Source organism: Ruegeria sp. H7, assembly GCF_056532945.1.
This window is the reverse complement of record NZ_JBQFNZ010000013.1, coordinates 1-54032: the sequence shown is the minus strand read 5'-3', so window position 1 is coordinate 54032 and position 54032 is coordinate 1. Positions and strand designations below refer to the sequence as shown.

The following is a 54032-nucleotide window of genomic DNA, read 5'->3' as shown; positions in this document are numbered from 1 at the left end:
CTGCCGGGCCCAAGGCCGCTCAGGGGCATCGGCGTCAGCCGATGGCCCGTGGCGGGCGCTGGAGTGTTCCGGGAATCGGATCACACCATGCGAACGCGGTTCAGCCCGTCCGTTTCGGTTACGGAACAGCAGATCGACCGCAACGTGCGCGGATGGTTGTAATCCCAAGGCCGCCCACGGTGCAGCGTCGCCCGCTCGTCCCAGATCAGGACGTCGCCCGCGGTCCATTGATGCGAATAGACATATTCGGGCCGGGTGCAAAAGGCGATGGCCTCGTCCAGAATGGCCTGGCTTTCCTTGTGCCCCAGCCCTTCGATGGCGAAGGCGTGGGATGCTATGAACAGGGCCTCTTCGCCCGTCACGGGGTTCGGCCAGATTGCCCGCCAGGGCCGATCGGGCCAGCGGGTCATCCGGGGCAGGGCTGCCAGATCGGCATCGATTTTCATGCGGGAATGCGACAGCCTGTGCCAGATGATGGCGTCTTGCAGCGGTTCTTTCAGGTGGCCGGGCATCTCGGCCCAGGCAGCGCGTGTCGAGGCAAGTTCCGTCTCGCCGCCGCTGGGTGGGACCACGAGGGCGGTCAGAATATTGATCAGTGCAGGGGTAGGCAGGAATGTGCTGTCTGTGTGCCACAGCATATTGGCCTGCAAATCCAGCAGGCGCAGATCGTCGCGGGCGCGCAAGCCGTCCTCTGTCTGATTGGACAGTTCAGACACCTGAAACTCCACATCGCGCCCCGCCGCCATCTGTTCGCGGTTTTCCAGCGGACCAAACAGTTCACCCAGACGCATATGATCGTCATCCGAGATGCTCTGCCCCGGAAAAAGCAGGGCGGAATGCGTTTCGAAGGCGTGCCGGATCTGGGGGTAGAGGTTATCCTGCGTGACCTCGCGCAGGTCGACGTCATGAACAATCAGGCCGAATTTGGGGTGCAGCGGGGTTGTGCGCATCAGGCTCCTCGGTCATGGGGCGGGGGTCGAGTTAATCCTCTTCGAACGGGTCCCATTCATCCTCGACCTCTGGCAGGGCTTCGGTTTCGACCTGTGCCGCGCGTTGTTCAGGGGTTTCTATTCTGGTGATCTTGGCCTTTGGAAAATGTGCCAGCACGGCCTGAACCAGCGGGTGTTCCGAGGCTTCTTCCTTCAGCGCCAGTTCCGCCCTGTCGCGAATCTCGGCAATCGTCGGCGCGTCGCCATCGGACACAATCGACACGGCCCAGCGATTGCCTGTCCACCGCTGCAGGGCCGAGCCCAACCGTGGGGCCAGATCCGTCGGGGCTTGCGGCGCAGGCGTAAACTCGATGCGTCCCGGCTGATAGGAAACCAGCCGCACGCCGTTTTCGACCTCGACCAACAGTTTCACATCACGGTTGACGCGGATCAGTTCGACCACGTGATCGAAACTGGGATAGCGCGCCAAAGCGGCCTGCGTGTCCTGGGCCAGCGCCGCGACCGGAGCACCCCCTGCCCCGCGAGGCGCAGGCGCATAGGTCGGTGCTGCGCGCGCTTCAACCGGTGCAGTGCCGTTACCGTGGATCGGCATACCGCCGCCCGGTCCGCCATTTGGTGGCGCAGGTGTATCCTGCAGACGTTTGATCAGTTCTTCCGGGCTGGGCAGATCGGCCACATGGGTCAGACGGATCACCGCCATCTCGGCTGCCATCATGGCGTTGGGGGCGGCCGAGACCTCCTCCAGCGCCTTCAACAGCATTTGCCACATGCGGGTCAGCACACGCATGGGCAGGGCGTCGGCCATCTGCTGGCCACGGGCGCGCTCGTCAGGGGATACTGTCGGATCCTCGGCTGCGTCCGGCGTGATTTTGACGACCGAGACCCAATGGGTGATCTCGGCCAGATCGCGCAGCACCGCCAGCGGGTCGGCCCCTTCGGCATATTGCGCGCTAAGCTCGGTCAGGGCACCGGCGGCATCGCCGCGCAGGATCATATCCATCAGGTCCAGCACCCGGCCACGGTCGGCCAGCCCCAGCATGGCGCGCACCTGGTCGGCGGTGGTTTCGCCTGCGCCGTGAGAAATCGCCTGATCCAACAGTGAGGTTGCGTCGCGGGCAGACCCCTCGGCCGCGCGGGTGATCAAGGCCAGCGCGTCCTCGGCAATCTCGGCCCCTTCGGCGCTGGCGATCTTTTGCAGCAGACCGATCATATCTTCGGGCTCGATCCGGCGCAGGTCAAAGCGCTGGCAGCGGGACAGGACCGTGACCGGGACCTTGCGAATCTCGGTGGTGGCGAAGATGAACTTCACATGTTCGGGCGGCTCCTCCAGCGTCTTGAGCAGCGCGTTGAAGGCGCTGGTCGAGAGCATGTGAACCTCGTCGATGATGTAAATCTTGTAGCGGGCCGAGGCGGCGCGATAGCGGACGCTGTCGATGATCTCGCGAATATCATTGACGCCGGTACGGCTGGCGGCGTCCATCTCCATCACGTCGACATGGCGGCCTTCCATGATCGCGGTGCAATGTTCGCAGACGCCACAGGGTTCGGTCGTAGGGCCACCAGTGCCATCGGGGCCGATGCAGTTCATACCCTTGGCGATGATCCGCGCCGTGGTTGTCTTGCCGGTGCCGCGTATGCCGGTCATGACAAAGGCTTGGGCTATCCTGTCGGCTTCGAACGCGTTCTTCAGCGTGCGCACCATCGCGTCCTGGCCCACCAGATCAGCAAAGGTTTCCGGGCGGTATTTGCGGGCGAGAACCTGATAGGCGGGGCTGTCTGTGTCGGTCATGTCTGCTCTGGCGGATTCGGGACGTCGTCGCAGCGTAGTGGCCGCTGCCGCCCGCGTCCACAGCAGGGTCGGGGAAATTTGGTTTGGAAAGACCCGAGATCGGCGTAAACTGGAATCTCAGTATTTTTGAAGCACATTTTACAAGCAGGCTTGGGTTTGGGAGGAAATCTTTGATGTCGCAACTGGTCGTCTACGCGCTGCAAGTCGGAGGCGGAACACTTGCGCTGACCTCGATGCCGGGACGCGGCGGAGATTACGCGGGCGATCTGGATACGATCTCGGATTGGAAACCCGGTCTTGTGATCTCGATGACCACGGAAGTTGAGATGCTGCAGGACGGGGCCCGGACCTTTGGCAGTGACATTCAGGGCCGCGCCAGCAGATGGGTTCATTTGCCGGTCGAGGATTTTGGCGCCCCGCCGCGCGCCGTTCACGATCGGTGGGGGTCGGTCAGCGCATCGGCGCGGCAGGCTTTGTCCGGCGGTGGCCGGGTGCTGGTGCATTGCCGGGGTGGGTGCGGGCGATCTGGTATGGTGGTCTTGCGCCTGATGCTGGAATGCGGGGAACCGGCAGACAAGGCGCTGGCCCGGTTGCGGGCCCTGCGCCCCTGCGCGGTAGAAACCGACGAGCAGATGGCATGGGCCACGAAAGCGACCCACGCACCTTTGGATGCGCGCTCAGGCTGATACCCGCGCCGGTTCCTGCACTGGTCTTGAAGGTCTCAGGGCCAAGACCTCAAGCATGGCGCAAGGCGTTTTTGGCAAGGCCCCGGACGGAAGGGCCGCGCATGTCTCGTCAAAAATCAGGTCGGCATAGGTATCCAGCGTTTGGATCGGCGTGTCCGCCTCGGTCCCGGAGAAAATGCGTATCTGTTCTGGTCCGGCGCGAAAGCGGGCCATGCATCCTTGCGCGCAGTGCGTCAGGTCGCTGCTGCCTTCGATTTCGAATCCTTCGCTGGTGACGTGGTCGGCCTCGTTCATTGCCTCGGCCAGCGCGCGTGCCATGCGCGCCATTGCGGGGCAGGGCCCGCCTGTGCGTTGGCAAATGGTCGCCACGTATTCGTGGGTTTTTGTCTTCCAGATCATCCTGCGCCCTCCGCGCGGCGGACGGGGACGTTGGCAGGCGGTTCAGCTATGTGCTGTCAGGACCTGCCCGGACACCCCGCCCGAGTTTCGGTTACGTTGATGATGGCAGGTCTCCTGACTTGCGGGTCGTCGCTTTGCCGACCTTCCCAGCCTTTCGGCCAGTGGCATTCCGGCATTGCTTACCGCTTACAGTTGCGGGGGCAGTCGCGGCCTTGGTTCGTTCCGGTTTGACCGGGCAGAACCGCACCGTGTTCCCTTTTCATCCCGACCCATTGTGTGGATCGGAAACCATCACACAACCGCTAGCGTCTGTTCGCGTTCTGAGTCAAGCGGGGTTTTGGGTGTCACGTACACAAGTCTTGTGCCGGGCGACGTGTGGTCAAGTGGCAGCAGGGTTGACTCGGCTGCGGGTTGTTGTGCCTCTTGGGCAGGTAAACCGATTGGTTCAGAAAGGCCCACAGGTTCGATGTTGGACACGCAGCAGCACGTGAAGATCGAGGATTTCCAGTTTCCCGCTGGTCCGGCCCAGCTGTCGGCGCGGCTGTATCGGCCTTTTACTGATCCCGACACGGTGGTGGTACTGAACGGGGCAACCGGTGTGCCGCGCGACTACTACCAGCACTTTGCTCGGTGGTTGGCTGCCGAGCGTGGCATGGCCTGCCTGACGTATGACTATCGTGATTTCGGTCACTCTGCTTCCGGCCCCATGCGCAACTCGCAGGTCACGATGTCGGACTGGGCGCTGATCGATATGCCCGCAGCACGGGCCGAGATGCGCCGGCGGTTTCCGGACGCCCGGCAGTGGAGCATTGGCCATTCCGTTGGCGGAATGCTGGGGCCCATTCAGCCGGATATCGACCAGATCGACCGGATGATCTGTGTCTGCTCGGGGTTGGTGACGCTGTCCGATCACCCATGGCCCTATCGGGGGTTGGCATGGGCGTTCTGGCATGGGCATGTACCGCTGCTTGTGAAAGCCCTGGGGTATCTGCCCGGCAAAGCCATTGGGTTCGGCGCCGATCTGCCGGGCTCTGTCTATTGGCAATGGCGCAGGTGGTGCACCGCGCCGCTGAATTATGTGCCTGAGATCGGGCAAAAACTGCCACCGGCGCGCTGGGCGGATCTGGGTGTTCCGGTGGATCTGTTCACCAGCGACGACGATCAGACCGTCCCGCCACAAGCCGTATGGCGTCTGGCGGATCTGTATGGGCCGGACGCGCGGCGGCACCTGTTGTCACCCAAGGAGTTCGGAGTGAAAGAGATCGGCCATATCGGCGCATTTGCCCGCCGGAATTCGGCAATCTGGCCCCGGTTGGTTGCCTGATTGTGCTGATGAGCGGATACGTGGGGGAAAGGTGAGAGGTTGGACATCGACCCAAGCGGGGCTCGTTGTGGCTGCTTCCTTCCGGACCTGACCAGGTTGGCGAGGCGCTCGCCCGCGCCAACCTCTCAGCGCTTGATATAGGGAAGCCTGGGGAAAATGACAACCCGTCAGAGTGTCAGTCGGATGCGTTCGAACCCCTGCGGGTCTGGGTCCAGAACGATAGGGTCGTAGTTCTGCAACTCGGGCAGGTATTTCAGCGCGCCGGGCCCTGTACTGAGGATTGCCTGAACCCCGGCCTGCGGCGTGAACGAAAACGGATAAACCGCCTGAGACAGCGGGTCGGTGGGCAGGTTCCCGGTCAGATAATCGCGTAGGATTCGCTTGATATCTATTGCGGGCAGGTTGATCGGCTCTGCCGTTTCCACAAACGGGAAATGCCCGCCACCATTGGCGCGGTAATTGTTGAGCGCGACCACAAAATCCTGATTGGGGTCGAGCGTAGACCCGTCAATTCTGGCCTGCCTGATGCGGCGGTGAGAATTGTCGATCAACTGCCCTTGAGCGTCAAACCGGGCCGGGCAGGACAGGTCGATCTGGTAGGTCAGGCCAAAGAGAAGGTCGAAATTGTACCCAACCCGACCGGAGCCGATCAGATCGGTCTCGGCGTCGCGACGCAGGGTGTTGAAAAGACCCGCCGACATCTCAAGCCAGTCCAGCACCTGAGCGCCGCTGACCTTCACCGCCCTCAGTTCGTTCGGAAAGACGTAAAGGTCCGCGATGTGGCGCAGGCACACCTCGCCCGCCGGGACATCGGTATAATAGCGCGGCCCGGACCGACCGCCGCATTTATAGGGCGAAACGGCGGACAACATGGGTAAATCGGCCAGTGCAGTGCCGGACAGATAGGGGCGTAGTGGAGCAGCTTGCGCCGAGGCCACCAGAGCCAACCCCCGATCAGCGGCGCAAAAGCTGAAAAAGCTGTGCATCGGTTTTGCGATTCGCGCCACCGGCTCGGCCATCTTGGTGCGGGTTCGGGCGTGCACGGGTGCAAAAAGCCGGACCATGTCGGGGTCCTCTGGCGTTTCAGGGGTGGGTTTGTTTTGGCGAAGCGGTCTCAACCCGACCTGCTGATCGGTGACCTGCCACCCGAGATCGGCAGAGTGGGACAGGTTCAGATCAATCACGCCCAGATGACTTCCTGCGGACCCGGGCATGACAACCGGTTTGCCATGGACCAATCCGGCCTCAGGGTCGACATGGGCCAGCCCCCCGTGGTCGTTGCCGGGAAGGGTCAGATGCGTGTGCCCGGCCACTAGGGCGTCAATGCCGTCAATAGCGACCAACGGGATCACGGCATTCTCCAGCCCCGGTACTTCCTGATCTTGACCGAGGCCGGAATGGGCCAGCGCGATGACCAGATCACACCCCGCCGATTTCAGAATCTGCACGGTGCGTCGCGCCGCGCTCAAACTATCCTCGACCGTGATATCGTCGCCCAGATGATGCGCTTCCCATTGCGCGGTTTGAGGTGGCAGAACCGACAACACGCCCACGCGGATGGGAATGTCCTGCCCGTTTCGCGAAATCGATCGGTCAAGCACCGCATGGTCCTGCCAGCGTTGCGAAACCCCCGACCGGCGGCGCATATTGCTGCACAGGACAGGACATGGAGCCTGATCGAGCACAGTGTCCAGCACCTCCAGCCCAAAGCCGAAATCGTGATTTCCAAGCCCAACGGCGTCATAGTGCAGGGCCGCAAACCCTTGCATCATTGGATGGCCGTCAGGGTCCTGTACCGCCTGATCGCCCAGCGGCGTGCCCTGAAGCGCATCGCCATTGTCGAACAGCAAAACAAGTGCGCCGTCTGCTTCGGTTCGTGCTGCGCGGATCAGACTGGCGGTTCGCGTGAATCCGATCGTGGGGTCCGGCTGATCCGAGTAATAGTCGAAACCGGTCAGATTCATGTGCAGATCAGTTGTCGCGAGAATACGAATATGCACATCCGAACTTTCAGTTTGACCCGGTCTAAAAGGTCCAGTTTTCACTCTTGAATTCTACTATTGGATGCTGGTGCTAAATCAAAATCAACAATTGGTAGACTTAATGCCAATGTTTCCAGGCCTGTGCAAGCATTGCCTCTGGCCGCGCATGGCCCGGCACCGCGAAAGGCCATTGCAACGCCGGGGCAGTCATGGCAGCCCTGTCAGCAAAGCCGAAGGGGCAGGTGATGATAAATGCAGAACAGGTGACTTTCGGTGGCGCGGGTCTGAACCGTGCGGCCCATATTCGGGGCGACGCCGAGAAGTTGTCACAAGCACAAGGCGATCCGGCAGCCAGATGTGTTCTGCTGTGGCGCGGTAAACTGCTGGTGCAGGGTGACAGGCTGGATCGGTTGGCTTTGCAGCCCATGTCTCATCCCCTGATCACACGCGGACCCGGAGGGATTGTTTCTGCCCCGATCTTTCTGGGGTTGGACGCTTCAGATGCCCCTTTGTTTGCGCTGGATATTTCGAACTGGGCCGCCGAAGGGCTGGACCTGACGGGCATCGGCGCGTTTGTCGACCGGACCGAACAGCAACATCCCGACCTGCCCGAAGGCCATGTCTTTGCCGAGCTGCGCCGGATCATGACTCGCCTGTCGCCCCTTGATGCCGAACTGGCGGCGACGGCCAAGGCGGTAATCGGCTGGCATGAAACGCATAAATTCTGCGCCAAATGCGGTGCGCCCAGTGAAATCTCGCAGGCCGGGTGGCAGCGCAGTTGCCCGACCTGCGGCGCGCAGCATTTTCCGCGTACGGACCCGGTTGTCATCATGCTGATCACCCATGGTGACGCGGTGCTGATGGGCCGCTCGCCCGGCTGGCCCGAGGGGATGTATTCACTGCTGGCCGGCTTTGTCGAACCGGGCGAAACGCTTGAGGCCGCCGTACGGCGCGAGGTGATGGAAGAGGCAGGCGTGCCGGTCGGCACGGTGTCGTACCTGTCCAGCCAACCCTGGCCGTTCCCGGCCTCGCTGATGTTCGGCTGCGCGGGCGAGGCGCTGTCGCGTGACATCTTGATCGATCCGGTCGAGATTGAAGACGCGATGTGGGTCAGCAAAACGGAAATGATGCAGGCTTTCGCAGGCGAGCATCCAACCCTGCTGCCCGCTCGAAAAGGGGCCATCGCGCATTTTCTGTTGCAAAACTGGCTTGCGGACACGCTGGACTAAGGAAAAACTGGACAAAAGGCAGCAAAGGCAGACATGCAGTTTTCAGCGCGCGAAGATATCGAAGCCCCGATCAATTCGGTATTCGAAATGGTTGCCGATTTCGAACGGTTCGAGCGTATGGCCATGCGGCGCGGCATCGATGTTCGGCGCACAACCCAAGGCGTCCCGGTCGAGGCCGGCACCACTTGGGAGACCGAGTTCAAGCTGCGCGGCAAGCCGCGTCAGATGTCGGTTGTGATGACCGATTGCGACCGTCCTGCGCAGATGCGGTTCGAAGCCAACAGCAAAGGCATGAGCGGCATTACCACCGTTGATTTTCTGGCTCTGTCACAACGCAGAACCCGCCTGAGCGTCGAAATGTCCCTAAGCGCGAAATCCCTGCCCGCCCGCCTGCTTCTGCAATCAATGAAGCTGGGGCAGGCCCGTTTCCGCAAGCAGTTCCAAATCCGCTTGGGTGAGTTCGCCCGAGAGCTGGAGCAGCGCCATAAACACGGGGCTTAGGGCGCGGGGATCAGCCTTGCGACCCGTTTTCACAAAGCTATGAAAATGTCTCACATCATTTTTCTTCACGGCGCGTCCAGTAGCGGAAAGAGCACGATCGCGCGCGCATTGCAGCAAGAGATCAGTTTGCCCTTCTGGCATATTTCGATCGATCACCTAAAAGACTCTGGTGCCCTTCCAACTGCGCGTTACCAAAATGGAGAGTTCGACTGGACCCAAGACCGTGTCGCCTTCTTCAATGGGTTTCACGCGTCAATAGCAGCCTATGCGGATGCCGGAAACAACCTGATCTTAGAACATATTCTGGATGGCCCGGGATGGGCTAAAGACCTGAAAAACCTGCTGCGCGCCCACGACGTGTTGTTTGTCTCGGTTCAATGCCCACTGCCCGTTCTGCGGGAGCGTGAACAAATACGCGGCGACCGACCGACAGGTAGTGCTGAGCAAGACCATGCGTTCATCCATACCGGCAGGCAATACGACCTAGAGGTCGATTCAACCGAAGGTACGGAAAGCTGTGTCAAGGCCATTCTGGCGGCGTGGCGCAGCGGAACAAGGCGGTCAGAGTTCAATTAGTCTCGAACGGGACCGCCCTGCATCAACCGCGCGGTTGCGCTGCCGGGTAGACGCCCAGGATCTCGACATTGGTTGTAAAGTGCTCAAGCTCGTCCATGGCCAGTTGCACGTTCCGGTCGTCCGGGTGCCCGACGATGTCTGCGTAGAACTGCGTCGCCGTGAACGAGCCATCCAGCATGTAGCTTTCCAGCTTGGTCATGTTGATGCCGTTGGTGGCAAAGCCGCCCATGGCCTTGTACAGCGCGGCTGGGATGTTGCGCACCTGAAACACGAAGCTGGTGATCATCTCATGCGCGCCCCGGCGCGACAGGTCGGCCTGGCGGGACATCAGCAAAAAGCGCGTGGTGTTGTCGCCGTGATCCTCGATATGGCGGGCCAAGACGTTCAGGCCGTAAATCTCTCCGGCCAGTTCGCTGGCCAGCGCGGCGGAATGAATGTCACCGGCCTCGGACACTTCGCGCGCGGCACGTGCGTTATCGGGGCTGACGCGTCCGCGAATGTCGTGTTCACGCAGGAACCCTGCACATTGGGGCAGCAGCACAAGATGCGAGTGCGCCTCGGTGATGTCTTCCAGTTTTGCACCCGGCACAGCGAGCAGGTTGATATGAACCCGAACAAACGCCTCTTCGATGATATGCAGACCGCTGTGCGGCAACAGCCGGTGAATATCGGCCACCCGCCCGTAGGTCGTGTTTTCCACCGGCAGCATCGCCAGATCAGCCTCGCCCGAGCGGACCGATTCGATCACATCCTCGAAGGTGCGGCAGGGCAGGGCCTCCATTTCCGGGCGCGCGTTGCGGCAGGCCTCGTGACTGTAGGCGCCGGGTTCGCCTTGAAAAGCAATGCGATTGGTCATTTGGTCGATTCCGTGCAACAAGTTCCAGAATTGGGCGTTTCGTCGCGGTGTCTATACCTTGCCTCTCGTCAGGGGAAGCCTTAGACACCTGCACAGACAGCTGAAATGGACACGCGATCAATGTTCGACACGATGACAGTTACCAAGGCCGCAGCAGGCCTGTTCGGCACTTTCCTGGTGCTGCTTCTTGCCAAATGGGGTGGCGACATCCTTTACCATTCGCATGGTGGCCACGGTGATGCGCAGGCCGCATATATCATCGAAACCGAAAGTTCGGGCGAAAGCGCCGACGGCGAAGAGGTCGTATTCGAGGATCTGCTGGCCGCCGCCGACGTCGAAAAAGGCGCAAAAGTCTTCCGCAAGTGCACCGCGTGCCACAAGCTGGAAGATGGCGCAAACGGCACCGGCCCGTACCTGTACGGCGTAGTGGACCGTCCGCTGGGCACGGCCGAGGGCTTTGGCGGCTATTCGGCAGGCATGCTTGCGCATGGCGGGAACTGGACCCCCGAAGCGTTGGATGCCTTCCTGGAGCGCCCCAGCAACTATATCTCGGGCACGACCATGAGCTTTGCGGGCCTGAAAAAGCCGCAAGAGCGCGCGGATGTGATTGCTTACCTGCAGACCATCGGCAACTGATTGCCCTCACGAATGTGAAAATCCCAAAGCCGTTGCCTTGTGCAGCGGCTTTTTTTGTGCCGAAAATCTTCACAAAGCGTTCACGCATTCTAAACTTGAATCATCCAAGGCTGGCGATTTAGCTAGCTGAACCGACATAGAAGATGACAACGATCCAGAGGACGAGCCATATGAAACCCCTCCTGCCTGCTTCGCGCGAGATGACCGTTCGGCATTGGGGGGCGGTTTTGGGAATGATGGCAGCCACCGCTTTTGGATCGGTAGGAATTGCGCAGGCGAATGACGAGAACATCACGCGCAGCCACGGGTATTCCTACTTTGGAAATCTGGACTATCCGGCCGATTATCCGCATCTGAACTACGTCAATCCGGATGCGCCGAAAGGCGGAGAGTTGTCATTGGCGGCGTCTGGAACATTCGACTCGCTGAACCCTTATTCGCGCAAAGGCCGTAGCGGAGCCTTGACCACCATTCAGTATGATCGCCTGTTCGAAAGTGCAGATGACAGTGTGGGCCAGTATTATGGCGTCCTTGCGGAAAGCCTGGAATATGACGAAGGGCGAAACTACGTCATTTTCCACCTTCGGCCCGAGGCGATGTTCTGGGATGGCACGCCGGTTACGGCCGAGGATGTGGTTTACAGCCACCGTTTGTTCATCGAGCAGGGGTTGCCGTCATACGCGCAAGCGGTAGGGCGCATGGTCACGGGGGCCGAGGCGTTGGATGACTACACGGTCAAATTCACGTTTAACCCCGAGGTGACGCGGCGTAGTCTGATCGAAACCGTTGGGGCCACGCCGGTGTTTTCGAAAGCCTGGTTCGAGGCGGATGACTCGCGCCGTTTGGACGAACCCCGCCTGGAAGTGGCCGTTGGATCGGGCCCGTATAAACTGGACAGCTACGACATTAATCGTCGGATCGTGTACAAACGGCGTGACGATTACTGGGGCAAGGATCTGCCATTCAATATTGGGCGAAACAACTTCGACACCATTCGCGTCGAATACTTCGCAGACCAGACCGCAGCCTTCGAAGGCTTCAAGGCCGGTGAATACACGATCCGGATCGAGAGCGACCCCAAGCTCTGGGCGACAAGCTATGATTTCCCCAAACTGACCGAAGGTTCGGTTGTGCAGGATGAGATCGCGGATGGCAGCCCTCCGACCCCGTCTGGTTTTGTGTTCAATCTGGGCAAACCTCAGTTTGAGGACAAAAACGTGCGCAAGGCGCTGGCGCTGGCCTTCAATTTCGAATGGGCAAACGAATCCCTGCTGTTCGGTCTGAACTCACCTCGCAGTTCTTTTGTCCAAGGCACGCCGTTGGAGGCGCAGGATGTTCCCACAGGGGATGAACTGGCGTTTCTGGAAACGCTGGGGGATGTCGTACCTGCGGACTTTTTGTCCGAACCGGCGATCATGGCGCACGAATCCAATTCGGCGCGGCTGAATGACCGTCGCAATCTGCGCAAGGCGTCCCAGATGCTGGACGAAGCAGGATGGCCGGTTGGCGACGGCAACCTGCGCCGAAACGCCGAGGGGCAGACCCTGAAGGTGAATATCCCTTACCCATCGAATTTGCCCACATCGACAGCTACGATGATCGAAACCTATGTGCAGAACCTTCAGGCGCTGGGCGTTGATGCGTCGGCAGAAAAGGTCGATCCGGCCCAATACACCCTGCGCAGCCGGGAACGCGACTATGACATGGTGTATTCGACCCGGTATGGCACGTTCCTCTCGACCGGCGGCGGCTTGCTGCAGATGTACGGGTCCGAGGAAGCGGCCTTTAGCTTGTTCAACCCTGCGGGACTGGCAAGCCCGCTGGTTGATGCAATCATCAACGCGTCATTCGAGACGGACAATCAGGCTGATCAAGACACAGCCCTTATGGCGCTGGATCGGGCACTGCGGTATGAGTTCTTCGTAATCCCCGTGGGATATATCGCGGACTACTGGACGGCCTATTACGACATGTATGAATACCCGGAAAACCTGCCACCTTACTCGCTTGGTCATCTGGATTTGTGGTGGATCAACCCCGAGAAAGAAGCCGCGCTGAAAGCGAAAGGCGCGCTGCGTTAAGATGGGCGCCTATATTCTAAGACGCCTGCTTTTGGTCATCCCGACCTTGCTGGGCATCATGGTGGTCAACTTTACGCTGGTGCAGTTCGTGCCCGGCGGGCCGGTCGAACAGATCATTGCTCAGATCGAAGGGCAGGGGGACGTGTTCGCCGGGTTCGCAGGCGGCGGCGATGCAGGCGCCGGGGCCGAGCCTGCGGGCGGCGGTGTTTTTGACGACAAGTATGTCGGCGCTCGTGGCTTGCCGCCCGAATTCATCGCCGAACTGGAAAAGGAATTCGGCTTCGACAAGCCCCCGCTCGAACGGTTTCTGAGCATGATGGGCAACTACCTGACGCTGGATTTCGGCGAGAGCTATTTTCGTTCGATCAGCGTGATTGATCTGGTGCTGGAAAAGATGCCGGTTTCGATCTCGCTGGGCCTGTGGTCCACACTGATCGCTTATCTGGTGTCGATCCCGCTGGGTATTCGCAAGGCGGTCAAGGAAGGCTCGACCTTCGATACATGGACCAGCGGCGCGATCATCGTGGCTTATGCGATCCCCGGCTTCCTGTTCGCCATTCTGCTTCTGGTGCTGTTCGCCGGTGGCTCATACTGGCAGATCTTCCCGCTGCGGGGGCTGACCTCGGACAATTGGGACAGCCTCAGCCTGATGGGCAAGATCGGAGATTATTTCTGGCATATCGCCCTGCCGATTATCGCCCTGACGATCTCGGCCTTTGCAACGCTGACGCTGCTGACGAAGAACTCGTTCTTGGATGAGATCAAGAAGCAGTATGTCATGACCGCCCGAGCCAAGGGGCTGGGCGAGCGGAAGGTTCTGTATGGCCACGTGTTCCGCAATGCGATGCTGATTGTGATCGCCGGGTTCCCGGCTGTGTTCATCGGCGTCTTCTTCGGCGGCTCGATCATTATCGAAACGATCTTCTCGCTGGACGGTCTGGGCCGCCTGGGCTTTGAGGCCGCCGTGGCGCGCGATTATCCGGTGATCTTTGGCACGCTGTTCATCTTTGGCCTCATGGGTCTGGTGGTCGGCATCATCAGCGATTTGATGTATGTGCTGGTCGATCCGCGCATCGACTTTGAAAAGCGGGAGGGGTAGATGGCGCTTTCCCCTCTCAACCAGCGCCGTTGGCGCAATTTCCGGCGCAATGGCCGGGCCTTCTGGTCGCTGATCATCTTTTCGGTGCTGTTCGGTCTGTCCCTCTTTGCCGAATTCATCGCCAATGACAAACCGATCCTGGTGCAATACCGAGGTGAGTATTACACGCCGATCTTCAAATTCTATCCCGAGACGGATTTCGGCGGCGATTTCCAGACCGAAGCGATCTATCGCGACCCCGAGGTGATGTGCCTGATCGACAGTGGGGGTCTGGAGGAGTGTTTCGATGACCCCGAAGGCATCATCGAACAGATCGACGCGGGAACGTTTGAGGCTGAAGGGTTTGAAAAGGGCTGGGCCATCTGGCCCCTGATCCCCTATTCCTACAACACCAGCGTCGATCGCCCCGGCGCGGCCCCATTGCCGCCCAACGGGCAGAACCTGCTGGGTACGGACGACACGAAACGGGACGTTCTGGCCCGCGTCATCTACGGCTTCCGCCTGTCGATCCTGTTCACCCTGATCGTCACCGGCGCCGCCAGCCTGATCGGGATATTCGCCGGGGCCATTCAGGGCTTTTTCGGCGGTTGGCTGGATCTGATCTTCCAACGGATTATCGAGATCTGGTCGGCGACCCCGTCGCTTTATGTGATCATCATCATGTTCGCCATTCTGGGGCGAAGTTTCTGGCTGCTTGTGGCGTTGATGATCCTGTTCAGTTGGACCGGACTTGTGGGCGTTGTGCGGGCCGAATTCCTGCGGGCGCGCAATTTGGAATATGTTCGTGCCGCACGCGCGCTGGGTGTGGGCAACATGACCATCATGTTCCGCCATATGCTGCCCAACGCAATGGTCGCCACGTTGACCTTTATGCCATTCATCGTCACCGGCACCATCGGTGGTCTGGCGTCGCTGGATTTTCTGGGCTTCGGCCTGCCATCCTCGGCCCCGTCACTGGGCGAGCTGACCTTGCAGGCGAAACAGAACCTGCAGGCCCCGTGGCTGGCCTTCACCGCGTTCTTCACCTTTGCCATCATGCTGTCGCTGCTGGTCTTCATTTTCGAAGGCGTCCGCGATGCGTTTGATCCCAGAAAGACGTTCTCATGACCGAAAAGGTGATCAACAGGCCGATGGAACGCCTCATCCTTGTCGCGGGGCTAGTGGCATTGGGATACATCATTCTGGTGATGGGTGGGCTCGGCTGGGAGTTCTTTACCACGCACCCCCACGGCCCGTTTCAGTACGACGTCTTTGGCCTGTTTTTCCTGGTGCTGTTCGGGCTGGGTACAGCCGTTCTGATCGCCAGCGCGGTCATCTTTGCAACGAAACGGTCTTTCCCGACCTGGCTGCAGGTCGGCGCGATGCTCGGTGCCGTATGGGTGGGTTTCACGCACGCAGCGCTTGGGGGGATCAGCGTATGAAAATGTCGCTGTTGAATGTGCAGGACCTGAAAGTCTCGTTCCGGCAGGACGGTCAGGTATCAGCGGCCGTCAAAGGCGTGTCCTTCACCGTGGATCGGGGCGAAACGGTCGCCTTGGTGGGTGAATCCGGGTCGGGCAAATCCGTGACGGCCCTGTCCACGGTGTCCTTGCTGGGCGACAGCGCGATTGTCGAAGGCTCGGTGCAATATGACGGGCAGGAGATGATCGGCGCGTCCGAGGACACGCTGATGGGCGTGCGCGGCAACGATATCAGCTTTATCTTTCAGGAGCCGATGACCTCGCTCAACCCGCTGCACACGATCCAGAAACAGATGGCGGAATCGCTTGCGCTGCATCAGGGGATATCGGGCGACGCGGCGCGGGATCGGATTGTCGAGCTACTGACCAAGGTGGGTATCCGTGACCCCGAAGAACGTCTGGACAGCTATCCGCATCAACTGTCCGGCGGACAGCGACAGCGAGTGATGATCGCGATGGCGCTGGCCAACAAGCCGGATATCCTTATCGCGGATGAGCCGACAACGGCGTTGGACGTCACCATTCAGGCGCAGATCCTCGAACTGCTGGCCGAATTGCAGAAATCCGAGAATATGGGGATGCTATTCATCACCCATGATCTGGGGATCGTCCGTCGGATCGCTGACCGGGTTTGCGTGATGAAGGATGGCGAAATTGTCGAAACCGGCGTCACGGCTGAGATTTTCGACAACCCGCAGCACCCCTATACGCGCAAGCTGCTGGCGGCTGAGCCTTCGGGCCAACCGGACCCTGTTGCATATGACGCAGAAGAGGTCGCGCGCACGGACCATCTGAAAGTCTGGTTCCCGATCCAGCGGGGTTTCCTGAAACGCACCGTGGGTCATGTGAAGGCCGTCAATGACGCCACGCTCAGCGTCCGGGCGGGTGAGACATTGGGGATCGTCGGCGAAAGTGGCTCGGGCAAGACCACATTGGCGCTGGCCATCATGCGGCTGATTGCGTCAGAAGGCGGTATTACATTCCGCGACCAGAACGTCCGCCGCTGGTCCACGCGGCAGTTGCGGCGACTTCGCAAGGATATGCAGATCGTGTTTCAGGACCCGTTCGGCAGCCTCAGCCCGCGCATGACCTGCCAGCAGATCATCGCCGAGGGGCTGGCCATCCATAAGGTCGATCCCCATCGCGCCCCGCGCGAATTGGTGGCCGAAGTGATGACCGAAGTGGGCCTGGACCCGGCGTCGATGGATCGCTACCCGCATGAGTTCTCGGGCGGGCAACGTCAGCGCATCGCGATTGCGCGGGCCATGGTTTTGCGCCCGAAACTGCTGGTTCTGGACGAACCGACCAGCGCGCTGGACATGACGGTGCAGGTTCAGATCGTCGATTTGCTGCGCGATCTGCAGCGGAAATACGGGCTGGCCTATCTGTTCATCAGCCACGATCTGAAGGTTGTGCGCGCCATGTCCCATAATGTCGTCGTCATGCGCAACGGTGACGTGATCGAGATGGGCGCGGCAGAAGACCTGTTTGAAAACGCGCAAACAGACTATACGCGCGAGTTGATTGCGGCGGCGGGCTGACGCCCGCCCGACGCGTTTCTCAGGCGCTGGCCTTTTCCCGGTCGGCGGGTTTGGGAACCGGTCCGCGCAGCTCCTCATAATGATCAAAGCTGAGCTTGACCCAACCGGTCCCGCGCGTGGCGCTGGCGAGGGTGCGGTGTAGCTCATCCTGTGCAACGGCCGGAAGCTGCGCATTGAAGATCTCCCAGCCCGAGGCGTTTGGATTGCCCTCGAACCCCAAAACCTGCCCTTGCAGCGTGCTGATCGTGGGCACCAGATCGCCGACGAAATCCGACGGCAGGTGAATCTCGGCGGTCAGGATCGGTTGCAGGACCACGGGTTTGGCTTCGGGCAGGGCCTCGCGGACGGCGTTCTTGCCTGCGGTGCGGAAGGCATAGTCCGAACTGTCGACATTGTGGTGCTTTCCGTCGCTGAGTGTGACTTTGACATCCACAACCGGAAAGCCTTCGGGGCCCTGTACCAGCGCGTCCTTGGCCCCGTGTTCGACCGACGGGATATAGTTCTTCGGCACGGCCCCGCCCTTGACGATTTCCTCGAACTGAAAGCCCGACCCGCGCGGCAGCGGCGCGACCGAGATGACCACATCGGCAAATTGTCCGGCCCCGCCGGATTGCTTGCGGTGCCGATGCCGGTGTTCCACCTGCGTGCGGATGGTTTCGCGATAGGCGGTTTCAACCGCGCTGGTTTCGATTTCGATGCCGAAATCTTCTAACAGCTTCGCCGTCACCCGCCGCATATGCTGTGGCCCTTGCGAGCCCAGAACGGAATGACCGCTGAGTTCATCCTGCTCCATCTGAAGCCCCGGATCGATTTCGACCAGTCGGGTCAGGGCGTTGGACAGGCGCACGTCGTCGCGTTCATGCGCGGGCGAGACGATCTGCCGGTGCGCAACCGGGTGCGACGCGGCCCAATCCGGCAACGGTGTTGCCGCACGGCTGTCATAAATAAAACCGGGATTCAGGTGATCGGATTTGACCGCCAGACCGATCTGCCCGGCCTCCAACGCATTGATCTGGGTTTTCGCGTCCAGCGTGGTCAGGTTGCCCACGGTTTCGCCGCCCAACGCCTCGTGCGCTTTGACGCCGTCGCCCAGGCCACGCAGCACGGTGATCTTGCCGATATGTTTCTTAACATCAGCAAAGCCTGCGATTGCGCGGGCATTGTCTGCGGCTTCGTCACGCCCGGCGGCGATATCAAACTCAGGCGCCTCGTGCCGCAGGGCTTTCATCAACCGGGTCAGGCCATTGCCATGGCTTGCGGCCCCCAGACAGGCCGGGATCAGCTGGTGGTTCTGCAGGACTTGCGCGGCGAGGTCATAGACCTCGGCGCTGGGGGGCTGCTTGTCCTCGATCAGTTGCTCCAGCAGGTTGTCATCGAAATCGGACAGGGTTTCCAGCAATTCGGTGCGGGCCTCCTGCTCGCGATCCTCGACCGATTGCGGCAATTCAATCAGGGCCGAGGGCTGGCCTTCCTGATATTTCCACGCGCGTTCAGAAATCAGATCGACCGCGCCGATGATCGTTTCCCCTTCGCGGATCGGGACCTGGCGCAATGCGATGTGATTGGTGCAATAGGTTTGCAGCGCCGCGATAATGTCGCGGATGCGGCCGTTGGGATTGTCCATCCGGTTGATGAACAGAAAGCAGGGGATGCCGGCCTCTTCGACCAATCTCAGATACGGCGCACACAGCACAGCGGCGTCTGGATCGGGTGGCACGACGACAACTGCCGCGTCCGAGATTGCCATGGCCGGACCGACATAAGCCAGCGCATCGCCGCCGCCATCAACGTCAACCGCGCACCACGGTTCGTCCAAGTAAGAAAAACCGTGCAAATGCACGGTTCCGGATACGTCGAATGTTGTGGGGCGCCCGTCGAGGCGGCTGATGGCCTCGACCAGAGTGGATTTGCCCGATTGACTGGGGCCCAGGACGGTGAAAACGCGCATATGTGCTGTCCCTCTTTCAGGTTGCAGAGTGGCTGCACGAATGAGGATGTCAAACGCAAAAGCGTCGGCACGGGATGTCTGCGAATTTACCTGCCTCGAGTTGCGGACCAGTTTAACGGGCCACACCCCAAGTTTGGAGAAAACAGAAGCCTTGCGTCAAGCCCCTGTTCGAAATCTCGCGACGCGGGCGGAAAAGCCGCCCGCGGTCTTTGGGTCAGATGGCGGAACTATGCCCGGCCTTGCTGAGGTCGTAGGCATCGAAGGTCCGCGCGATCATCCGGGTCAGGGCGCGGGCTTCGGGCGGGATGAACAGCCCGTCCTCGGTGATGCGCAGCAACCCGTCAAAGGCTGTATTGGCCGCGCTGTACATGTCGCGCAACTCTTGGACGGTGACGTCGTAGTCGCGCAGAATCTCGGCCGAGTTGATCTTGAAATCGCACATCAGCGTTTCGATCAGCCGGGCGCGCAGCACATCCTGAGCTTTGAACAGATGCCCGCGCGAGGTTGAAAACCGCCCGTCGCGAACCGCCTTGGTATGCGCCGAGGTCGCCGGATTGTTCTGTGCGTAGCCCTGCGGGAAGCGCGAGATCGAACTGGCACCGACCCCAATCAAAACCTCGGCCTGATCGTCGGTATAGCCCTGGAAGTTGCGCTTTAACTGCCCCGCGTTCAAAGCCCGGGTCAGGCCGTCTTCCTGTGTTGCGAAGTGGTCGATCCCGATCTCGGCGTAGTTGTCCCACATGAACAGGCGGCGGGCCGTGTCGAACAGGTCCAGCCGTTGTTCGGGCGTCGGCAGCGCGTCTGATGGAATCAGCTGCTGCCGCTTGGCCATCCACGGCACGTGGGCATAGCCATAAAGCGCCACGCGGTCCGGGCTGAGCGACAGAAGCTTCTGCACGCTTTCGGTCATGCGGGCCTTGGTCTGATGGGGCAGACCGTACAGAATATCGGCATTCAGACTGGTGATGCCGCGCGCGCGGATCATGTCGACCGCTTCGCGGGTGGTGTCATAGCTTTGAATGCGCCCGATGGTCTTTTGAATCTCATCGTCGAAATCCTGCACACCGATCGAGGCGCGGTTCATGCCTGCCTCGGCCAGGGCATCCAGACGCGCATCGTCAATTTCGTTCGGGTCGATTTCGACCGAGAACTCGGCATCCGGGCCCATGGGCACAATGCCCAGGATATGCTGCGCCAGTTCGCGCATCAGGTCCGGGTTCAGCAGGGTTGGCGTTCCACCGCCCCAATGCAGGCGCGACAGCACGACGCCGTCTGGCAGGCGCGCGGCCAGCAAGTCCAGCTCGGCCTTCAGAACATCCACATAGGCAATGACCGGGTTGTCCGTCTGCGTGCCTTGCGTGCGGCAGGCGCAGAACCAGCACAGCCGGCGACAGAAGGGGACGTGGATATATAGCGAGACGGCGCTTCCGGGTTTTATTGCGGAAATCCAGTCGCCATAAAGGTCAGCCCCCACGTCATTGCTGAAGTGGGGGGCGGTTGGGTAGCTCGTGTAACGCGGCACTTTCGCGTCAAATAGTCCAAGCCTTGCCAATTGTGATTTATCTATCATGACGATAACCTTATGAGGCCAACGACTTGGCTGCTTTGACAGAGATCAAGTGGGAACGCGCATGACAATTAAAGCACAGTTCGATCACGCCAATTGCGAAGACTGCCCGATTCGTCACCGGGCCGTCTGTGCACGCTGTGATACGGATGAGTTGGAAGCCCTTGAAGAGATTAAGTATTACCGCAGTTTCGAGGCGGGTCAGACGATCATTTGGTCAGGCGATCAGATGAACTTTGTCGGTTCGGTCGTGTCGGGAATCGCCTCTTTGACCCAAACGATGGAGGATGGCCGGACCCAGATGGTGGGTCTTTTGCTGCCCAGTGACTTTGTGGGTCGACCGGGGCGCGACGCCGCGGCCTATGACGTTCAGGCCACCACGGACGTGGTGATGTGCTGCTTTCGCAAGAAACCGTTCGAGGATCTGATGAACGCGACGCCGCATATCGCGCATCGCCTGTTGCAGATGACATTGGACGAGCTGGACGCCGCGCGCGAGTGGATGCTGGTTCTGGGGCGCAAAACCGCGCGGGAAAAGATCGCCAGCCTGTTGTCGATCATTGCGCGTCGCGATGCCTCGATCACGCAAAAGGGGCTGTCGGAGGCGATTGTCTTTGACCTGCCCCTGACCCGCGAGGCGATGGCCGACTACCTAGGTCTGACGCTTGAGACGGTCAGCCGTCAGATCTCGGCCCTGAAAAAGGACGGGGTGATTGCGTTGGAAGGCAAACGCCACGTGACTATTCCTGACATGGCCCGATTGATGGATGAGGCCGGGGACGATTCGGATGGTGGGTTCCTGGTCTGACCAGATCAGGCACCCGCGTTGGCTAGACCCGATTGGGTTCGCTTTGGCCTAGCTGATCTTGCTGCCCGAGCCTGATGGTGTTCGACCAGCGGTTCCGGGCAGGATCATCTGCATCAGGAAGGTCAACAGGGATGCCGCAGTGGCTCCGACCGCAATCCATCCGAAGTACCACAGCTTACCCGCCAAGGCATCTTCGGCATATGAGGCGGCGAATTGGGTCTGACCGTATTTTGCAACACCAAAAGCGAACGCTGTGAGCACCACGGCAACAGCCAGCCTTGCTACCGGAACCGACACGCGTGCAAGCAGGGTTGCAAGGATCAGCCCGATTAGCGCGCCAAACAGCAGCGTTTTCTGCGACCACCATCGGTGGGCACCCAGAGGCTTGGCGACATCTGCGCCGATAAGAATGGCCAGCATGACCGCAGCGGCAAGGGTTGGGATAAAGGTGCGCATTGTGCCTCCGTCGATTTGAAACCGAGGTAGGGAGTGTCCGCGCACCACGCCAGCATCGTTTCACCGCACTAACGGGCATGTGAAGATGCGGCAGCCCGGGTGGCAGAAGGTGCCGCGAAACGGTTGTACGTTCATGTGCGCCCGAACCTGCAGCCGGTCGTACTTGATGCAGCTTTCAAAGCTCCAGGCCCGCAGCGTGGTTCAGTGGGCCAGAAAAACCGGGACGGCGGATTGTTCCAGCATGTTGCGTGTTGCGCCGCCAAGGATCGCTTCGCGAAAGCGGGAATGGCCATACGCCCCCATGACGATCATGTCGGATTCCGTATCCATCGCGTGCCGGTTCAGAATGTCCGAGACGCGGGTCATTGTCTTGCTCAGCACCTCAATCTCACATTTTACGCCGTGCCGCGCCAGCATCTGGGACAGCATCCCGCCGGGATCGGACCGGTCAGGCCCGTGGCGCGGCGGGTCGATGACCACGATACGGGCCACATCAGCCGCCTTGAGGAAGGGCAGGGCGCGGCGCACGGCGCGCATCGCCTCGATGCTTTCGTTCCACGCGATCATGATGCGCTTGGGCACCGACATCGGACGGGCGGTATTCGGGACGACCAGCACAGGCGCGTGGCCTTCGAACATGGCGGCTTCGATAATCGGTTCGGCCTCGGCGCCGCGATCCTCACCGTACGGATGCGGCAGCACGACCAGATCCGAAAACCGCGCCCGATGTGCCACATGGCGGCCAATATCTGCGATCTGGGCCACACCGCTTTCGGCTGACCAGCGGGCCCCGGTTTTGCGCAGATACTCCTTAGCGAAGGCCAGCAACTCATCCGCTTCGGCATTGGCCCGGCTGAGCGTTTCCTGAAGGATCAACGCATTTGCCCCGGCATAGTAATAGCCTGTCTGACTGCGATCGACGCCCAGACACAGGGCCTCGGCATGACCATCCTGCGCTTCGGCCAGTGCCGCCAACTGGGCAAGCGTGGCCTGTGCGCCCTGTGTTTCGGTCATGATTGTGAGAAGAGATTTATACGCCATATCGACCTCTTGACTTGGGGTCAACGGTCCCCTGCGACCAGATAACCCATTCATAGAGGTATGCGTGTCATAGAAAACGGGTGTCTGTCTTGACTCAGATCAAAGCAGCCCAGGCTGCATTTCTTCAATACAGCAAACAGTCAAAAAGGTTCCGCGCGGCACGCAAATTGCGCGGGGCACGGTAAAGGGACGCAATATGTCGAATTACATCAAGCTGATCGTGCTTGGTCTGGTCGTGGTATTTGCCGCGATCGGGTCCAATTATGCACGCGATTTGGCGTATCAGGTGCATGCGATTCTGGTGATGGTCATCGCCGGCGGTCTGTTCATCTGGACGCTTCGAAACACGGATGAGCCAGATATTCTCACTGATCGCTCGGGCGAGTACATGGATGACGTGATCCGCTACGGCGTGATCGCAACCGCCTTTTGGGGCGTGGTCGGGTTCCTTGCAGGGACCTTTATTGCGTTCCAGCTGGCCTTTCCGGCGCTGAATTTCGAATGGGCGCAGGGCTATCTGAACTTTGGCCGCCTGCGTCCGCTGCACACCTCGGCGGTGATTTTTGCCTTTGGCGGCAACGCGTTGATCGCAACCTCGTTCTATGTGGTTCAGCGTACCAGCGCCGCGCGGCTGTGGGGTGGAAACCTCGCGTGGTTCGTGTTCTGGGGCTATCAGCTGTTCATCGTGCTGGCTGCTACCGGATACGTTCTGGGCGGAACCCAGTCCAAGGAATATGCCGAGCCGGAATGGTATGTTGACCTGTGGCTGACCGTCGTCTGGGTCGCTTATCTGGCGGTCTATCTGGGCACGATCATCAAGCGGAAAGAGCCCCATATCTATGTGGCAAACTGGTTCTACCTGGCCTTCATCGTCACCGTCGCCATGCTGCACCTGGTCAACAACATGACCATCCCGGTCAGCATCTGGGGTTCGAAATCGGTCATCGTCTGGTCGGGCGTGCAAGATGCCATGATCCAGTGGTGGTACGGCCACAACGCCGTGGGCTTTTTCCTGACCGCCGGTTTCTTGGGCATGATGTATTACTTCATCCCGAAACAGGCCGAACGTCCGGTGTTTTCGTACAAGCTGTCGATCATCCACTTCTGGGCGCTGATCTTCCTGTATATCTGGGCCGGTCCGCACCACCTGCACTATACCGCGCTGCCGGATTGGGCCTCGACGCTGGGCATGGTGTTCTCGGTGATCCTGTGGATGCCGTCCTGGGGTGGCATGATCAACGGCCTGATGACCCTGTCGGGCGCGTGGGACAAGCTGCGTACCGACCCGGTGATCCGGATGATGGTGATCTCGGTCGGTTTCTACGGCATGTCCACCTTCGAGGGTCCGATGATGTCGATCCGTGCCGTGAACAGCCTGTCTCACTATACCGACTGGACCATTGGTCACGTGCATTCGGGTGCGCTGGGCTGGAACGGCATGATCACATTCGGTGCGCTGTACTTCCTGGTGCCTGTCCTGTGGAAGCGTGAGCGTCTCTACTCGCTGCAAATGGTCAGCTGGCACTTCTGGCTCGCCACCATCGGCATCGTGCTCTACGCCGCGTCGATGTGGGTGACCGGTATCATGGAAGGCCTGATGTGGCGCGAAGTGGATGCCAACGGCTTCCTGGTGAACTCGTTCGCCGACACTGTGGCGGCCAAGTTCCCGATGTATGTGGTGCGCGGTCTGGGCGGGGTCATGTTCCTCGCTGGGTCGGTGATCATGTGCTACAACCTGTGGATGACTGTGCGGAAAGCGCCGGCCCGTGAGGCCAGCCTGACCGTCGCGGTCCCGGCTGAATAAGGAGGGCCGGAGCAATGGCAATTCTCGACAAACATAAGATCCTCGAGACCAACGCGACCCTCCTGCTGATCTTCAGCTTTCTGGTCGTGACCATCGGTGGAATCGTACAGATTGCACCTCTGTTCTATCTTGAGAACACCATCGAGAAGGTGGAGGGCATGCGCCCTTACACCCCACTCGAAATGGCGGGTCGCGAGATTTATCTGCGCGAAGGCTGCTATGTCTGCCACAGCCAGATGATCCGCCCGATGCGGGACGAGGTCGAACGTTATGGCCATTACTCGCTGGCGGCTGAATCGATGTATGACCACCCGTTCCAGTGGGGGTCCAAGCGTACCGGGCCTGATCTGGCTCGCGTCGGTGGCCGTTACTCGGACGACTGGCATGTGCGCCACCTGCGCGATGCGCAATCGGTGGTGCCGGAATCGGTGATGCCGAAATATGGCTTCCTGGAACGCCGCAAGATCGACGGTGAATATATCGGCGACATCATGGCGGCAAACGCCGTGGTCGGCACGCCCTACACCGAAGAAATGCTGGAAAACGCCGTGGCCGACTTCCGCGCGCAGGCTGATCCGGACAGCGACTATGACGGGCTGCTGGAGCGTTATGGCGACAAGGTCAATGTGCGCAACTTCGACGGTCAGTCTGATCTGACCGAGGCCGATGCGCTGATTGCCTATCTGCAGATGCTGGGCACACTGGTCGATTTCTCGACCTTCACCCCGGCAGCCAGCCGATAACAGGAGGGTATGATGGAAGAATATACACTCTTACGGCAATTCGCGGATAGCTGGATGCTGCTGCTGCTGTTCACCTTCTTTCTTGGCATCGTGGTTTGGGTTTTCCGCCCCGGTGCCAGCAAGGAATACAAGGACACCGCCAACATCCCGTTCCGGCACTCCGATGCCCCCGCCCAGCAAGACAAACCCGCCACACCCAAGGAGGCGCGGCCATGAGCAAGACACCTGAAAAACAGCCGGGCGATCCGAATACAACCGGTCACAGCTGGGACGGGATCGAGGAATTCGACAACCCGATGCCCCGCTGGTGGTTGTGGACCTTCTACGCCACGATCTTCTGGGGCGTGATCTACACCATCATGTATCCGGCCTGGCCGCTTGTGCAATCGGCAACGGCGGGTGTGACGGGCTGGTCCTCGCGCGCTGAGGTGCAAAAGGAACTGGTCGCGTTTGAAGAGGCCAACGCGCCTTTGAACGCCCAATTGGTGGATACGCCGCTCGACGATATCTCGAAGGATGCTGAGCTTCAGCAATATGCCGTCAACGCGGGCAGCGCCGTGTTCCGTACCTGGTGCGCGCAGTGTCATGGTTCGGGTGCGCAGGGCGCGCCGGGCTTCCCGAACCTGCTGGATGACGCATGGCTGTGGGGCGGCACGATGGAGGATATCCATTTTACCGTCAGCTATGGCATCCGGAACGAAGAAAGCGACGATGCGCGCTATTCCGAGATGCCGGCCTTTGGTGAGATCCTCGAGAAGGAAGAGATCACCCAGGTGGTTCAGTACGTCATGTCGCTGACCAACGCGCAGACCGACGATGCGGCTGCACAGGCGGGCAAGGTTGTGTTCGAAGACAACTGTTCGGCCTGTCACGGCGAAAACGGTCAAGGCGACATGTTCCAGGGTGCTCCGAACCTGACGGATGCGATCTGGCTGTACGGCGGCAGCGAAGAGGCGCTGACCGAGACCGTGACCTATAGCCGTTTTGGCGTGATGCCGAACTGGGATACCCGCCTGACCGAGGCGCAGATCCGCGCCGTATCCGCATATGTCCACCAGTTGGGCGGCGGTCAGTAAGCGCAAAAGAATACCTGTGGGCGGTTCGCTGCCCACAGGTCCCGGCACCGGCTGTTCCATCTGTTCGCGCGTTTCCTGAACAGCCGGTGCCTATTTCAGGTCTGAGGACAGGACTGCCCCGAGGGCAGATGTGTCAGAACCCTGCTTGTGTCTTTCTGAACCGATCTGGGCGCGTGTTTCGACAAAGAATGACCCACCGGCGGCAAGGCGATTAGCTTTGGTTTTGCCTCTGAGTGCGCGGCATGGGTGGTTGCCGGTCGGTGCAGTCTGGTCGCGTTCAATATCGCTTTGGCATAAATCGAGAGCATGGGTTCCCTCCTGTCGCGGTGTTGCGGATAACAACAAGATTGTGTTCTCCGGCAAAAAATGCGACCCAATTAGCGTTCCAAAATGTAAGCAAGGATTACACGTGAATTGGCTGAAGCTACCCCCGCTGGCCTCATTAAGGGCCTTTTCTGCCTTTGCAGAGAGGGGCGGCGTCGTTCAGGCTGGCGAGGCCTTGAATGTTAGCCATGCTGCCATAAGCCAGCAATTGCGCGCGCTTGAGAAACATATGGGCGTCGCATTGGTACAGCGTGGCGGCAAATCCCTGTCCTTGACCGCCGAAGGCGAACATCTGGCCCGCGCCCTGCATCTGGGTTTTGAATCCATCGGCACCGTTGTGGAAGAGCTTATGAAATCGGGCGAGGCGCGTCCGGTGCACGTATCGCTGACCTCAAGTTTTGCGGCGTCGTGGCTGATGCCGCGTTTGCCGGCGTTTCAGGCCGAATACCCACAGATCAACCTGGCGATTGACCCATCGCCGCATCTGGTTGCCTTGACGCCCGGCGGCGTCGATGTCGCGATCCGCTACGGGGCGGGCGGATGGTCGGGTGTCGAGTCCGAGATGTTGCTGGAAACACCCTTTGTCGTTGTCGCTGCCCCCGTCCTGTTGGGGGGCAAAACCAGCTGGACGCCAGAAGAACTGGCCCATTTGCCTTGGCTGGAGGAGTTGGGAACAACCGAGGCGTCCACATGGCTTGCCAAGCGGGGGGTGACTCATCCGCCTTTGGCCGGGCGTATGTCTTTGCCCGGAAACCTGCTGCTGGATGGGCTGCGTGCCGGTCAGGGCGTCACCGCAACGGTGCGACATTTCGTCGAAAACGACATCCGCGCCGGGCGTCTGATCGAGCTGCATTCCGAGCCGGACCCCAGCGGATACCATGTTTTAACTGCAAAAACGCCGCTTAGGCCCGCTGTGAAGACATTTGTGACCTGGTTGAAGCGGCAATCTGGTAGCATGTGATAAAAGATGTTTGTTCGATGCGCGTTTTGACCCATGTCAAAGTTTGCGCGGACATGATCTGGAAGAAGACGCTAGCAGAAGACCCATTTGGAGCCAGCCAGTGAGCGATTCCGATCCCGCCCCCAGCTTGTATGCCGCGCGCGAGCCGATTTTCCCAAGACGCGTATCCGGCCCGTTTCGGAACCTGAAATGGATCATCCTGATTGTCACGCTGGGTATCTACTATGTGACCCCGTGGATCAGATGGGATCGCGGGCCCAGCCTGCCGGATCAGGCGGTGCTGCTGGATCTGGCCAACCGGCGGTTTTATTTCTTCTGGATCGAGATCTGGCCGCATGAGTTTTACTTTGTGGCCGGGCTTTTGATCATGGCCGGTCTTGGGTTGTTCCTGTTCACCTCGGCCCTTGGTCGCGTCTGGTGCGGTTATGCCTGCCCGCAAACGGTCTGGACCGACTTGTTCATACTGGTCGAGCGCTGGATCGAAGGGGACCGAAACGCGCGATTGCGCCTGCACCGGCAAGAGAAGATGGACTTTCGCAAGGCGCGGTTGCGGCTGACGAAGTGGACGGCCTGGTTTCTGATCGGCCTCGCAACCGGCGGGGCCTGGGTGTTCTACTTCGCCGACGCGCCCACATTGCTGCGCGATCTGGTCACCGGCAATGCGCACCCCGTGGCCTACACGACCGTTTTGATCCTGACTGGTACGACCTTCCTGTTTGGCGGTTTTGCCCGTGAACAAATCTGTATCTACGCCTGCCCCTGGCCGCGCATTCAGGCCGCGATGATGGACGAAGACACTCTGGTCGTCGGCTACCGCGAATGGCGGGGTGAGCCGCGCGGCAAAGGCAAACGCACTGCCGATTCCGAGTTGGGCGATTGCATCGACTGCATGGCCTGCGTGAATGTCTGCCCCGTGGGGATCGACATTCGGGATGGCCAGCAGTTGGAATGCATCACCTGTGCGCTGTGCATCGACGCCTGTGATGACATGATGGCCAAGATCGGCAAACCGCGTGGGTTGATCGACTATATGGCGCTGAGCGATGAGGCCAACGAACGCTCGGGTAAGCCGCCCAAGAATGTGTGGAAGCACATCCTGCGGTTCCGGACGATCATGTATACGGCGCTGTGGTCACTGGTTGGGTTCGCGTTGCTGTTCGCGCTGTTCATCCGGTCCGATATTGATCTGACGGTTGCACCTGTTCGCAACCCGACCTTCGTGACCTTGTCCGACGGCACCATCCGAAACACCTATGATGTGCGTCTGCGCAACAAACACGGCGAAGACCGCCTGTTCAGCCTGTCGCTTGCCGGTGATCCGTCGATGCGGTTGGAGATTGAGGGCACAAACCTGCATACTGTGAATGTCACGGCCGACACAGCACAGTTGGTGCGCGTGTACATCACCGCCTCTCGCGATGCTGGCCCAGCGGGGGCGGAAACGACGCCGGTTCGGATTTGGGTCGAAGACATCACCAGCGGCGAGCGCGCCTACAAAGACACCACGTTCAATGGCCGAGGGAACGGATCATGACAGAACGCAAATTCACCGGGAAGCACGCTTTGGCGATTTTCGTCGGCGCCTTTGGGGTGATTATCGCCGTAAACCTGCTGCTGGCCTATAACGCGGTGAAAACATTTCCGGGGCTCGAGGTTAAGAACTCTTACGTCGCCAGCCAGGAATTCAATGAGCGGTTGAAGGAACAACAGGCGCTGGGCTGGGAGGTCCGGGCCGAGACCAAGGGTGGCCTGCTGATCCTGCACATTACCGATGCCACGGGTGCCCCGGTTCAGGTGGCCGAATTGCGGGCGGTCGTGGGTCGCGCGACCCATGTAAAGGATGATTTCTCGCCGGATTTTACCTTTGACGGTATCGCCTATGCGACGCCTGCGACGCTGGGCAAGGGGAATTGGAATATCCGCCTTGTGGCACGCGATCATGCAGGGGCCGAGTTCACGCAGCGCGTACCGCTGTATGTGAAAGGCTAACGGAGTGACGGCGCAAATCACATCCGGGACGGCGGCTTGCCCGGGGTGCATTGCGACCCCGGCGGAACCGGCGCGTCCGATCCCCGAGGATGTTCAGATTGCGCTGTCCTTGCCGGGCATCCACTGCTCGGCCTGTATTGCGAATGTCGAACGCGCATTGAACGCGCATCCCGGTGTCGAAGATGCGCGGGTCAACCTGACCCTGAAGCGCGCCATGATCAAAGCCGCGCCCGAGACGCGGGCAGCGGAGCTGATCCCCGTGCTGGAACGCGCCGGGTATGAGGCGCATGAGCTGGATCCGGGCGCCCTGTCCGCGACCAGTGCGGATAAGGCGGGTCGGGATCTGCTGATGCGGCTGGCGGTGGCCGGTTTCGCCTCGATGAACGTGATGTTGTTGTCGGTGTCGGTCTGGTCAGGGGCGGCGGACGCGACGCGCGACATGTTCCATTGGATTTCAGCCGCCATTGCCTTGCCTGCCATTGCCTTTTCGGCGCAGCCGTTCTTTGCCAATGCGTGGTCGGCCTTGCGGGTTCGTCGCCTGAATATGGACGTGCCGATTGTGCTGGCCATCCTGTTGGCTTTGATGACGTCCCTTTGGGAAACGGCCCTGAGCGGTGAACATGCCTATTTCGACGCCGCCCTGACCCTGACCTTCTTCCTGTTGGCCGGGCGGTATCTGGATTACCGGACCCGTGCCGCCGCGCGGTCCGCGGCCGAGGAACTGACCGCTCTTGAGGTGCCGCGCGCCATCCGCGTGATCGACGGGGTCGAGGAAGAGGTTGCCGTGTCAGCCCTGACCGCGGGCGATCTGATCCTCGTGCGGCCCGGTGGGCGCATGCCCGTGGACGGCCAGATCGTCTCGGGGCGGTCCGAGCTGGACCGGTCTTTGCTGACTGGTGAAACCCTGCCGGTCTTTGCCGAAGCGGGCCAGAACGTCAGCGCGGGTGTGGTCAACCTGACCGGCCCGCTGACCATCCGGGCCACGGCGGTGGGCGAAGATACCTCACTCCACCGGATGGCCGATCTGGTTGCCATCGCGGAATCCGGGCGGTCCCGGTACACGTCGCTGGCGGATAAGGCAGCCAAGCTTTACGCGCCGGGCGTTCACATTCTGTCGGCACTCAGCTTCGTTGGTTGGTACATCTATTCCGGCGATCTGCGCACCGCGTTGAACATCGCGGCGGCGGTGTTGATCATCACCTGCCCCTGCGCCTTGGGGCTGGCTGTGCCTGCGGTGACGACAGCCGCGTCGGGCCGGTTGTTCCGCAAGGGTATGCTGATCAAGCACGCCACCGCTCTGGAGCGTCTGGCCGAGGTCGATACGGTTGTGTTCGACAAGACTGGCACGCTGACCTCCGGCGCGCCGGAACTGACCAATCTGGGCGACCATTCCCGCGCTGACCTGGAAATTGCGTTGGCCTTGGCCGAGGCATCAGCCCACCCGCTTTCGGTCGCATTGGCGCAGGCAGCACGTGCCGCCGGGGTTAAACCTGCCGCAGTGAAAGAAATCGTCGAAGTACCCGGATATGGCACCGAAGGCCTGTATCGCGATCAGCGTGTCCGACTGGGCCGCGCGGCCTGGGTCGGAGGGGCGCAAGGGGCTCAGACCTCGGCCTGGCTTTCAATCGGATCAAACCCACCCGTGCCCTTCACATTCTCGGACGCCCTGCGCCCCGGCGCAGCAGAAGCGGTCGAGGCGTTTGCGCGGTTGGGCAAGCAAATCATCCTGATCTCGGGCGATTCCAAGGGCTCCGTTCAGGCCTTGGCCGATAAGCTGGGTATCGAAAACTGGATTGCCGAGGCGCTGCCTCAGGACAAAGCGCGGCGCATTCAGGAGCTCAGCGATCAGGGGCGGCATGTCCTGATGGTGGGCGATGGTCTGAATGACACGGCGGCGCTGGCTGCGGCGCATGTCTCGATCTCTCCGGCTTCTGCTTTGGACGCCGCGCGGGTGGCTTCCGATATCGTTCTGTTGGGCACCGATCTGTCGCCCATCGCGGATGCCTGCGACACCGCCGTCAAAGCCACCAAACGGATTCGCGAAAACTTTCGCATTGCCACCGTGTATAACGTGATCGCGGTGCCGCTGGCGGTGATCGGCTTGGCGACCCCCCTGATCGCGGCCTTGGCGATGTCGACCTCGTCCATTACCGTATCCCTGAACGCCCTGCGGCTGAGGTAACCCCGAATGGAAGTACTGGCCTATCTGATCCCGATTTCCCTGTTTCTGGGGGGTGTTGGCCTGGTCGCGTTTGTCTACACCGTCCGTTCGAACCAGTATGAAGATCCCGAAGGTGACGCCCGTCGAATTCTCAGCGATGAATGGGACGACAAGCCCAAGCCGTAACCGGGTCGCATCGCCCAGGCAGAGTTGATCCGAACCGCCCTTGAAATTGCCGCAATGCCCGGCTATGTCCGGCCTATCCGCTAGCAGAGAGATCAAGCCACATGGCCACCACCAACCCGATCCAGTTCATTCAGCAAGTCCGTGCCGAAGTCTCCAAGGTCGTCTGGCCGACCCGGCGTGAGGTGCTGTTGACCACGGTCATGGTGTTCATCATGGCGGCGCTGACGGCTGTGTTCTTTGCGCTGGTCGATCTGGGCATTCGCGGCGGCTTGCAACTGATCCTGGGCGCGTTCAGCTAAGCCGGTCCGGGCGGGCGGAAACGCCACTGCCCCCTTGCACAGCACGGCGTGTCAGAGTAGGTGACATGACTATTCGGAATGGGCGTGCGGCGAATCAGGTTGCGCGCCGCTTTTTATTCCGGGTCACGCGATAGAATTTCAATGAAGGGCGCTTGCACCGCCCTGACGGCAAACAAGGACGACAGGTTCATGGCGAAACGGTGGTACTCGGTCAGCGTTCTTTCGAATTTCGAAAAGAAGATCGCAGAGCAGATCCGCACGTCGGTGGCTGAACAGGGCCTTGAGGACGATATCGACGAGGTTCTGGTGCCCACCGAAGAGGTGATCGAGGTGCGCCGGGGCAAGAAAGTCACGACCGAACGCCGTTTCATGCCCGGCTACGTTTTGGTGCATATGGAAATGTCCGATCAGGGCTATCACCTGATCAACTCGATCAACCGCGTCACCGGTTTCCTGGGCCCGCAGGGCCGCCCGATGCCCATGCGCGACGCCGAGGTGAACCAGATCCTCAACCGCGTTCAGGAAGGCGAAGAAGCGCCCAAGCTGATGATCAGCTTTGAGGTGGGTGAAAAGGTCAAGGTCAACGACGGCCCGTTCGAGGATTTCGACGGCATGGTCGAAGGCGTGGACGACGAAGCACAGAAACTGAAGGTCTCGGTTTCGATCTTCGGTCGGGAAACGCCGGTGGAACTGGATTTCACTCAGGTCACGAAGCAGAGCTAAGCTGGCTCTCAACGATTTTTGAAACGCCGCGATGCTTGGGCTCGTGGCGTTTTTTTGTTTGTAGACCAAGCAGTCTTTAGCTGCGTTTGGCCTGAACCATCACCCAGTCGGGCAATCGCAGGTCCCAGCGAATGACGGCGGCCCGCATGGCGAAAATCAAGGTTGCGCAGACGACGCCTGACACGGTCGAGTGCTCCGGAACCAGATACAGCAGCAGGACATAAAGGGCGCATCCGACGGATACCGGAAACGCATAGATGTCCCGGCTCATGAGCAATGTGGGTTGCCCGGCCAGCACGTCGCGTATGATGCCGCCGCCAACGGCCGTAACCACCCCGAGGATCACAGGCCCGACCGGCAAGCCGAACCCCAACCCCCAGGCCTTGTTTGCGCCTTGAATTGCAAACAGCGCCACGCCGAGGCCGTCGGTATATAGCATGAGGCGGTAAACAGACTCCTGCCGGGCAAATCTGTAGGCATAAACGGTCACAAGACTGGCGATGAGCGCCACCCAGATATAGTTCGGATCCATCGACCAGAATACCGGCGCATCCAGCACCATGTCGCGAATGGTGCCGCCGCCAATCGCGGTCACGATCCCCAAAAGCAGGCGCTGTAGATGTCGATGCCCCGCGGGGCGACCGCCAGCACGGCGGTGATTGCAAAGGCCGCCATGCCGACCAGGCCGATCAGGTATTGAAAGTCCATGACCTCGTGTCCGTTGTTTATTTTTCTCAGGTGCCCGGAATGGCGCGTCAGGTGGGTACCGCAGCATTTGCTTTGGTGCCGAGTGAGTAGCAAAAGTGCTTTGGGTGCAAGTCAGTTCTCTACTGAGGGTTTCTTCTTCGCAGCCTCGAACATTTCGTCAATCACGGCCAATAAGCGCGGGACTTCTTCGAATGCTTCCAGAGAGAGGGGGCATCCGTATGAAGAGCCGCCCGGATTACAAGACTTCACTCTGGGTATTGTCATCCATTTGAGAGTTATATGTGGCTGTGTCCCACCAGTCGCTTCCTTCAATGAAACTGTTGCAAATGTGCACAATGAGTCACACATGCCTAGAATATGCCTATCATTGATCAATGGGCGTTTTGACAACAGTCGTAAATCTCTTCCTCCTTTCTCATTTGGCTCACCAGAATAGAGAAGCCAAAAATCGTCGTTGAAAGACGGTTGATCAGCGCGGATGACCGCTTGGATTGAAGGTGTTTCGTCGACCTCAAAATCAAGCCAGCGGCCGATCTTGTTGTGGCCGTAAGGGTGATCATGAGAATTGAAATTTGTTATGGTTGAAACCATTCGATGGCCCCTACTATCGCGAAGAATTTTTGGAATGCCTGTGGCAAGCCCATAGAACGCCAGAAGATAGTGACAGCAGCTGGAGACTTTGAAACTGCCGCTGTCTGAGAAAGAGCGTCTGGTGTTGTTCTCTTCGTCCAGTTCGACATACCTGCCTGGCAAAAGTCCACCGGTGAAAGTGGGTGGTTTTTCGGTCATCAAGCCAATTGTCGGGAAATAGTACAGATCCGGCCCGAATTTGTAGGTAATGTAACCAACAGGAAACTGAGCGCAGTCTTCGACGGCGCATAGCTCTTGCCATTCACGGCGGAGTTTCTGAATTCTCTGTTCTTTCGCAGCTTCCTCCTGTTCTGACCTTGCTTTAAGGCCAAAATGTATGCTTGCGCCAAACAGGACAAGCCACAGCAAGAAAAGCCCGCCTATGAGTTTTAGAATGCGCTGCGCAATGTTCATTTGGATGATTTTTTAAATTCGACTTTTACTCACTGTAATTCCAGTACGCTGCGAAGCAATGCTCTTGCCAACCCCACCATTCCCCTATAAATGCCGCCTCTATCGTCTTCGGGCGAGATTCTCTCGTGGGAGGTTGCTGGGATCGCGATCCTGGTCCGAACCACGCAACATAATCTGGGTGGAACGCGTTTCACCTTAGTTGAAAGGAAAACCAAATGGCCAAGAAGCTTGCTGGTACAATGAAGCTGCAGGTTCCTGCAGGTCAGGCGAACCCGTCGCCGCCAGTTGGCCCCGCTCTGGGTCAGCGCGGCATCAACATCATGGAATTCTGCAAGGCGTTCAACGCCAAGACCGCAGACATGGAGCCCGGCGCTCCGTGCCCGACCGTGATCACCTATTATCAGGACAAGTCCTTCACCATGGACATCAAGACGCCGCCCGCGTCTTACTACCTGAAAAAAGCAGCTGGTCTGAAGCCGGTCGGCAAGCGTAACCGTCCTCGTGGCGCGGAAAACCCAGGTCGTGAGACCGTGGCAACCGTGACCTCAAAGCAGGTTCGCGAAATCGCCGAAGCCAAAATGAAAGATCTGAACGCCAACGACGTCGAAGGCGCAATGCAGATCATCCTGGGCTCGGCCCGCTCTATGGGCATCGAGGTGAAGTAAGATGGCAAAACTCGGTAAACGTACCCGCGCTGCGCGCGAAGCTGTCGCCGGCAAGGAAAACCTGTCGGTTGAAGATGCGGTTGCTCTGGTCAAGGGCAATGCAACCTCGAAATTCGACGAGACCATCGAAATCGCGATGAACCTGGGCGTTGACACCCGTCACGCGGACCAGATGGTTCGTGGCGTTGTCGGCCTGCCGAACGGCACAGGTAAAGCGATGCGCGTTGCTGTGTTCGCACGTGGCCCCAAAGCTGACGAGGCGAAAGAAGCTGGCGCAGATATCGTTGGCGCAGAGGACCTGATGGAAACCATTCAGGGCGGCACCATCGAATTCGACCGCTGCATTGCCACCCCGGACATGATGCCGATCGTCGGTCGTCTGGGTAAGGTTCTGGGCCCCCGCAACCTGATGCCGAACCCCAAGGTCGGCACTGTGACCATGGACGTGAAAGCGGCCGTGGAAGCAGCCAAGGGCGGTGAAGTTCAGTTCAAGGCGGAAAAAGGCGGCGTTGTGCATGCCGGTGTTGGCAAAGCGTCCTTTGACGAAGCCAAGCTGGTCGAAAACGTCCGTGCCTTCATCTCGGCTGTGGCCAAGGCCAAACCGTCGGGCGCCAAAGGCACCTATATGAAGAAAATCGCGCTGAGCTCGACCATGGGCCCGGGCGTGACTCTGGACGTGGCGGCGGCTGCGGGCGAATAAGCCCCGGCTTTCAGTCATTGGAAAATGGACCCGGGTCGTGCGAACGGCCCGGGTTTTTCTTTGCCTCAGGCGTTACAGAAAGATTTGCCGCAAGCGGGTTTCCAGGCGGTCGCGTTTACGTTCTTCAAACTGGCTGCAAATAAAATCCGGCCGCCACAGGCGCAGCCAGTCTTTCAGCAGGCGACCCCGCAGGCAGCAATCCAGGATCTCCATGTCGATGGGGTGGCGGTAGAGTTTGAAGAACATCTGCTTGTTGGTTTTCAGGATGCCGCTTCGGTCAACCTCGGGCTTGGGGCCGTCCCGGAATATGTCCGCTTTCAGGAAATCCACGATATCATAGACGGCCAGCTTGTCCCGTGCTTCGGTGAAATCCAGCCCGATAGTGGTGCCTTGACCCATGATCAGGTTCAGGCCGTGGAAATCTCCGTGCGAGAATACGCGCAGGTCGGGCCGGTTTCGAAGGCGCGCGGCTTCGGCCAAGAAAGCATCGACCATGGGCTGGCTGATCCGGGCGATATCGGGGGGAACGAGTGTTGACAGTTCGCGGATGTTGTCGGTCATCCAGCGCGGTCGGAACGCGTAGTCGGTCGGCTTCTGGATGCTGTGCAGGTGATGCAGCCACGACCCGGCGCGGCGGTAGATCTGGGCAACCTGTTTATCGTCGGTGCTGTTGTAGATCACATCAACGGCGGTGGGGCGGTCGACATATTCGGTGACCATGAACGCGCCGCCGGGCGACAGGAATACCGGGCGGACCACGCGGGCGGTCTCGTGCCGTCGGAAATGATCGTGCACGCGGGCCAGCACCTGGAATTCGTTGGGCAGCCGTCCGGATTCGGGTGAGATGGTATCGATCTTCAACGCGTAGTCCTGCGACGGGGTTTCGACCTTCATCACAAAGCGCGAACCGGGGAAGCCATGTGATCGGTAGACGCAATGAAGCCCGGTGATGTGGTCGCGCAGGTGATCGCGCGCAAATTCGTTGGCAAACTCGCGGGCCATGTCGTATTCGGAAATCGTAAGTGTCGGCATGGTCTCGCAAATCTGCGTCTGAATTTCTGCGCCCCGGCGGCGGGTCTGACAAGACAAGAGCGGTGCAATCGTGTCAATGGTCCGCCTGAACCGGACATACGGGCGATAGATCGCTGGTACGTGCAATTTACCCCTTGGAAACCGGACCTGTCTGCCCTAAGTAGACCTGCGGAATAAAGCGTGCGATTCGTCGTGCGCTTTCTTTCGTTTCGTCCAAGACGGTGGGTGGTGCCATCCGGCCCCTTAATTCCCTGCCTGAGACGGGTAAGACCAAAGAATTCTGAGGGTCCCACCCTCGGGCGCATTTTGGCCAATCCCGTAATAACGGACCTGAACGCCGGAGCGAAAGCTGCGGCAAATATGAGCCGGGGTGAGGTATCGCCCCTAACTTGGAGAGAACTGTGGATAGAGCCCAGAAAGAGAAAGTGGTCGAGGAACTCGGCCAAATCTTCGAAAGCTCTGGCGTCGTAGTGGTTGCTCACTACGCCGGTCTGACAGTTGCCGAGATGCAGGACCTTCGCGCACGTGCTCGTGACGCGGGTGGCTCCGTGCGTGTTGCCAAGAACAGGCTCGCCAAAATCGCCCTTGAGGGTAAGCCGTGTGCAAGCATGGCCGACCTGCTGACAGGGATGACCGTTCTGACCTATTCCGAGGACCCCGTGGCAGCAGCCAAGGTGGCCGAGGACTTCGCCAAGGATAACAAGAATTTTGAGATTCTTGGTGGTGCAATGGGTGAGAACGCTCTGGACCGCAAAGGCGTCGAAACAGTTTCGAAAATGCCGTCTCGCGAGGAGCTTATTGCTTCGATCGTGGGCTGCATTGGCGCACCTGCTTCGAACATCGCCGGCGCGATTGGCGCACCTGCATGCAACATCGCAAGCATCCTTTCCACCATCGAAGAGAAGGCGGAAGCTGCGTAAGCGGTTGGCACTGAATGATCTGCGTAGGGGAAACCCCCTGACGTTGGAACACACACTGTAAACGGAAAGAGCTGATAAAATGGCTGATCTGAAAGCACTCGCAGAAAGCATCGTGGGTCTGACCCTGCTGGAAGCACAAGAACTGAAAACCATCCTCAAAGACGAATATGGCATTGAGCCCGCAGCCGGCGGCGCAGTTGTCATGGCAGCCGGTGGCGACGCCGGTGGCGCAGCTGAGGAAGAGAAAACCGAATTCGACGTCGTTCTGAAGAACGCCGGCGCTTCGAAAATCAACGTGATCAAAGAAGTTCGCGGCATCACCGGTCTGGGCCTGAAAGAAGCCAAGGAACTGGTCGAAGCTGGCGGCAAGATCAAAGAAGGCGTCTCGAAAGAGGAAGCCGAAGAAGTCAAAGGCAAGCTGGAAGCAGCTGGCGCCGAAGTCGAGCTGGCCTAAGCCATCCGACAGGTGCATCGCTGATGCGCCACAAAATTTGGCTGGGTCCGGAGAAATCCGGGTCCAGCCGAACCTGTCTTAGAAAGGGCCTCAATCAAAGGGGCGTTTTCTAAGACACGGTTTTCGGATCGGGAGGCTGCCTTCGGGACGGTGGCCATGAATTGATCCGGACGTGTTGTCTCGATTGTGCAAGATGCCGGGGCCCGACGGTGTCTTTGCCCGCTGAGAACATCGAAAGGTGACATCTGACATGGCTCAAACGTTCCTTGGCCAGAAACGTCTTCGTAAATATTACGGCAAAATCCGCGAAGTGCTGGAAATGCCGAACCTCATTGAGGTCCAGAAATCTTCTTATGATCTTTTCCTGCGCTCCGGCGATGCAGAGCAGCCCACCGACGGCGAAGGCATCAAAGGCGTGTTCCAATCGGTTTTCCCGATCAAGGATTTCAACGAAACCTCCGTTCTGGAGTTCGTGAAATACGATCTGGAAAAGCCCAAATACGACGTCGAAGAGTGCATGCAGCGCGACATGACCTACAGCGCGCCGCTGAAGGTTACTCTGCGTCTGATCGTGTTTGATGTCGATGAGGACACCGGCGCGAAATCGGTCAAAGACATCAAGGAACAGGACGTGTTCATGGGCGACATGCCCCTGATGACGCCGAACGGGACGTTCATCGTGAACGGTACCGAGCGTGTGATCGTGTCCCAGATGCACCGCTCGCCCGGTGTGTTCTTTGACCACGACAAGGGCAAGACCCATTCCTCGGGCAAGCTGCTGTTTGCCTGCCGCATCATCCCGTATCGCGGCAGCTGGCTGGACTTTGAGTTCGACGCCAAGGACATCGTGTTCGCCCGGATCGACCGTCGTCGTAAACTGCCTGTGACAACCCTGCTCTATGCGCTGGGTCTGGATCAGGAAGCGATCATGGACGCGTATTACAACACCGTGTCCTACAAGCTGGACAAGAAGAAGGGTTGGGTCACGCCGTTCTTCCCCGAGCGTGTGCGTGGCACCCGTCCGACCTATGATCTGGTTGACGCCAAATCCGGTGAAGTGATTGCCGAAGCAGGCAAGAAGGTCACCCCGCGCGCGGTCAAGAAGCTGATCGACGAAGGCACCGTTACCGACCTGCTGGTTCCGTTCGATCACATCGTTGGCAAATATGTCGCCAAGGACATCATCAACGAAGAAACCGGTGCGATCTATGTTGAAGCTGGTGACGAGCTGACGCTGGAATACGACAAGGACGGCGACCTGATCGGTGGCACCGCGAAAGAGCTGATCGACGCGGGTATCACCGACATTCCGGTTCTGGACATCGACAACGTCAATGTTGGTCCGTACATGCGCAACACTATGGCGCAGGACAAGAACATGAACCGCGAAAGCGCGCTCATGGACATTTACCGCGTCATGCGTCCGGGTGAGCCGCCGACCGTCGAGGCTGCGTCCGCTCTGTTCGACACCCTGTTCTTCGACAGCGAACGCTATGACCTGTCCGCCGTTGGCCGCGTGAAGATGAACATGCGTCTGGCTCTGGACGCGCCGGACACCCTGCGCACCCTGCGCCGCGAAGACATCGTGGCCTGCGTCAAGGCGCTAGTTGAACTGCGTGACGGCAAAGGCGACGTGGACGATATCGACCACCTCGGCAACCGTCGTGTCCGTTCGGTCGGCGAACTGATGGAAAACCAGTACCGCGTCGGTCTGCTGCGCATGGAACGCGCGATCAAAGAGCGTATGTCGTCGGTCGAGATCGACACCGTCATGCCGCAGGACCTGATCAACGCGAAACCGGCTGCGGCTGCTGTTCGTGAATTCTTTGGCTCTTCGCAGCTATCGCAGTTCATGGACCAGACCAACCCGCTGTCGGAAGTTACTCACAAACGCCGCCTCTCGGCGCTTGGCCCCGGTGGTCTGACACGTGAGCGTGCGGGCTTTGAGGTTCGCGACGTACACCCGACCCACTATGGCCGGATGTGCCCGATTGAAACGCCCGAAGGTCCGAACATCGGTCTGATCAACTCGCTGGCCACTTTTGCCCGCGTGAACAAGTATGGCTTCATCGAAACACCTTACCGCGTTGTCAAAGACGCCGAGGTGACGGACGAAGTGCATTATATGTCCGCGACCGAGGAAATGCGTCACACCGTGGCGCAGGCGAACGCGACCCTGGACGCTGATGGCAAGTTCATCAACGATCTGGTGTCGACCCGCCAGGCCGGTGACTACACCCTTGCCCCGCGTGAGAATGTGGACCTGATCGACGTGTCGCCGAAGCAGCTGGTCTCGGTCGCTGCATCGCTGATCCCGTTCCTTGAAAATGACGACGCCAACCGTGCTCTGATGGGCTCGAACATGCAACGTCAAGCGGTTCCGCTGCTGCGCGCCGAAGCGCCGCTGGTCGGGACGGGCATCGAGGAAAAGGTTGCGATCGACTCGGGCGCTGCGATCCAGGCGAAACGCGCCGGTATCATCGACCAGGTCGATGCCCAGCGTATCGTGATCCGCGCCACCGAAGATCTGGAACTGGGCGACGCTGGCGTTGACATCTATCGTCTGCGCAAATTCCAGCGGTCGAACCAAAACACCTGCATCAACCAGCGTCCGCTGATCAAGGTGGGTGATACCGTCCAGAAGGGCGAGGTCATTGCCGATGGTCCGTCGACCGATATGGGTGAACTGGCTCTGGGTAAGAACGTGGTCGTCGCGTTCATGCCGTGGAACGGTTACAACTACGAAGACTCGATCCTGATCTCGGAACGTATCGCGCGTGACGACGTCTTTACTTCGGTCCATATCGAGGAGTTTGAAGTCGCCGCCCGTGACACCAAGCTGGGCCCGGAAGAGATCACCCGCGACATCCCGAACGTCGGCGAAGAAGCGCTGCGCAACCTCGACGAGGCGGGCATCGTTTACATCGGTGCGGATGTTGAGCCGGGCGATATTCTGGTCGGCAAGATCACTCCGAAGGGCGAAAGCCCGATGACCCCGGAAGAAAAGCTGCTGCGCGCCATCTTTGGTGAAAAAGCATCTGACGTGCGCGACACTTCGCTGCGCGTGAAGCCGGGCGATTACGGTACGGTCGTCGAGGTCCGCGTCTTCAACCGTCACGGCGTCGAAAAAGACGAGCGTGCGCTGCAGATCGAGCGTGAGGAAGTTGAACGTCTGGCCCGTGACCGGGACGACGAACTGGCGATCCTGGACCGCAACATCTATGCGCGTCTGCAGGGCCTGATCCTGGGTAAAACCGCTGTCAAAGGCCCGAAGGGCGTCAAGGCAGGCTCGGTGATCACCGAGGAGCTGCTGGAAACCCTGACCCGTGGTCAGTGGTGGCAGCTGGCGCTGGAAGGCGAGCAGGACGCACAGATCGTTGAGGCTCTGAACGAGCAGTACGAAGTGCAGAAACGTGCTCTGGACGCCCGTTTCGAAGACAAGGTCGAGAAAGTCCGCCGTGGCGACGACCTGCCGCCGGGTGTGATGAAGATGGTCAAAGTCTTCATCGCCGTGAAGCGCAAGCTGCAGCCGGGCGACAAGATGGCTGGTCGTCACGGGAACAAAGGTGTGATTTCCAAGGTTGTTCCGATGGAAGACATGCCGTTCCTTGCCGATGGTACGCCGGTTGACTTCTGTCTGAACCCGCTGGGTGTGCCTTCGCGTATGAACGTTGGTCAGATCCTTGAAACCCACATGGGTTGGGCCGCGCGCGGTCTGGGTCTGAACATCGACGACGCCTTGGGTGAATACCGCCGTTCCGGCGATCTGACCCCGGTACGTGAGGCGATGAAGCTGGCCTATGGCGAAGACGTCTACGAAGAAGGCATCACCGGTCTGGACGAGGATGGCCTGATCGAGGCTGCGGGCAACGTGACCCGCGGTGTTCCGATCGCAACCCCGGTCTTCGACGGTGCCAAAGAGGCTGACGTCAACGACGCGCTGGTGCGTGCGGGCTTCTCGGAAAGCGGTCAGTCGGTTCTGTTCGACGGTCGCACCGGTGAGCAATTTGCACGTCCGGTCACCGTTGGCATCAAGTACCTGCTGAAACTGCACCACCTTGTGGACGACAAGATCCACGCGCGTTCGACCGGGCCGTACAGCCTGGTGACCCAGCAGCCGCTGGGTGGTAAGGCGCAGTTCGGTGGTCAGCGCTTTGGTGAGATGGAGGTCTGGGCTCTGGAAGCTTACGGCGCCGCCTACACCCTGCAGGAGATGCTGACCGTGAAATCGGATGACGTCGCCGGCCGGACCAAGGTCTATGAGTCGATCGTCAAGGGCGAGGATAACTTTGAAGCGGGCGTACCGGAATCGTTCAACGTTCTGGTTAAAGAAGTCCGTGGCCTCGGCCTGAATATGGAACTCCTGGATGCGGAGGTTGAGGAGTAAGGGCGCTGCCCTTTCTCCCGTCCCCCCTTCCGCAAGATTTGAGGTAACAAATGAACCAGGAAATCACCAACAACCCGTTCAACCCGCTGACGCCCCCTAAGGTATTCGACGAGATCAAGGTCTCGCTGGCGTCGCCCGAGCGGATCCTGTCTTGGTCCTATGGCGAGATCAAGAAACCCGAAACCATCAACTATCGGACGTTCAAGCCCGAGCGTGACGGTTTGTTCTGCGCGCGTATCTTTGGCCCGATCAAAGACTACGAATGTCTGTGCGGCAAATATAAGCGGATGAAGTATCGCGGCGTTGTCTGCGAGAAATGCGGTGTGGAAGTCACCCTGCAGAAAGTCCGTCGTGAGCGTATGGGCCACATCGAACTGGCCGCGCCTGTTGCACATATCTGGTTCCTGAAATCGCTGCCGTCCCGCATCGGTCTGATGCTGGACATGACGCTGCGCGATCTGGAACGCGTTCTGTACTTTGAAAACTATGTCGTCATCGAGCCCGGTCTGACTGACCTGACCTATGGCCAGATGCTGACCGAAGAAGAGTACATGGATGCGCAGGATGCTTATGGCATGGACGCTTTCACCGCCAATATCGGTGCTGAAGCCATCCGTGAGATGCTGGCCCAGATCGATCTGGAAGCCGAAGCCGAGCAGTTGCGCGCTGATCTGGCCGAAGCAACTGGCGAGCTGAAGCCCAAGAAGATCATCAAGCGTCTGAAGGTTGTTGAATCCTTCCTCGAGTCGGGCAACCGTCCCGAATGGATGGTGATGACCGTGATCCCGGTTATTCCGCCGGAACTACGACCGCTGGTTCCGCTGGATGGTGGCCGTTTCGCGACCTCGGATCTGAACGATCTGTATCGCCGCGTCATCAACCGGAACAACCGTCTGAAGCGTCTGATCGAGCTGCGCGCGCCTGACATCATCGTCCGCAACGAAAAGCGGATGCTGCAGGAATCCGTTGACGCTCTGTTCGACAACGGCCGTCGTGGCCGCGTGATCACCGGCGCCAACAAGCGTCCGCTGAAATCGCTGTCGGACATGCTGAAAGGTAAGCAGGGCCGCTTCCGTCAGAACCTTCTGGGTAAGCGCGTCGACTTCTCGGGCCGTTCGGTCATCGTGACCGGCCCGGAACTCAAGTTGCACCAGTGTGGCCTGCCCAAGAAGATGGCGTTGGAACTGTTCAAGCCGTTCATCTACTCGCGCCTTGAGGCCAAGGGTCTGTCTTCGACCGTGAAACAGGCGAAGAAACTGGTCGAGAAAGAGCGTCCCGAAGTGTGGGATATCCTCGACGAGGTGATCCGCGAACACCCAGTCATGTTGAACCGTGCGCCGACGCTGCACCGTCTTGGCATCCAGGCGTTCGAGCCGGTCCTGATCGAAGGTAAAGCCATTCAGCTGCACCCGCTGGTCTGTTCTGCCTTTAACGCCGACTTCGACGGTGACCAGATGGCGGTTCACGTGCCCCTCAGCCTTGAGGCGCAGCTGGAAGCCCGTGTTCTGATGATGTCGACGAACAACGTTCTGTCGCCTGCAAACGGCGCACCGATCATTGTTCCGTCGCAGGATATGATCCTGGGTCTCTACTATGTGACTCTGGAACGCGAAGGCATGCCGGGTGAAGGCAAAGTGTTCGGTTCGATCGACGAAGTTCAGCACGCGCTGGATTCCGGCGAAGTGCACCTGCACTCGAAAATCACTGCGCGGATCACGCAGATCGACGACGAAGGCAACGAAGTTCAGAAGCGTTATGAAACCACTCCGGGCCGTCTGCGTCTGGGTGCATTGCTGCCGATGAACAACAAAGCGCCGTTCGATCTGGTCAACCGTCTGCTGCGGAAGAAAGAAGTGCAGCAGGTGATCGACACCGTCTACCGTTACTGCGGTCAGAAAGAGTCGGTTATCTTCTGTGACCAGATCATGTCGATGGGCTTCAAAGAAGCGTTCAAGGCGGGCATCTCGTTCGGTAAGGACGATATGGTCATTCCGGACGACAAGTGGGGCATCGTTGATGACACCCGCGGTCAGGTGAAGGACTTTGAACAGCAGTACATGGACGGCCTGATCACTCAGGGCGAAAAGTACAACAAAGTTGTCGATGCCTGGTCGAAGTGTAACGACCGCGTCACCGAAGCCATGATGTCCACGATTTCGTCGTCGGATCGGGCGGAGGACGGCTCTGAGCAGGAACCGAACTCGGTCTACATGATGGCCCACTCGGGCGCGCGTGGCTCGGTCACTCAGATGAAACAGCTGGGCGGTATGCGCGGCCTGATGGCCAAGCCGAACGGTGACATCATCGAGACGCCGATCATCTCGAACTTTAAAGAAGGTCTGACCGTTCTCGAGTACTTCAACTCGACCCACGGTGCCCGTAAGGGTCTGTCGGATACCGCTCTGAAGACGGCGAACTCGGGTTACCTGACCCGTCGTCTGGTGGACGTGGCGCAAGACTGTATCGTTCGTGAGATTGACTGTGGCACCGAGCGTGCGATCACAGCCGAAGCCGCTGTGAACGACGGTGAGGTTGTCGCCTCGCTGGCCGAGCGTGTGCTGGGTCGTGTGGCCGCCGACGACGTTCTGCGTCCGGGCACGGATGAGGTGATCGTCGCGGCCGGTCAGCTGATCGACGAACGCATGGCGGACACCATCGATGAAGCTGGTGTTGCCTCAATGCGCATCCGCTCGCCTCTGACCTGTGAGTCCGAGGAAGGCGTCTGTGCAACCTGCTACGGTCGTGACCTTGCACGCGGTACCATGGTGAATACAGGTGAAGCTGTCGGCATCATCGCCGCGCAGTCGATTGGTGAACCCGGTACACAGCTGACCATGCGGACCTTCCACATCGGCGGTGTTGCCCAAGGTGGTCAGCAGTCGTTCCAGGAAGCCAACCAGGAAGGCGTTGTCGCATTCGAGAACCCGCAGATTCTGGTCAATGCCGCAGGTGAAAGCCTGGTCATGGGCCGGAACATGAAGCTGGTGATCAACGACGAACACGGCGAAGAGCGCGCCAGCTTCAAGCTGGGCTACGGTTCCAAGCTGTTCGTCAAGGACGGCACCAAAGTGGCCCGTGGCGACAAGCTGTTCGAGTGGGACCCCTACACCCTGCCGATCATCGCCGAGAAAGCCGGTACCGCGAAGTATGTCGACCTGGTTTCGGGCCTTGCCGTCCGCGATGAGACCGATGAAGCAACCGGCATGACCCAGAAGATCGTGATCGACTGGCGCGCGGCCCCGAAAGGCAGCGACCTCAAGCCCGAGATCATTCTGGTTGGCGAAGATGGCGAGCCGGTCCGCAACGATGCGGGCAACCCGGTTCACTATCCGATGTCGGTGGATGCGATTCTGTCGGTCGAAGACGGTCAAACCGTCGAAGCCGGTGACGTTGTCGCGCGTATCCCGCGTGAAGGTGCCAAGACCAAGGACATCACCGGTGGTCTGCCGCGTGTGGCTGAACTGTTCGAAGCCCGTCGTCCCAAGGATCACGCGATCATCGCAGAAGCCGATGGTTACGTGCGCTTTGGCCGCGACTACAAGAACAAGCGCCGCATCAGCATCGAACCGGCTGACGAGTCCATGGAGACCATCGAGTACATGGTGCCCAAGGGCAAGCACATCCCGGTCGCCGAAGGGGACTTCATCCAGAAGGGTGAATACCTGATGGACGGTAACCCGGCTCCGCACGACATCCTGTCCATCATGGGTGTCGAAGCGCTGGCGGATTACATGATCGACGAGGTGCAGGATGTTTATCGTCTGCAGGGCGTGAAGATCAACGACAAGCACATCGAGGTCATCGTGCGCCAGATGCTGCAGAAGTGGGAGATCCTGGATTCAGGCGACACCACCCTGCTGAAAGGCGAACATGTCGACAAGCAGGAGTTCGACGCGGCCAACGAGAAGACACTCTCGCGTGGCGGTCGTCCGGCTCAGGGTGAGCCGATCCTGTTGGGGATCACCAAAGCCTCGCTGCAGACGCGTTCGTTCATCTCGGCGGCGTCCTTCCAGGAAACCACGCGTGTGCTGACCGAAGCTTCGGTTCAGGGCAAGAAGGACAAGCTGGTTGGCCTGAAAGAGAACGTCATCGTCGGACGTCTGATCCCCGCCGGTACAGGTGGTGCGACCCAGGCCGTCCGCCACATCGCGCAGTCGCGTGACAACGTGGTCATCGAAGCCCGCCGGGAAGAAGCCGAAGCCGCCGCTGCTCTGGCCGCCCCGGCATTCGACGACGACATGGTGGGGGATGAGCTGGACGTTCTGGTGGAAACCCCGGAAAGCCGCGAGTAAGCTTGGCATCGAAAGAATAGAAAAGGCCCTACGCTTGCGTGGGGCCTTTTTTGTTTTGTGTTTTGACACCTGTAGCGACGGTATTTTTGGAAGGTCGGTTGGGTCAGGTACGGCTCCGGCTGCCGCAATTAGCGAACAGTTCTGCCAGCTGTTGTAACGGGCGAATAGACGGCAATATTCGGCTGTAATCATAATGACCTCACATTTTTGGGATTTTTTGAGAGAAGCGGGCGATTTGCGTCGAGTGTGAGCAAATACGCCAAGCCCGGTGCAGCCTGCGGCTGTATCGGGTGCCAATCAGTTTACAGGTGCTACCGTTTTTGGATAGGCCCTTCCGGCCTGGACAGGTGTCGCCCCACACCACCGTCATGCTGGGCGAGATCATTGATTGATGAGTTGACATTTCAGCGACCTGAAAGACCAATGCCCAAAAGCATTTGTATTTGGATCAGACCAGAATGACCCCCAATGTCAGAGGTGCCCTTTTGATGATGGGCAGCATGATGGCCTTTACCGTCAACGACACTCTGGTGAAGGTTGCGCTGCAGGACCTGCCTTTGTTTCAGTTGATTGCCATGCGAGGTGTGCTGGCGACGGTGTTGATCTATCTGCTGGCCCGGCATCTTGGGGCGCTGCATCTGAACTTTCCGCGGCATGACAAAATCCTGGTTGCCCTGCGGTGTCTGACGGAATTGTCGGCCACGTTCTTCTTTCTGGCGGCCTTGAAAAACATGCCGCTGGCGAATGTGACGGCGGTTTTGCAGGCGTTGCCGCTGACCGTGACGCTGGGGGCAGTGCTGTTTTTCAATGAAAGCATCGGTTGGCGGCGGATGATCGCCATTGCGATTGGGTTCGCCGGAATGCTGCTGATTGTCCGCCCGGGGCCCGAAGGGTTCAACCTGTATGCGGTCTATGCGCTGATTGCGATGCTGTCGGTTACTGTGCGCGATCTGATCACGCGGCGCATGTCGGCACAGGTGCCTTCGATGGTGGTCACTCTGGCGACGTCCTTGTCAATCACGGTGACGGCGGCGATCATCTCGGTGTTCGAAGGCTGGGTGCCGGTTGCGCATGTAACCGGTGGGTTGGTAGCGGCTGCGGCCGTGTTTGTTCTGATGGGATATACGTTCAGCGTGATGGTGATGCGGGTGGGTGAGGTCGGATTTGTCGCCCCGTTCCGCTATTCCAGCCTGCTATGGGCGCTGGGTCTGGGCTGGCTCGTTTTTGGGGATTGGCCGGACAGCGTCACGCTGATGGGTGCGGCCTTGGTTGTCGTGGCGGGGCTGTTCACCCTGCTACGCGAGCGGTCGCTTCAATCGGACGACTGAACCTTCCGCAGAGCATCCGGATCAATCGCAAAGCGCTGGCGCAGGATCTGTTCATCGGCGGGCCGGACAGGCGTCAGGTCATTCAGGTTTTTCCGGGCCTGAGGAGAGTCGTTATGCGCATGCAATGCGCGCACCCACATCGGGCTGTCCGGCAGGGTGACAACGGGCATGACCCGGCCGATCCTGTTGTGGGTGAAGTTCATGATGGATTTTGGGTTGCCTGCCGCGACATACATCCCCAGCCCGGCAGTCACCAAGGGTCGGTGAAGCTGCGAGGTAAGAATGTCTGTGTCCCTGGAATGCAGCAGGTAGCCGCTGTTGAAGTCGATGCCCACCGTTTCGTGGTGTTTCAGGGTTCCGTCGCAGTCCCGCGCCGCCAATCGCAAGCGTTGGACAAAGTCGATGGCGACGGCGTCGTCATCGTCGTGGCGGAATTGCAGGCAGGGCTGGTCCGGGTCCTTGCGCGCTGCATTCAGCACCTCTTGCATGACTTTGCGGTGCCGCTTTGGCGGTTTGGGGATGATCTGCACCTGCGGCAGGTCCTGCGTGATGTCGCGTAGCCGGTGCAGGGCCGGTTCGGGCAGACACTCGCCGACAACGATCAGAAACTGGAAGCGCTCATCCGTCTGGTGCAGCAGACCGGGCAGGGCAAGCGTTTCGAAAAGGTGAAAGCGCTGCTCCAACCTGACCGGGTCATAGAGAAAACGCCGCCGATCCTCGATCGTGTCATGCATGACTTGAAAGCCGCCAATGGCAGGGTATGAAAACCGACACAGACCGATAACCTGCATCATGGCCGGTCGTCCGGTTTTTTGCTGTGGGCTTCCCGCACGGCATCGGAGTCGATGGCAAAGCGGGCGATGAATTCCCCGGCTTGCTGCGGCGTCAGTGGGTGAAGTTCGGTCTTGTCCGTCCGCGCATGGGGCGAGTCGTTGAACCCGTTCAACCCGCGCACCCACATCGGCGCATCAGGTTGGCTGATCACCGGCATGAACCGGGCCAATCGGTTGTGCAACCGGTCGAATATGGTTCTGCTGCTGCCGCCCTGAACAAACATCCCAAGGCCGACGGCCAACAGCGAGCGCATGACGGCGGTGGCCTGAATTCCATCCGACCCGAACCGCGCAAGATAGCCTGAGTTGAAATCGATCCCGACACTCTCATACCGTTGCATCAGGCCTGCGTTGTCGTTTGCCGTCCGGCGCAGCCGTTCGACAAAATCCACCGAGACTGCGTCGTCGTCATCATTTCGGAACTGGATGCAGGGCTGATCCGGCGTCTGGCGTGCGGTGTTCAGAACGTCGCGAACCACAGCTTTGTGCGGCGCGGGGTCCATCTGGACAATTTGGATCTGGCGCACGTCGGACGTCACGTCTTGCAGTCGCTCAAGAAAGGGTTTGGGTAAACAGGTTCCGGTCAGCAGGATCAGATCGAAATCCGGGTCGGTCTGTTCGCGAAAACAGGGCAGGGTGGTTGTTTCGAACAGGCGGAACCGTTCTTCCAGCCGGGCGGGGCTGTATAGATAGGCCCGCCGGTCCTCGACCGTGTCATGCAGGATTTGAAAGCCGTCAGTGGCGGGAAAGGAAAAACGGCACAGGCCGAGGATTTGCATGATTCACCCGCTGGGACATCCGATGCGGCGACTATGCCCGCGCATCCGATGGGCTGCAACGAACGGAACGATTGCCAAACCGGAGCACGCCCTGATAAATCGCCGCGATACGGCCAGTTGACTTGCAGACCGGGTGCGCTGTTGACACTTGGGCCGACTCCCCTTAATACGCGCGACATCTCGGTACCGGGGGCCGCCCCATAACCGATTTCAGTAATGAACTGGTCAAGGCCCGGACAATTTTGCCGTTCGCGCCCTCTGATAACCAACCGCGACGTTCACCTCGGAATGGGAACGCTCGCGGATTTTGCGCTTGTGGACGCATGAGTGCAGCAAATTTAACCGCACGCAACCCGCGTGCATGTCATGTGTGTTGCAAAACGGGGAAGAAACCGGAATGCCAACTATTCAACAGCTGATCCGCAAGCCGCGGCAGCCCAAAGTAAAACGCTCGAAGTCCATGCACCTGGAGCAGTGCCCGCAGAAACGCGGTGTCTGCACACGTGTTTATACAACCACACCGAAGAAACCGAACTCGGCTATGCGTAAGGTTGCCAAGGTGCGCCTGACCAACGGGTTCGAGGTGATCTCGTACATCCCCGGTGAAAGCCACAACCTGCAGGAACACTCGGTTGTTCTGATCCGTGGCGGCCGTGTGAAAGACCTTCCCGGTGTGCGTTACCACATCCTGCGCGGTGTTCTGGATACTCAGGGCGTCAAAGACCGTAAGCAACGCCGTTCGAAATACGGCGCGAAGCGTCCCAAGTAAGAAGGAGAGGCTGATATGTCACGTCGTCACGCCGCCGAAAAACGCGAAGTCCTGCCTGACGCCAAATTTGGCGACAAGGTTCTGACCAAATTCATGAACAACCTGATGATCGACGGCAAGAAGTCGGTCGCAGAGCGCATCGTCTACAACGCGTTTGACCGCGTTGAGAACAAGATCAAGCGCGCACCGGTCGAAGTGTTCCACGAAGCGCTCGACAACATCAAACCGTCGGTCGAGGTTCGCTCGCGCCGGGTTGGTGGTGCAACCTATCAGGTTCCGGTCGAAGTCCGCCCCGAGCGCCGCGAAGCTCTGGCCATCCGCTGGCTGATCACCGCTGCCCGTGGCCGCAACGAAAACACCATGGAAGAACGCCTCGCCGGTGAACTGCTGGACGCTGTACAGTCCCGCGGTACTGCCGTGAAGAAGCGCGAAGACACCCACAAGATGGCCGAGGCGAACAAAGCCTTCAGCCACTACCGTTGGTAATTCAGAGGCTTATCAAAAATGGCACGCGAATATCCGCTCGAACTGTACCGTAACTTCGGTATCATGGCGCACATCGACGCAGGTAAGACCACCTGCTCGGAGCGTATCCTGTATTACACTGGTAAATCCCACAACATCGGTGAGGTGCACGACGGTGCAGCCACCATGGACTGGATGGAGCAGGAGCAGGAACGCGGCATCACCATCACTTCGGCTGCGACCACCACTTTCTGGGAACGCACCGAGGACGGTCAGACCGCCGATACCCCCAAGCACCGCCTGAACATCATCGACACCCCCGGCCACGTTGACTTCACCATCGAAGTCGAACGCTCGCTGGCGGTTCTCGACGGTGCCGTCTGCGTTCTGGACGCGAACGCCGGTGTTGAGCCCCAGACCGAAACCGTGTGGCGTCAGGCTGACCGCTACAAGGTTCCGCGTATGGTTTTCGTCAACAAGATGGACAAGATCGGCGCAGACTTCTTTAACTGCGTTCGCATGATCGAAGACCGCACCGGCGCACGTGCTGTTCCGGTTGGTATTCCGATCGGCGCCGAGTCCGAGCTGGAAGGTCTGATCGACCTGGTCACCATGGAAGAGTGGCTGTGGCAGGGCGAAGATCTGGGCGCAAGCTGGATCAAAGCACCGATCCGCGACAGCCTGAAAGACATGGCTGACGAATGGCGCGGCAAGATGATCGAAGCGGCCGTCGAAATGGACGACGACGCGATGATGGAATACCTGGAAGGCAATGAGCCCGACGTTGAGACCCTGCGCGCCCTGCTGCGCAAAGGTACGCTGGACATCGCGTTCGTTCCGGTTCTGGGTGGGTCTGCGTTCAAGAACAAAGGCGTTCAGCCGCTGCTCAACGCTGTGATCGACTATCTGCCCAGCCCGCTGGATGTTGTCGATTACATGGGCTTCAAGCCCGGCGACGAGGAAGAAGTTCGTGACATCGCCCGTCGTGCAGACGACGAGATGGCCTTCTCGGGTCTGGCGTTCAAAATCATGAACGACCCGTTTGTAGGCTCGCTGACCTTTACCCGGATCTACTCGGGCACCATGAACAAGGGTGACTCGATCCTGAACTCGACCAAAGGTAAGAAAGAGCGCATCGGTCGTATGATGATGATGCACTCGAACAACCGGGAAGAGATCGAAGAAGCGTTTGCAGGCGACATCATCGCGCTGGCGGGTCTGAAAGACACCACCACCGGTGACACCCTGTGTGATGCGAAGGATCCGGTGGTTCTGGAAACCATGACCTTCCCAGATCCGGTGATCGAGATCGCAGTTGAGCCCAAAACCAAGGGCGACCAAGAGAAAATGTCCCAGGGTCTGGCCCGTCTGGCCGCCGAAGACCCGTCCTTCCGTGTGGAAACTGACCTGGAATCGGGTCAGACCATCATGAAGGGTATGGGCGAACTTCACCTGGACATCCTGGTTGACCGTCTGAAGCGCGAGTTCAAGGTTGAAGCGAACATCGGTGCACCGCAGGTGGCCTATCGTGAAACCATCTCGATGCCGGTCGAGCACACCTACACCCACAAGAAACAGTCGGGTGGTTCGGGTCAGTTCGGTGAAGTTAAGCTGGAAATCCAGCCGACCGAGCCGGGCGAAGGTTATTCGTTCGAAAGCCGCATCGTTGGTGGTGCCGTTCCGAAGGAATACATCCCGGGTGTTGAAAAAGGCATCAACTCGGTCATGGACAGCGGCCCGCTGGCTGGCTTCCCTGTGATCGACTTCAAGGTTGCCCTGCTGGACGGTAAGTTCCACGACGTTGACTCGAGCGTTCTGGCGTTCGAAATCGCGGCCCGTATGTGTATGCGTGAAGGTATGCGCAAAGCTGGCGCGAAGCTGCTGGAACCGATCATGAAGGTCGAAGTGATCACCCCGGAAGAATATACCGGCGGTATCATCGGCGACCTGACCTCGCGTCGTGGCCAGGTGTCTGGTCAGGAACCGCGCGGCAACGCGATCGCGATCGACGCGTTCGTTCCGCTGGCGAACATGTTCGGCTACATCAACACCCTGCGTTCGATGTCGTCGGGCCGTGCCCAGTTCACCATGCAGTTCGACCACTACGATCCGGTTCCGCAGAACATCTCGGACGAGATCCAGGCGAAATACGCATAAGCGAAGATTTGAGGGAGCTCCGGTCAGGGGCTCCCTTCATTACCGAAAAAGGAGGCCATCATGGCAAAGGAAAAGTTTGAGCGTACAAAACCGCACGTCAACATCGGCACGATTGGCCACGTTGACCATGGTAAAACGACGCTGACCGCAGCAATCACCAAGTATTTCGGTGACTTCAAAGCGTATGACCAGATCGACGGTGCGCCGGAAGAAAAAGCGCGCGGCATCACCATCTCGACCGCCCACGTGGAATACGAGACCGACAACCGCCACTATGCGCACGTTGACTGCCCCGGCCACGCCG

General features: G+C 59.4%; 48 protein-coding genes, 1 other RNA gene and 1 riboswitch. Of the genes, 34 read left to right on the top strand and 15 right to left on the bottom strand.

Annotated elements, in window-relative coordinates; translation table 11 throughout:
* Positions 1-80: 80 nt before the first annotated feature.
* Entirely contained in the window at positions 81-950 is an 870-nt protein-coding gene (locus ACR0AC_RS20235) for a TauD/TfdA dioxygenase family protein (RefSeq protein WP_480780934.1), read from the bottom strand.
* Positions 951-981: 31 nt separating this feature from the next.
* Positions 982-2739, bottom strand: coding sequence for a DNA polymerase III subunit gamma/tau (locus tag ACR0AC_RS20230; RefSeq protein WP_480875698.1), 1758 nt, complete (start codon positions 2737-2739; stop codon positions 982-984).
* Between the two features lie 173 nt (positions 2740-2912).
* Here ACR0AC_RS20230 and ACR0AC_RS20225 point away from each other — a divergent pair, with 173 nt between their 5' ends.
* Positions 2913-3425, top strand: a complete 513-nt coding sequence (locus tag ACR0AC_RS20225; protein WP_480875696.1) for a protein-tyrosine phosphatase family protein — start codon at positions 2913-2915, stop codon at positions 3423-3425.
* Here ACR0AC_RS20225 and ACR0AC_RS20220 read toward each other — a convergent pair.
* On the bottom strand, positions 3417-3824 hold the full coding sequence (locus ACR0AC_RS20220; protein WP_480875693.1) for a hypothetical protein: 408 nt from the start codon (positions 3822-3824) through the stop codon (positions 3417-3419). The genes ACR0AC_RS20225 and ACR0AC_RS20220 overlap by 9 nt on opposite strands.
* An 87-nt stretch (positions 3825-3911) precedes the next feature.
* Positions 3912-4132: riboswitch (cobalamin riboswitch) on the bottom strand.
* A gap of 158 nt (positions 4133-4290) precedes the next feature.
* On the opposite strand from ACR0AC_RS20220, the gene ACR0AC_RS20215 reads away from it, so the two are divergent.
* Entirely contained in the window at positions 4291-5148 is an 858-nt protein-coding gene (locus tag ACR0AC_RS20215; RefSeq protein WP_480875691.1) for an alpha/beta hydrolase family protein, read from the top strand.
* Between the two features lie 29 nt (positions 5149-5177).
* Here the strand turns inward: ACR0AC_RS20215 and ffs are convergent.
* Positions 5178-5276, bottom strand: an RNA gene (ffs, locus tag ACR0AC_RS20210) — signal recognition particle sRNA small type.
* A 39-nt stretch (positions 5277-5315) separates the two neighbouring features.
* Positions 5316-7148, bottom strand: coding sequence for a bifunctional 2',3'-cyclic-nucleotide 2'-phosphodiesterase/3'-nucleotidase (locus tag ACR0AC_RS20205; RefSeq protein WP_480875687.1), 1833 nt, complete (start codon positions 7146-7148; stop codon positions 5316-5318).
* Between the two features lie 227 nt (positions 7149-7375).
* On the opposite strand from ACR0AC_RS20205, the gene nudC reads away from it, so the two are divergent.
* The 3 genes from nudC to ACR0AC_RS20190 are packed head-to-tail and all read left to right on the top strand — an operon-like array spanning position 7376 to position 9436.
* Positions 7376-8359, top strand: coding sequence for an NAD(+) diphosphatase (gene nudC, locus ACR0AC_RS20200; RefSeq protein ID WP_480875703.1), 984 nt, complete (start codon positions 7376-7378; stop codon positions 8357-8359).
* A 33-nt stretch (positions 8360-8392) separates the two neighbouring features.
* Entirely contained in the window at positions 8393-8860 is a 468-nt protein-coding gene (locus tag ACR0AC_RS20195) for an SRPBCC family protein (RefSeq protein WP_170455105.1), read from the top strand.
* Positions 8861-8905: 45 nt separating this feature from the next.
* Complete coding sequence (locus ACR0AC_RS20190) at positions 8906-9436, top strand: chloramphenicol phosphotransferase CPT family protein (RefSeq protein WP_480875684.1); 531 nt, start codon at positions 8906-8908, stop codon at positions 9434-9436.
* A gap of 22 nt (positions 9437-9458) precedes the next feature.
* Here ACR0AC_RS20190 and ACR0AC_RS20185 read toward each other — a convergent pair whose 3' ends face one another.
* On the bottom strand, positions 9459-10292 hold the full coding sequence (locus tag ACR0AC_RS20185) for a prephenate dehydratase (RefSeq protein ID WP_170455103.1): 834 nt from the start codon (positions 10290-10292) through the stop codon (positions 9459-9461).
* Positions 10293-10412: 120 nt separating this feature from the next.
* Here ACR0AC_RS20185 and ACR0AC_RS20180 point away from each other — a divergent pair, with 120 nt between their 5' ends.
* The 6 genes from ACR0AC_RS20180 to ACR0AC_RS20155 all read left to right on the top strand — a co-directional run bounded on the left by ACR0AC_RS20180 (position 10413) and on the right by ACR0AC_RS20155 (position 17109).
* Complete coding sequence (locus ACR0AC_RS20180) at positions 10413-10928, top strand: c-type cytochrome (protein WP_170455395.1); 516 nt, start codon at positions 10413-10415, stop codon at positions 10926-10928.
* 170 nt (positions 10929-11098) lie between these two features.
* Positions 11099-13009, top strand: a complete 1911-nt coding sequence (locus tag ACR0AC_RS20175; RefSeq protein ID WP_480586576.1) for an extracellular solute-binding protein — start codon at positions 11099-11101, stop codon at positions 13007-13009.
* Position 13010: 1 nt separating this feature from the next.
* Complete coding sequence (locus tag ACR0AC_RS20170) at positions 13011-14108, top strand: microcin C ABC transporter permease YejB (protein WP_480875681.1); 1098 nt, start codon at positions 13011-13013, stop codon at positions 14106-14108.
* Complete coding sequence (locus ACR0AC_RS20165) at positions 14109-15215, top strand: ABC transporter permease (protein ID WP_480875679.1); 1107 nt, start codon at positions 14109-14111, stop codon at positions 15213-15215. It begins immediately after the preceding gene.
* Positions 15212-15529: an MICOS complex subunit MIC10 family protein gene (locus ACR0AC_RS20160; protein WP_480875677.1), complete on the top strand. Its 318-nt coding sequence runs from the start codon at positions 15212-15214 to the stop codon at positions 15527-15529. The genes ACR0AC_RS20165 and ACR0AC_RS20160 overlap by 4 nt, the downstream gene beginning before the upstream one ends.
* A 2-nt stretch (positions 15530-15531) precedes the next feature.
* Entirely contained in the window at positions 15532-17109 is a 1578-nt protein-coding gene (locus tag ACR0AC_RS20155; RefSeq protein WP_480781015.1) for an ABC transporter ATP-binding protein, read from the top strand.
* Between the two features lie 19 nt (positions 17110-17128).
* Here the strand turns inward: ACR0AC_RS20155 and ACR0AC_RS20150 are convergent, their stop codons facing one another.
* Both ACR0AC_RS20150 and hemN read right to left on the bottom strand, forming a co-directional pair.
* Positions 17129-19057 carry an elongation factor G gene (locus ACR0AC_RS20150; protein ID WP_480586582.1) on the bottom strand — a complete coding sequence of 643 codons (1929 nt, stop codon included), beginning with the start codon at positions 19055-19057 and terminating at the stop codon, positions 17129-17131.
* 214 nt (positions 19058-19271) lie between these two features.
* The gene (hemN, locus tag ACR0AC_RS20145; protein ID WP_480875674.1) at positions 19272-20627 is read right to left on the bottom strand and encodes an oxygen-independent coproporphyrinogen III oxidase; all 1356 of its coding nucleotides are present in this window, start codon (positions 20625-20627) and stop codon (positions 19272-19274) included.
* Positions 20628-20688: 61 nt separating this feature from the next.
* On the opposite strand from hemN, the gene fnrL reads away from it, so the two are divergent.
* Positions 20689-21432 (top strand): transcriptional regulator FnrL, encoded by a 744-nt coding sequence (gene fnrL, locus ACR0AC_RS20140; RefSeq protein WP_480627311.1) that lies wholly within the window; start codon positions 20689-20691, stop codon positions 21430-21432.
* A 48-nt stretch (positions 21433-21480) separates the two neighbouring features.
* Here the strand turns inward: fnrL and ACR0AC_RS20135 are convergent, their stop codons facing one another.
* Both ACR0AC_RS20135 and ACR0AC_RS20130 read right to left on the bottom strand, forming a co-directional pair.
* Positions 21481-21888, bottom strand: coding sequence for a hypothetical protein (locus tag ACR0AC_RS20135; RefSeq protein ID WP_480875670.1), 408 nt, complete (start codon positions 21886-21888; stop codon positions 21481-21483).
* A gap of 201 nt (positions 21889-22089) precedes the next feature.
* On the bottom strand, positions 22090-22929 hold the full coding sequence (locus tag ACR0AC_RS20130; protein ID WP_170455085.1) for a universal stress protein: 840 nt from the start codon (positions 22927-22929) through the stop codon (positions 22090-22092).
* Positions 22930-23125: 196 nt separating this feature from the next.
* Between ACR0AC_RS20130 and ccoN the strand changes: the two genes are divergently transcribed.
* The 11 genes from ccoN to nusG all read left to right on the top strand — a co-directional run bounded on the left by ccoN (position 23126) and on the right by nusG (position 33195).
* Positions 23126-24733 (top strand): cytochrome-c oxidase, cbb3-type subunit I, encoded by a 1608-nt coding sequence (gene ccoN / locus ACR0AC_RS20125; protein WP_480875667.1) that lies wholly within the window; start codon positions 23126-23128, stop codon positions 24731-24733.
* A 14-nt stretch (positions 24734-24747) separates the two neighbouring features.
* Positions 24748-25476 (top strand): cytochrome-c oxidase, cbb3-type subunit II, encoded by a 729-nt coding sequence (ccoO, locus tag ACR0AC_RS20120; protein WP_170455081.1) that lies wholly within the window; start codon positions 24748-24750, stop codon positions 25474-25476.
* A gap of 12 nt (positions 25477-25488) precedes the next feature.
* The gene (locus ACR0AC_RS20115; protein ID WP_170455079.1) at positions 25489-25692 is read left to right on the top strand and encodes a cbb3-type cytochrome c oxidase subunit 3; all 204 of its coding nucleotides are present in this window, start codon (positions 25489-25491) and stop codon (positions 25690-25692) included.
* A complete protein-coding gene (gene ccoP / locus ACR0AC_RS20110; protein WP_170524053.1) occupies positions 25689-26552 on the top strand; it encodes a cytochrome-c oxidase, cbb3-type subunit III in 864 nt (287 codons plus the stop codon). Before ACR0AC_RS20115 ends, ccoP begins: the two co-directional genes overlap by 4 nt.
* Positions 26553-26961: 409 nt before the next feature.
* The gene (locus tag ACR0AC_RS20105; protein WP_480875664.1) at positions 26962-27837 is read left to right on the top strand and encodes a LysR family transcriptional regulator; all 876 of its coding nucleotides are present in this window, start codon (positions 26962-26964) and stop codon (positions 27835-27837) included.
* A 100-nt stretch (positions 27838-27937) separates the two neighbouring features.
* A complete protein-coding gene (ccoG, locus tag ACR0AC_RS20100) occupies positions 27938-29371 on the top strand; it encodes a cytochrome c oxidase accessory protein CcoG (RefSeq protein ID WP_170455073.1) in 1434 nt (477 codons plus the stop codon).
* The gene (locus ACR0AC_RS20095) at positions 29368-29826 is read left to right on the top strand and encodes a FixH family protein (protein ID WP_480875661.1); all 459 of its coding nucleotides are present in this window, start codon (positions 29368-29370) and stop codon (positions 29824-29826) included. The genes ccoG and ACR0AC_RS20095 overlap by 4 nt, the downstream gene beginning before the upstream one ends.
* A 4-nt stretch (positions 29827-29830) precedes the next feature.
* A complete protein-coding gene (locus ACR0AC_RS20090; RefSeq protein WP_480875658.1) occupies positions 29831-32008 on the top strand; it encodes a heavy metal translocating P-type ATPase in 2178 nt (725 codons plus the stop codon).
* Between the two features lie 6 nt (positions 32009-32014).
* Positions 32015-32173, top strand: coding sequence for a cbb3-type cytochrome oxidase assembly protein CcoS (ccoS, locus tag ACR0AC_RS20085; protein WP_170455067.1), 159 nt, complete (start codon positions 32015-32017; stop codon positions 32171-32173).
* 101 nt (positions 32174-32274) lie between these two features.
* Positions 32275-32472, top strand: coding sequence for a preprotein translocase subunit SecE (secE, locus tag ACR0AC_RS20080; RefSeq protein WP_050605011.1), 198 nt, complete (start codon positions 32275-32277; stop codon positions 32470-32472).
* A gap of 189 nt (positions 32473-32661) precedes the next feature.
* Positions 32662-33195 carry a transcription termination/antitermination protein NusG gene (gene nusG, locus ACR0AC_RS20075; RefSeq protein ID WP_008758130.1) on the top strand — a complete coding sequence of 178 codons (534 nt, stop codon included), beginning with the start codon at positions 32662-32664 and terminating at the stop codon, positions 33193-33195.
* A gap of 76 nt (positions 33196-33271) precedes the next feature.
* Here nusG and ACR0AC_RS20070 read toward each other — a convergent pair whose 3' ends face one another.
* Together ACR0AC_RS20070 and ACR0AC_RS20065 are read right to left on the bottom strand one after the other, a co-directional pair.
* Positions 33272-33790: a trimeric intracellular cation channel family protein gene (locus tag ACR0AC_RS20070; RefSeq protein WP_480627309.1), complete on the bottom strand. Its 519-nt coding sequence runs from the start codon at positions 33788-33790 to the stop codon at positions 33272-33274.
* A gap of 224 nt (positions 33791-34014) precedes the next feature.
* Complete coding sequence (locus tag ACR0AC_RS20065; RefSeq protein WP_170455065.1) at positions 34015-34947, bottom strand: hypothetical protein; 933 nt, start codon at positions 34945-34947, stop codon at positions 34015-34017.
* A gap of 215 nt (positions 34948-35162) precedes the next feature.
* Between ACR0AC_RS20065 and rplK the strand changes: the two genes are divergently transcribed.
* Positions 35163-35612 carry a 50S ribosomal protein L11 gene (gene rplK, locus ACR0AC_RS20060; protein ID WP_010440985.1) on the top strand — a complete coding sequence of 150 codons (450 nt, stop codon included), beginning with the start codon at positions 35163-35165 and terminating at the stop codon, positions 35610-35612.
* Position 35613: 1 nt separating this feature from the next.
* Positions 35614-36312 (top strand): 50S ribosomal protein L1, encoded by a 699-nt coding sequence (gene rplA, locus ACR0AC_RS20055; RefSeq protein ID WP_170455063.1) that lies wholly within the window; start codon positions 35614-35616, stop codon positions 36310-36312.
* A gap of 72 nt (positions 36313-36384) precedes the next feature.
* On the opposite strand, the gene ACR0AC_RS20050 is transcribed toward rplA, so the two are convergent.
* On the bottom strand, positions 36385-37344 hold the full coding sequence (locus ACR0AC_RS20050; protein WP_170455061.1) for an aminoglycoside phosphotransferase family protein: 960 nt from the start codon (positions 37342-37344) through the stop codon (positions 36385-36387).
* Positions 37345-37745: 401 nt separating this feature from the next.
* Here ACR0AC_RS20050 and rplJ point away from each other — a divergent pair, with 401 nt between their 5' ends.
* From rplJ to ACR0AC_RS20025, 5 genes are all read left to right on the top strand, one after another.
* Positions 37746-38264 carry a 50S ribosomal protein L10 gene (gene rplJ, locus ACR0AC_RS20045; RefSeq protein ID WP_480875651.1) on the top strand — a complete coding sequence of 173 codons (519 nt, stop codon included), beginning with the start codon at positions 37746-37748 and terminating at the stop codon, positions 38262-38264.
* Positions 38265-38343: 79 nt separating this feature from the next.
* Complete coding sequence (gene rplL / locus ACR0AC_RS20040; RefSeq protein ID WP_170455057.1) at positions 38344-38718, top strand: 50S ribosomal protein L7/L12; 375 nt, start codon at positions 38344-38346, stop codon at positions 38716-38718.
* Between the two features lie 250 nt (positions 38719-38968).
* A complete protein-coding gene (rpoB, locus tag ACR0AC_RS20035) occupies positions 38969-43105 on the top strand; it encodes a DNA-directed RNA polymerase subunit beta (RefSeq protein ID WP_480780922.1) in 4137 nt (1378 codons plus the stop codon).
* A gap of 50 nt (positions 43106-43155) precedes the next feature.
* Complete coding sequence (gene rpoC, locus ACR0AC_RS20030; RefSeq protein WP_480875647.1) at positions 43156-47397, top strand: DNA-directed RNA polymerase subunit beta'; 4242 nt, start codon at positions 43156-43158, stop codon at positions 47395-47397.
* A gap of 458 nt (positions 47398-47855) precedes the next feature.
* The gene (locus ACR0AC_RS20025) at positions 47856-48725 is read left to right on the top strand and encodes a DMT family transporter (protein WP_480627306.1); all 870 of its coding nucleotides are present in this window, start codon (positions 47856-47858) and stop codon (positions 48723-48725) included.
* Here ACR0AC_RS20025 and ACR0AC_RS20020 read toward each other — a convergent pair.
* A complete protein-coding gene (locus ACR0AC_RS20020; protein WP_480875644.1) occupies positions 48710-49519 on the bottom strand; it encodes a putative rhamnosyl transferase in 810 nt (269 codons plus the stop codon). The two genes, ACR0AC_RS20025 and ACR0AC_RS20020, sit on opposite strands and share 16 nt — an antisense overlap.
* The gene (locus ACR0AC_RS20015; RefSeq protein WP_480875641.1) at positions 49516-50337 is read right to left on the bottom strand and encodes a putative rhamnosyl transferase; all 822 of its coding nucleotides are present in this window, start codon (positions 50335-50337) and stop codon (positions 49516-49518) included. Before ACR0AC_RS20015 ends, ACR0AC_RS20020 begins: the two co-directional genes overlap by 4 nt.
* A gap of 397 nt (positions 50338-50734) precedes the next feature.
* Here ACR0AC_RS20015 and rpsL point away from each other — a divergent pair, with 397 nt between their 5' ends.
* From rpsL to ACR0AC_RS19995, 4 genes are all read left to right on the top strand, one after another.
* Complete coding sequence (gene rpsL / locus ACR0AC_RS20010) at positions 50735-51106, top strand: 30S ribosomal protein S12 (RefSeq protein WP_005621086.1); 372 nt, start codon at positions 50735-50737, stop codon at positions 51104-51106.
* 15 nt (positions 51107-51121) lie between these two features.
* Positions 51122-51592: a 30S ribosomal protein S7 gene (gene rpsG / locus ACR0AC_RS20005; RefSeq protein WP_039529242.1), complete on the top strand. Its 471-nt coding sequence runs from the start codon at positions 51122-51124 to the stop codon at positions 51590-51592.
* A gap of 18 nt (positions 51593-51610) precedes the next feature.
* The gene (gene fusA / locus ACR0AC_RS20000; protein ID WP_480586628.1) at positions 51611-53728 is read left to right on the top strand and encodes an elongation factor G; all 2118 of its coding nucleotides are present in this window, start codon (positions 51611-51613) and stop codon (positions 53726-53728) included.
* Positions 53729-53788: 60 nt separating this feature from the next.
* A partial coding sequence (locus tag ACR0AC_RS19995) for a GTP-binding protein (RefSeq protein ID WP_244327575.1) occupies positions 53789-54032 on the top strand: 244 nt, incomplete at its 3' end.

Bases quoted from the DNA above. Each gene is read 5' to 3' on its own strand.
- ACR0AC_RS20235 (WP_480780934.1), bottom strand. From the start codon at position 950: ATGCGCACAACCCCGCTGCACCCCAAATTCGGCCTGATTGTTCATGAC.
- ACR0AC_RS20230 (WP_480875698.1), bottom strand. From the start codon at position 2,739: ATGACCGACACAGACAGCCCCGCCTATCAGGTTCTCGCCCGCAAATAC.
- ACR0AC_RS20225 (WP_480875696.1), top strand. From the start codon at position 2,913: ATGTCGCAACTGGTCGTCTACGCGCTGCAAGTCGGAGGCGGAACACTT.
- ACR0AC_RS20220 (WP_480875693.1), bottom strand. From the start codon at position 3,824: ATGATCTGGAAGACAAAAACCCACGAATACGTGGCGACCATTTGCCAA.
- ACR0AC_RS20215 (WP_480875691.1), top strand. From the start codon at position 4,291: ATGTTGGACACGCAGCAGCACGTGAAGATCGAGGATTTCCAGTTTCCC.
- nudC (WP_480875703.1), top strand. From the start codon at position 7,376: ATGATAAATGCAGAACAGGTGACTTTCGGTGGCGCGGGTCTGAACCGT.
- ACR0AC_RS20195 (WP_170455105.1), top strand. From the start codon at position 8,393: ATGCAGTTTTCAGCGCGCGAAGATATCGAAGCCCCGATCAATTCGGTA.
- ACR0AC_RS20190 (WP_480875684.1), top strand. From the start codon at position 8,906: ATGTCTCACATCATTTTTCTTCACGGCGCGTCCAGTAGCGGAAAGAGC.
- ACR0AC_RS20185 (WP_170455103.1), bottom strand. From the start codon at position 10,292: ATGACCAATCGCATTGCTTTTCAAGGCGAACCCGGCGCCTACAGTCAC.
- ACR0AC_RS20180 (WP_170455395.1), top strand. From the start codon at position 10,413: ATGTTCGACACGATGACAGTTACCAAGGCCGCAGCAGGCCTGTTCGGC.
- ACR0AC_RS20175 (WP_480586576.1), top strand. From the start codon at position 11,099: ATGAAACCCCTCCTGCCTGCTTCGCGCGAGATGACCGTTCGGCATTGG.
- ACR0AC_RS20170 (WP_480875681.1), top strand. From the start codon at position 13,011: ATGGGCGCCTATATTCTAAGACGCCTGCTTTTGGTCATCCCGACCTTG.
- ACR0AC_RS20165 (WP_480875679.1), top strand. From the start codon at position 14,109: ATGGCGCTTTCCCCTCTCAACCAGCGCCGTTGGCGCAATTTCCGGCGC.
- ACR0AC_RS20160 (WP_480875677.1), top strand. From the start codon at position 15,212: ATGACCGAAAAGGTGATCAACAGGCCGATGGAACGCCTCATCCTTGTC.
- ACR0AC_RS20155 (WP_480781015.1), top strand. From the start codon at position 15,532: ATGTCGCTGTTGAATGTGCAGGACCTGAAAGTCTCGTTCCGGCAGGAC.
- ACR0AC_RS20150 (WP_480586582.1), bottom strand. From the start codon at position 19,057: ATGCGCGTTTTCACCGTCCTGGGCCCCAGTCAATCGGGCAAATCCACT.
- hemN (WP_480875674.1), bottom strand. From the start codon at position 20,627: ATGATAGATAAATCACAATTGGCAAGGCTTGGACTATTTGACGCGAAA.
- fnrL (WP_480627311.1), top strand. From the start codon at position 20,689: ATGACAATTAAAGCACAGTTCGATCACGCCAATTGCGAAGACTGCCCG.
- ACR0AC_RS20135 (WP_480875670.1), bottom strand. From the start codon at position 21,888: ATGCGCACCTTTATCCCAACCCTTGCCGCTGCGGTCATGCTGGCCATT.
- ACR0AC_RS20130 (WP_170455085.1), bottom strand. From the start codon at position 22,929: ATGGCGTATAAATCTCTTCTCACAATCATGACCGAAACACAGGGCGCA.
- ccoN (WP_480875667.1), top strand. From the start codon at position 23,126: ATGTCGAATTACATCAAGCTGATCGTGCTTGGTCTGGTCGTGGTATTT.
- ccoO (WP_170455081.1), top strand. From the start codon at position 24,748: ATGGCAATTCTCGACAAACATAAGATCCTCGAGACCAACGCGACCCTC.
- ACR0AC_RS20115 (WP_170455079.1), top strand. From the start codon at position 25,489: ATGGAAGAATATACACTCTTACGGCAATTCGCGGATAGCTGGATGCTG.
- ccoP (WP_170524053.1), top strand. From the start codon at position 25,689: ATGAGCAAGACACCTGAAAAACAGCCGGGCGATCCGAATACAACCGGT.
- ACR0AC_RS20095 (WP_480875661.1), top strand. From the start codon at position 29,368: ATGACAGAACGCAAATTCACCGGGAAGCACGCTTTGGCGATTTTCGTC.
- ccoS (WP_170455067.1), top strand. From the start codon at position 32,015: ATGGAAGTACTGGCCTATCTGATCCCGATTTCCCTGTTTCTGGGGGGT.
- secE (WP_050605011.1), top strand. From the start codon at position 32,275: ATGGCCACCACCAACCCGATCCAGTTCATTCAGCAAGTCCGTGCCGAA.
- nusG (WP_008758130.1), top strand. From the start codon at position 32,662: ATGGCGAAACGGTGGTACTCGGTCAGCGTTCTTTCGAATTTCGAAAAG.
- ACR0AC_RS20065 (WP_170455065.1), bottom strand. From the start codon at position 34,947: ATGAACATTGCGCAGCGCATTCTAAAACTCATAGGCGGGCTTTTCTTG.
- rplK (WP_010440985.1), top strand. From the start codon at position 35,163: ATGGCCAAGAAGCTTGCTGGTACAATGAAGCTGCAGGTTCCTGCAGGT.
- rplA (WP_170455063.1), top strand. From the start codon at position 35,614: ATGGCAAAACTCGGTAAACGTACCCGCGCTGCGCGCGAAGCTGTCGCC.
- ACR0AC_RS20050 (WP_170455061.1), bottom strand. From the start codon at position 37,344: ATGCCGACACTTACGATTTCCGAATACGACATGGCCCGCGAGTTTGCC.
- rplL (WP_170455057.1), top strand. From the start codon at position 38,344: ATGGCTGATCTGAAAGCACTCGCAGAAAGCATCGTGGGTCTGACCCTG.
- rpoB (WP_480780922.1), top strand. From the start codon at position 38,969: ATGGCTCAAACGTTCCTTGGCCAGAAACGTCTTCGTAAATATTACGGC.
- rpoC (WP_480875647.1), top strand. From the start codon at position 43,156: ATGAACCAGGAAATCACCAACAACCCGTTCAACCCGCTGACGCCCCCT.
- ACR0AC_RS20025 (WP_480627306.1), top strand. From the start codon at position 47,856: ATGACCCCCAATGTCAGAGGTGCCCTTTTGATGATGGGCAGCATGATG.
- ACR0AC_RS20020 (WP_480875644.1), bottom strand. From the start codon at position 49,519: ATGATGCAGGTTATCGGTCTGTGTCGGTTTTCATACCCTGCCATTGGC.
- ACR0AC_RS20015 (WP_480875641.1), bottom strand. From the start codon at position 50,337: ATGCAAATCCTCGGCCTGTGCCGTTTTTCCTTTCCCGCCACTGACGGC.
- rpsL (WP_005621086.1), top strand. From the start codon at position 50,735: ATGCCAACTATTCAACAGCTGATCCGCAAGCCGCGGCAGCCCAAAGTA.
- rpsG (WP_039529242.1), top strand. From the start codon at position 51,122: ATGTCACGTCGTCACGCCGCCGAAAAACGCGAAGTCCTGCCTGACGCC.
- fusA (WP_480586628.1), top strand. From the start codon at position 51,611: ATGGCACGCGAATATCCGCTCGAACTGTACCGTAACTTCGGTATCATG.